Annotated in this window: 66 protein-coding genes and 3 tRNA genes (2 of these 69 cut by a window edge); 43 read left to right on the top strand and 26 right to left on the bottom strand. The window is 33.6% G+C overall.

What is annotated here, in order from left to right; all coding sequences use genetic code 4:
• A protein-coding gene (locus WEN_RS00630; RefSeq protein WP_014849634.1) for an MIP family Ig-specific serine endopeptidase crosses the window boundary here: on the top strand, positions 1 to 882 show its 3' portion. It extends 597 nt beyond the left edge of the window; 882 of the gene's 1,479 nt are visible here — the last part of the coding sequence; its start codon lies beyond the left edge, outside the window; its stop codon occupies positions 880 to 882.
• A gap of 169 nt (positions 883 to 1,051) precedes the next feature.
• Here WEN_RS00630 and WEN_RS00625 read toward each other — a convergent pair whose 3' ends face one another.
• Positions 1,052 to 2,101 (bottom strand): hypothetical protein, encoded by a 1,050-nt coding sequence (locus WEN_RS00625; RefSeq protein ID WP_014849633.1) that lies wholly within the window; start codon positions 2,099 to 2,101, stop codon positions 1,052 to 1,054.
• Between the two features lie 139 nt (positions 2,102 to 2,240).
• On the bottom strand, positions 2,241 to 2,381 hold the full coding sequence (locus tag WEN_RS03710; protein WP_158308812.1) for a hypothetical protein: 141 nt from the start codon (positions 2,379 to 2,381) through the stop codon (positions 2,241 to 2,243).
• Between the two features lie 77 nt (positions 2,382 to 2,458).
• Between WEN_RS03710 and WEN_RS00620 the strand changes: the two genes are divergently transcribed.
• The 5 genes from WEN_RS00620 to WEN_RS00600 are packed head-to-tail and all read left to right on the top strand — an operon-like array spanning position 2,459 to position 7,344.
• Positions 2,459 to 3,019, top strand: a complete 561-nt coding sequence (locus tag WEN_RS00620; protein ID WP_014849632.1) for a restriction endonuclease PLD domain-containing protein — start codon at positions 2,459 to 2,461, stop codon at positions 3,017 to 3,019.
• Between the two features lie 39 nt (positions 3,020 to 3,058).
• Positions 3,059 to 3,619, top strand: a complete 561-nt coding sequence (locus tag WEN_RS00615; RefSeq protein ID WP_014849631.1) for a hypothetical protein — start codon at positions 3,059 to 3,061, stop codon at positions 3,617 to 3,619.
• Between the two features lie 59 nt (positions 3,620 to 3,678).
• Positions 3,679 to 5,106, top strand: coding sequence for an MIP family Ig-specific serine endopeptidase (locus WEN_RS00610; protein WP_014849630.1), 1,428 nt, complete (start codon positions 3,679 to 3,681; stop codon positions 5,104 to 5,106).
• A gap of 48 nt (positions 5,107 to 5,154) precedes the next feature.
• Complete coding sequence (locus WEN_RS00605) at positions 5,155 to 5,784, top strand: hypothetical protein (RefSeq protein WP_148267985.1); 630 nt, start codon at positions 5,155 to 5,157, stop codon at positions 5,782 to 5,784.
• Positions 5,785 to 7,344 (top strand): iron-containing alcohol dehydrogenase, encoded by a 1,560-nt coding sequence (locus WEN_RS00600; protein ID WP_014849628.1) that lies wholly within the window; start codon positions 5,785 to 5,787, stop codon positions 7,342 to 7,344.
• On the opposite strand, the gene rplM is transcribed toward WEN_RS00600, so the two are convergent.
• From rplM to argS, 3 genes are read right to left on the bottom strand one after another with little or no spacing between them, the layout of a single operon-like run.
• On the bottom strand, positions 7,330 to 7,767 hold the full coding sequence (gene rplM, locus WEN_RS00595) for a 50S ribosomal protein L13 (protein ID WP_014849627.1): 438 nt from the start codon (positions 7,765 to 7,767) through the stop codon (positions 7,330 to 7,332). The two genes, WEN_RS00600 and rplM, sit on opposite strands and share 15 nt — an antisense overlap.
• 26 nt (positions 7,768 to 7,793) lie before the next feature.
• On the bottom strand, positions 7,794 to 8,495 hold the full coding sequence (locus WEN_RS00590; RefSeq protein WP_274506153.1) for a ribonuclease HIII: 702 nt from the start codon (positions 8,493 to 8,495) through the stop codon (positions 7,794 to 7,796).
• A gap of 7 nt (positions 8,496 to 8,502) precedes the next feature.
• Positions 8,503 to 10,167, bottom strand: a complete 1,665-nt coding sequence (gene argS / locus WEN_RS00585) for an arginine--tRNA ligase (RefSeq protein ID WP_014849625.1) — start codon at positions 10,165 to 10,167, stop codon at positions 8,503 to 8,505.
• Positions 10,168 to 10,280: 113 nt separating this feature from the next.
• Between argS and WEN_RS00580 the strand changes: the two genes are divergently transcribed.
• The 16 genes from WEN_RS00580 to WEN_RS00505 all read left to right on the top strand — a co-directional run bounded on the left by WEN_RS00580 (position 10,281) and on the right by WEN_RS00505 (position 24,312).
• Positions 10,281 to 10,355: transfer RNA gene (locus WEN_RS00580), tRNA-Trp, on the top strand.
• 22 nt (positions 10,356 to 10,377) lie between these two features.
• Positions 10,378 to 11,457, top strand: a complete 1,080-nt coding sequence (locus WEN_RS00575) for a hypothetical protein (protein ID WP_014849624.1) — start codon at positions 10,378 to 10,380, stop codon at positions 11,455 to 11,457.
• 292 nt (positions 11,458 to 11,749) lie between these two features.
• Positions 11,750 to 12,370, top strand: coding sequence for a hypothetical protein (locus WEN_RS00570; protein WP_014849623.1), 621 nt, complete (start codon positions 11,750 to 11,752; stop codon positions 12,368 to 12,370).
• Positions 12,371 to 12,407: 37 nt separating this feature from the next.
• Positions 12,408 to 12,650, top strand: coding sequence for a YneF family protein (locus WEN_RS00565; protein WP_014849622.1), 243 nt, complete (start codon positions 12,408 to 12,410; stop codon positions 12,648 to 12,650).
• A gap of 15 nt (positions 12,651 to 12,665) precedes the next feature.
• A complete protein-coding gene (locus WEN_RS00560) occupies positions 12,666 to 15,170 on the top strand; it encodes a class I tRNA ligase family protein (RefSeq protein WP_014849621.1) in 2,505 nt (834 codons plus the stop codon).
• Entirely contained in the window at positions 15,171 to 15,575 is a 405-nt protein-coding gene (locus WEN_RS00555) for a hypothetical protein (protein WP_014849620.1), read from the top strand.
• A gap of 332 nt (positions 15,576 to 15,907) precedes the next feature.
• Positions 15,908 to 16,720 (top strand): ComEC/Rec2 family competence protein, encoded by an 813-nt coding sequence (locus tag WEN_RS00550; RefSeq protein WP_148267983.1) that lies wholly within the window; start codon positions 15,908 to 15,910, stop codon positions 16,718 to 16,720.
• 1 nt (position 16,721) lies between these two features.
• On the top strand, positions 16,722 to 17,603 hold the full coding sequence (locus tag WEN_RS00545; protein WP_014849618.1) for a hypothetical protein: 882 nt from the start codon (positions 16,722 to 16,724) through the stop codon (positions 17,601 to 17,603).
• A 13-nt stretch (positions 17,604 to 17,616) separates the two neighbouring features.
• The gene (locus WEN_RS00540) at positions 17,617 to 18,762 is read left to right on the top strand and encodes a hypothetical protein (protein ID WP_014849617.1); all 1,146 of its coding nucleotides are present in this window, start codon (positions 17,617 to 17,619) and stop codon (positions 18,760 to 18,762) included.
• 3 nt (positions 18,763 to 18,765) lie between these two features.
• The gene (locus tag WEN_RS00535) at positions 18,766 to 19,401 is read left to right on the top strand and encodes a hypothetical protein (protein ID WP_014849616.1); all 636 of its coding nucleotides are present in this window, start codon (positions 18,766 to 18,768) and stop codon (positions 19,399 to 19,401) included.
• A gap of 96 nt (positions 19,402 to 19,497) precedes the next feature.
• Positions 19,498 to 19,944, top strand: coding sequence for a hypothetical protein (locus tag WEN_RS00530; protein ID WP_158308811.1), 447 nt, complete (start codon positions 19,498 to 19,500; stop codon positions 19,942 to 19,944).
• Between the two features lie 2 nt (positions 19,945 to 19,946).
• A complete protein-coding gene (locus WEN_RS00525) occupies positions 19,947 to 20,705 on the top strand; it encodes a F0F1 ATP synthase subunit A (protein ID WP_052304242.1) in 759 nt (252 codons plus the stop codon).
• Positions 20,705 to 21,304: a F0F1 ATP synthase subunit B family protein gene (locus WEN_RS00520; protein WP_014849613.1), complete on the top strand. Its 600-nt coding sequence runs from the start codon at positions 20,705 to 20,707 to the stop codon at positions 21,302 to 21,304. Before WEN_RS00525 ends, WEN_RS00520 begins: the two co-directional genes overlap by 1 nt.
• Before the next feature lie 2 nt (positions 21,305 to 21,306).
• The gene (locus WEN_RS00515) at positions 21,307 to 21,873 is read left to right on the top strand and encodes a F0F1 ATP synthase subunit delta (RefSeq protein ID WP_014849612.1); all 567 of its coding nucleotides are present in this window, start codon (positions 21,307 to 21,309) and stop codon (positions 21,871 to 21,873) included.
• 1 nt (position 21,874) lies between these two features.
• The gene (gene atpA / locus WEN_RS00510) at positions 21,875 to 23,395 is read left to right on the top strand and encodes a F0F1 ATP synthase subunit alpha (protein WP_014849611.1); all 1,521 of its coding nucleotides are present in this window, start codon (positions 21,875 to 21,877) and stop codon (positions 23,393 to 23,395) included.
• A 41-nt stretch (positions 23,396 to 23,436) separates the two neighbouring features.
• Positions 23,437 to 24,312, top strand: a complete 876-nt coding sequence (locus WEN_RS00505; RefSeq protein WP_014849610.1) for a F0F1 ATP synthase subunit gamma — start codon at positions 23,437 to 23,439, stop codon at positions 24,310 to 24,312.
• Here WEN_RS00505 and WEN_RS00500 read toward each other — a convergent pair.
• Together WEN_RS00500 and WEN_RS00495 are read right to left on the bottom strand one after the other, a co-directional pair.
• Positions 24,309 to 24,980, bottom strand: coding sequence for a DUF402 domain-containing protein (locus WEN_RS00500; protein WP_043911232.1), 672 nt, complete (start codon positions 24,978 to 24,980; stop codon positions 24,309 to 24,311). The genes WEN_RS00505 and WEN_RS00500 overlap by 4 nt on opposite strands.
• A 23-nt stretch (positions 24,981 to 25,003) precedes the next feature.
• A tRNA-His gene (locus tag WEN_RS00495) sits at positions 25,004 to 25,079 on the bottom strand.
• 151 nt (positions 25,080 to 25,230) lie between these two features.
• Between WEN_RS00495 and atpD the strand changes: the two genes are divergently transcribed.
• The 5 genes from atpD to WEN_RS00470 are packed head-to-tail and all read left to right on the top strand — an operon-like array spanning position 25,231 to position 29,767.
• Positions 25,231 to 26,667, top strand: a complete 1,437-nt coding sequence (atpD, locus tag WEN_RS00490; RefSeq protein WP_014849608.1) for a F0F1 ATP synthase subunit beta — start codon at positions 25,231 to 25,233, stop codon at positions 26,665 to 26,667.
• A 2-nt stretch (positions 26,668 to 26,669) separates the two neighbouring features.
• Positions 26,670 to 27,416 (top strand): hypothetical protein, encoded by a 747-nt coding sequence (locus WEN_RS00485; RefSeq protein ID WP_014849607.1) that lies wholly within the window; start codon positions 26,670 to 26,672, stop codon positions 27,414 to 27,416.
• Positions 27,406 to 28,110 carry an amino acid kinase family protein gene (locus WEN_RS00480; protein ID WP_014849606.1) on the top strand — a complete coding sequence of 235 codons (705 nt, stop codon included), beginning with the start codon at positions 27,406 to 27,408 and terminating at the stop codon, positions 28,108 to 28,110. Before WEN_RS00485 ends, WEN_RS00480 begins: the two co-directional genes overlap by 11 nt.
• Positions 28,111 to 28,113: 3 nt before the next feature.
• A complete protein-coding gene (locus WEN_RS00475) occupies positions 28,114 to 28,671 on the top strand; it encodes a ribosome-recycling factor (protein WP_014849605.1) in 558 nt (185 codons plus the stop codon).
• Positions 28,672 to 28,690: 19 nt separating this feature from the next.
• Positions 28,691 to 29,767, top strand: coding sequence for a phosphatidate cytidylyltransferase (locus WEN_RS00470; RefSeq protein ID WP_014849604.1), 1,077 nt, complete (start codon positions 28,691 to 28,693; stop codon positions 29,765 to 29,767).
• On the opposite strand, the gene WEN_RS00465 is transcribed toward WEN_RS00470, so the two are convergent.
• The gene (locus WEN_RS00465) at positions 29,751 to 31,382 is read right to left on the bottom strand and encodes a DUF2779 domain-containing protein (RefSeq protein WP_014849603.1); all 1,632 of its coding nucleotides are present in this window, start codon (positions 31,380 to 31,382) and stop codon (positions 29,751 to 29,753) included. The genes WEN_RS00470 and WEN_RS00465 overlap by 17 nt on opposite strands.
• Before the next feature lie 256 nt (positions 31,383 to 31,638).
• Here WEN_RS00465 and WEN_RS03915 point away from each other — a divergent pair, with 256 nt between their 5' ends.
• Positions 31,639 to 31,767: a hypothetical protein gene (locus WEN_RS03915; RefSeq protein WP_274506146.1), complete on the top strand. Its 129-nt coding sequence runs from the start codon at positions 31,639 to 31,641 to the stop codon at positions 31,765 to 31,767.
• 41 nt (positions 31,768 to 31,808) lie between these two features.
• Here the strand turns inward: WEN_RS03915 and WEN_RS00455 are convergent, their stop codons facing one another.
• The 6 genes from WEN_RS00455 to WEN_RS00435 all read right to left on the bottom strand — a co-directional run bounded on the left by WEN_RS00455 (position 31,809) and on the right by WEN_RS00435 (position 35,838).
• Entirely contained in the window at positions 31,809 to 32,675 is an 867-nt protein-coding gene (locus WEN_RS00455) for a DUF5385 family protein (RefSeq protein ID WP_014849601.1), read from the bottom strand.
• Between the two features lie 121 nt (positions 32,676 to 32,796).
• Positions 32,797 to 32,925 carry a hypothetical protein gene (locus WEN_RS03910; RefSeq protein WP_274506145.1) on the bottom strand — a complete coding sequence of 43 codons (129 nt, stop codon included), beginning with the start codon at positions 32,923 to 32,925 and terminating at the stop codon, positions 32,797 to 32,799.
• Positions 32,926 to 32,966: 41 nt separating this feature from the next.
• A complete protein-coding gene (locus WEN_RS00450; RefSeq protein ID WP_014849600.1) occupies positions 32,967 to 33,956 on the bottom strand; it encodes a hypothetical protein in 990 nt (329 codons plus the stop codon).
• A gap of 45 nt (positions 33,957 to 34,001) precedes the next feature.
• Positions 34,002 to 34,304 (bottom strand): 30S ribosomal protein S20, encoded by a 303-nt coding sequence (gene rpsT / locus WEN_RS00445; protein ID WP_014849599.1) that lies wholly within the window; start codon positions 34,302 to 34,304, stop codon positions 34,002 to 34,004.
• 12 nt (positions 34,305 to 34,316) lie between these two features.
• The gene (locus WEN_RS00440; RefSeq protein ID WP_014849598.1) at positions 34,317 to 34,988 is read right to left on the bottom strand and encodes a hypothetical protein; all 672 of its coding nucleotides are present in this window, start codon (positions 34,986 to 34,988) and stop codon (positions 34,317 to 34,319) included.
• A gap of 1 nt (position 34,989) precedes the next feature.
• Positions 34,990 to 35,838, bottom strand: coding sequence for a GTPase (locus WEN_RS00435; RefSeq protein ID WP_014849597.1), 849 nt, complete (start codon positions 35,836 to 35,838; stop codon positions 34,990 to 34,992).
• A gap of 12 nt (positions 35,839 to 35,850) precedes the next feature.
• On the opposite strand from WEN_RS00435, the gene WEN_RS00430 reads away from it, so the two are divergent.
• From WEN_RS00430 to WEN_RS00380, 11 genes are all read left to right on the top strand, one after another.
• Positions 35,851 to 36,609, top strand: coding sequence for a TatD family hydrolase (locus WEN_RS00430; protein WP_014849596.1), 759 nt, complete (start codon positions 35,851 to 35,853; stop codon positions 36,607 to 36,609).
• Positions 36,610 to 36,630: 21 nt separating this feature from the next.
• Positions 36,631 to 37,038 (top strand): ATP synthase subunit epsilon domain-containing protein, encoded by a 408-nt coding sequence (locus WEN_RS00425; RefSeq protein ID WP_014849595.1) that lies wholly within the window; start codon positions 36,631 to 36,633, stop codon positions 37,036 to 37,038.
• A 6-nt stretch (positions 37,039 to 37,044) separates the two neighbouring features.
• Positions 37,045 to 37,863, top strand: coding sequence for a phosphotransferase (locus WEN_RS00420; RefSeq protein ID WP_014849594.1), 819 nt, complete (start codon positions 37,045 to 37,047; stop codon positions 37,861 to 37,863).
• 14 nt (positions 37,864 to 37,877) lie between these two features.
• The gene (der, locus tag WEN_RS00415; RefSeq protein ID WP_014849593.1) at positions 37,878 to 39,215 is read left to right on the top strand and encodes a ribosome biogenesis GTPase Der; all 1,338 of its coding nucleotides are present in this window, start codon (positions 37,878 to 37,880) and stop codon (positions 39,213 to 39,215) included.
• Positions 39,216 to 39,258: 43 nt separating this feature from the next.
• On the top strand, positions 39,259 to 39,546 hold the full coding sequence (locus WEN_RS00410; protein ID WP_014849592.1) for an HU family DNA-binding protein: 288 nt from the start codon (positions 39,259 to 39,261) through the stop codon (positions 39,544 to 39,546).
• Position 39,547: 1 nt separating this feature from the next.
• On the top strand, positions 39,548 to 39,856 hold the full coding sequence (locus WEN_RS00405; RefSeq protein ID WP_014849591.1) for an HU family DNA-binding protein: 309 nt from the start codon (positions 39,548 to 39,550) through the stop codon (positions 39,854 to 39,856).
• Between the two features lie 14 nt (positions 39,857 to 39,870).
• A complete protein-coding gene (locus tag WEN_RS00400) occupies positions 39,871 to 40,167 on the top strand; it encodes a hypothetical protein (RefSeq protein WP_014849590.1) in 297 nt (98 codons plus the stop codon).
• A gap of 19 nt (positions 40,168 to 40,186) precedes the next feature.
• A complete protein-coding gene (locus WEN_RS00395; protein WP_043911228.1) occupies positions 40,187 to 41,746 on the top strand; it encodes an amidase family protein in 1,560 nt (519 codons plus the stop codon).
• Between the two features lies 1 nt (position 41,747).
• Entirely contained in the window at positions 41,748 to 43,400 is a 1,653-nt protein-coding gene (locus tag WEN_RS00390; RefSeq protein ID WP_014849588.1) for an aspartyl/glutamyl-tRNA amidotransferase subunit B, read from the top strand.
• Positions 43,401 to 43,496: 96 nt separating this feature from the next.
• On the top strand, positions 43,497 to 45,239 hold the full coding sequence (ptsP, locus tag WEN_RS00385) for a phosphoenolpyruvate--protein phosphotransferase (RefSeq protein WP_014849587.1): 1,743 nt from the start codon (positions 43,497 to 43,499) through the stop codon (positions 45,237 to 45,239).
• A gap of 27 nt (positions 45,240 to 45,266) precedes the next feature.
• The gene (locus WEN_RS00380) at positions 45,267 to 45,536 is read left to right on the top strand and encodes a hypothetical protein (RefSeq protein WP_014849586.1); all 270 of its coding nucleotides are present in this window, start codon (positions 45,267 to 45,269) and stop codon (positions 45,534 to 45,536) included.
• 28 nt (positions 45,537 to 45,564) lie between these two features.
• Here WEN_RS00380 and WEN_RS00375 read toward each other — a convergent pair whose 3' ends face one another.
• The 3 genes from WEN_RS00375 to tsf form a co-directional block, all read right to left on the bottom strand.
• On the bottom strand, positions 45,565 to 47,385 hold the full coding sequence (locus WEN_RS00375; RefSeq protein WP_014849585.1) for a ribonuclease J: 1,821 nt from the start codon (positions 47,383 to 47,385) through the stop codon (positions 45,565 to 45,567).
• A 47-nt stretch (positions 47,386 to 47,432) separates the two neighbouring features.
• Entirely contained in the window at positions 47,433 to 49,061 is a 1,629-nt protein-coding gene (locus WEN_RS00370; RefSeq protein WP_014849584.1) for a sigma-70 family RNA polymerase sigma factor, read from the bottom strand.
• A 160-nt stretch (positions 49,062 to 49,221) separates the two neighbouring features.
• Positions 49,222 to 50,106, bottom strand: coding sequence for a translation elongation factor Ts (gene tsf, locus WEN_RS00365; RefSeq protein WP_014849583.1), 885 nt, complete (start codon positions 50,104 to 50,106; stop codon positions 49,222 to 49,224).
• 31 nt (positions 50,107 to 50,137) lie between these two features.
• Here tsf and WEN_RS00360 point away from each other — a divergent pair, with 31 nt between their 5' ends.
• Positions 50,138 to 51,058, top strand: coding sequence for a hypothetical protein (locus WEN_RS00360; protein WP_014849582.1), 921 nt, complete (start codon positions 50,138 to 50,140; stop codon positions 51,056 to 51,058).
• A gap of 4 nt (positions 51,059 to 51,062) precedes the next feature.
• Here the strand turns inward: WEN_RS00360 and infC are convergent, their stop codons facing one another.
• A complete protein-coding gene (gene infC / locus WEN_RS00355; RefSeq protein WP_014849581.1) occupies positions 51,063 to 51,578 on the bottom strand; it encodes a translation initiation factor IF-3 in 516 nt (171 codons plus the stop codon).
• 94 nt (positions 51,579 to 51,672) lie between these two features.
• On the opposite strand from infC, the gene WEN_RS00350 reads away from it, so the two are divergent.
• Positions 51,673 to 51,760: transfer RNA gene (locus WEN_RS00350), tRNA-Leu, on the top strand.
• Between the two features lie 6 nt (positions 51,761 to 51,766).
• Here WEN_RS00350 and rpoE read toward each other — a convergent pair.
• The 6 genes from rpoE to WEN_RS00330 form a co-directional block, all read right to left on the bottom strand.
• Entirely contained in the window at positions 51,767 to 52,288 is a 522-nt protein-coding gene (gene rpoE, locus WEN_RS00345; RefSeq protein ID WP_014849580.1) for a DNA-directed RNA polymerase subunit delta, read from the bottom strand.
• Positions 52,288 to 53,652: an HD domain-containing protein gene (locus WEN_RS00340; protein ID WP_014849579.1), complete on the bottom strand. Its 1,365-nt coding sequence runs from the start codon at positions 53,650 to 53,652 to the stop codon at positions 52,288 to 52,290. Before WEN_RS00340 ends, rpoE begins: the two co-directional genes overlap by 1 nt.
• A 49-nt stretch (positions 53,653 to 53,701) precedes the next feature.
• Positions 53,702 to 53,827, bottom strand: coding sequence for a hypothetical protein (locus tag WEN_RS03905; RefSeq protein ID WP_274506144.1), 126 nt, complete (start codon positions 53,825 to 53,827; stop codon positions 53,702 to 53,704).
• A 53-nt stretch (positions 53,828 to 53,880) separates the two neighbouring features.
• A complete protein-coding gene (locus tag WEN_RS03705) occupies positions 53,881 to 54,033 on the bottom strand; it encodes a hypothetical protein (RefSeq protein WP_158308810.1) in 153 nt (50 codons plus the stop codon).
• Positions 54,034 to 54,068: 35 nt separating this feature from the next.
• Positions 54,069 to 54,506 carry a hypothetical protein gene (locus WEN_RS00335; protein ID WP_014849578.1) on the bottom strand — a complete coding sequence of 146 codons (438 nt, stop codon included), beginning with the start codon at positions 54,504 to 54,506 and terminating at the stop codon, positions 54,069 to 54,071.
• A gap of 209 nt (positions 54,507 to 54,715) precedes the next feature.
• Complete coding sequence (locus WEN_RS00330; protein WP_043911225.1) at positions 54,716 to 55,240, bottom strand: hypothetical protein; 525 nt, start codon at positions 55,238 to 55,240, stop codon at positions 54,716 to 54,718.
• A gap of 195 nt (positions 55,241 to 55,435) precedes the next feature.
• Between WEN_RS00330 and WEN_RS00325 the strand changes: the two genes are divergently transcribed.
• A complete protein-coding gene (locus tag WEN_RS00325; protein ID WP_148267977.1) occupies positions 55,436 to 55,873 on the top strand; it encodes a hypothetical protein in 438 nt (145 codons plus the stop codon).
• The gene (locus WEN_RS00320; protein WP_148267976.1) at positions 55,851 to 56,078 is read left to right on the top strand and encodes a hypothetical protein; all 228 of its coding nucleotides are present in this window, start codon (positions 55,851 to 55,853) and stop codon (positions 56,076 to 56,078) included. The genes WEN_RS00325 and WEN_RS00320 overlap by 23 nt, the downstream gene beginning before the upstream one ends.
• A 183-nt stretch (positions 56,079 to 56,261) precedes the next feature.
• Here WEN_RS00320 and WEN_RS00315 read toward each other — a convergent pair whose 3' ends face one another.
• Entirely contained in the window at positions 56,262 to 57,230 is a 969-nt protein-coding gene (locus WEN_RS00315; RefSeq protein WP_014849574.1) for a hypothetical protein, read from the bottom strand.
• Between the two features lie 431 nt (positions 57,231 to 57,661).
• A protein-coding gene (locus WEN_RS00310) for a phosphoribosyltransferase (protein ID WP_158308809.1) crosses the window boundary here: on the bottom strand, positions 57,662 to 57,671 show its end. The gene runs 1,496 nt beyond the window's last position; only the last 10 of its 1,506 coding nucleotides appear in the window; the start codon falls outside the window, past its right edge; its stop codon occupies positions 57,662 to 57,664.

The following is a 57,671-nucleotide window of genomic DNA, read 5'->3' as shown; positions in this document are numbered from 1 at the left end:
AAGGGATGCTCAGCCAATATACGTCAAGGATATTTTGACATTGCCATCATTAGACAAGATAGCGATTTCAACTATAAGAGTGATTTAGGTTTATTACACAATAAGAAAATCAAAGAACCTAAGTTGTTCTATGCTCCAATCAATTTCTTAAATGAAGATAGTTCATTAGATGTTGAGGCTGAACAACAACGGGATTTTGCGATTATCGAAATTGAATTTACTGATGAAGAGATTGCAAGAAAAGTAACTAATAATTTTGCGACTAAGTATCCTGTTGAATCTAAAGAAGCTTTAAATTTCTTTGCCCCTTCCTTAACAGAAAAATATACCGAAGAAGCGTTGAATAAGTCTGAGGAAGATTTCTATCATTTAGGATATCCTGGTGGGGCTGGCGATAAATGAAAATATACTACCACTTTCAATCCAAATACAGGTAGAGGTTTAAGACTTTCAGATGATGAACGATATCTTGTAAGTGACAAAGATAAAAAAAGAATTCGAGGGCTTGCTAATTCTTATAGAGTTTTTGATATGTCTTGAGAAAAAGGCAAAAAAAGAATACAAGTTGGAAATCACTATGTAATGAAAAGTGATTCTTGGGGATACAGGCTGAGAGGGGGAGCGTCAGGAAGCATGATAGTAGACAAGGATGGAAATGTATTAGGATTGCTTGAGGGATCAGGTCAACTGGGTGATCTGCAATCTTTTTGAACTCCTTTGAGACAAAGCAAAATAGAGGGTAGAGAGCGAGGTGATTTACGTTCACCTAAATATGACTTTATATTGGGTGCTGAAGGCCAAAAGAATTCTTATAAGGAACAAGTAGAAAAATATAACAAAAACACCTGACTAAGAAAGAGAGGTTGAGCACATAAGACTTAAGGATAGATATAACTCCCTTGAAAGTGTTGTTGAAAGGATAGTAAAAAGGTCATTAACTAAAGAGGAAATCTTACAAAAAAATAAATCAGTCGATAGAGAAGCAAAGGTCATTAGAAAATCTGTTGAATTTAAAAAACATTATGAAAATGAGTGAAATTAGTTTTAAAAATTAAATTTTCGGTACAAGCAAGCATCCTGCAAAATTTTCAAATATGGAAGTGTAAATGTCATATATTGCTTTACACGAATCAGCATCTGAATCTATGTTTTTATGAACGAACTTATTAAAACAAATCCTAATTTTTAAAGCTCTTTTATCCAACAATCTAGCATAACCTTTTTTCATACACGACACGGGATAGATTCTTCCTTGAAAATAGCTATTTAAATAATTTCATCTCATGCAATCGCAACTTAACTCAGTGTAATTATCTGAATTCAAGAGCAACAATAAATTTTCTGGATTAGCTAACGCCTCTAATATAGTTTTTTGTTTTTCAAAATCTTTCGATAACAGCTCTTCTGGCCCTTCAGAACTAACTATTTTTATTAAATCTATTATTTCATTAGCGAAAGAAATATTTTGTCCATCGCAATCATATAAATAAACATCTTTTCATTTTTGTTCTGTTACCTGAGTGTATTTCTCAATACAAGCTTCAACTAAGTTTTTTAATTTTTGAATACGTTCATCTTCATTTCCACTAATTATTTTGCTATTAGGTTTATAGCTATAGCCAAAAACAATTTGTAAAAATTTATCTTCCTTATTTTCTTTAGAAGATTCAAGAGGATTTGAAGCAAGAGCTGAATTAAGAATATATTTCATTAGCTTTATTAATCCCTTTGAAACACAATCTTGAATAATTTCTGTTTGCTCTTCCTTTGAATAGTGAGACAAAATCCTTTTATCGTGAAATCAAGTAATTTGAAAACTTTCTTCGATTTCGCTGCTCTCCTTATTGGGACCTTCCCCTTTTATACCAACATCTAGCATGAAACCATTCTCCCCCCTTCAATCCCATTTTTCTTCTATTTTTACCTTTAGTTCTGTGTGTTCAAACAAGCGATCTTGAACATCTTCTTGCTTAATTACTTCAATAAATTCTTTTCATCATTTCCCTTCACTTTGCTCATTAATGAGCTTTGGTACAGAATTACCACAAATTCTTCATATTTCACTTCAAGATAACAAGTCTTGTTGTTCGTCGCCAACCATACTCTTATTTAAATAACACACAAAACAAATATTTTTCCTGAATTGATTCTTTTGGAATTAACTTACAAATTGTTTAAGAACAATAAATTTTTTTGAGTATCATTTAGAGCTATTTTTCCTACAGCGCAACCATCCTTTGCTATTCAAAATTATTTATTTTGATTAATGGCTTGCATCATTCATTAACTTTTTCCTTCAACATTTGTTCCTTGTTGGCGGTTAATCCCGCCTGAAACTCACATATCTCCCCCAATTCAACTCATTTAACTTTCTTTTCCATCTAACTAAAGTTAAAGATTTAATTACTTTTTGTGATCTAAATTATTTAACTTACGATAAAAGAATTCTTTTTCTCGTGTGAGTCCATTATTAATTACAGACGATAGCGAAACTATTAATGATCATTTCAGAAAAGAAATGCAAAAGGCAGACAAATTAATAATTCTGGTAGGATTTTGTTCTCCAGATTCTTTACTAGAACTAGACAGGCTAGTAAGAAAATACAGCATCCAAAACATTACATTAGTTCTAGGTATGTATCAAATTGAAAACATGCCAAAGTCGCTCAGATTAAAAGTTTTGTGAATTAATAAACAATGACAAAATGCAGGAATTGGGGAAATAAAGATGGTTTGTTCTTTTAAATATCACGGTCAGTTGTATTGTTTTTTCAAAAATAATCAAATCCAAACAGTGATGATTGGTTCTCCCGACTTAAGTTTTTTGGTGAATTCAGGGTCAGCGGAACAACAAGAATATGAAGTTACTCTTATAACAAATGATCCAGAAACTCTCAAAAACTATCTAATTCATATAGAAGAGATGATGTCAAGAGAGATATCTGAAAGTATTACTGTGCTCGGTAAGCAGTGATTACTTTCTCTAAATAAAAAGCAAAAAGTTAAGACAAAGCAATAAATTTTAAGTATTAAGTTTCAGTGTTAAAGTAAATCTGCAATGAACTTTCTTATTTCCACATTAGTAAAAGTAATTACTGTTGCTGGAGTCGCAGGCGTTGCAGTTGGAGTCCCTCTTTCACTATCAAAGTCAAGAAATGGAAAAGAAATTCAATTTGAAATTAGTAAAGAGGAGTTTGATCAAATACAAAGAGGTCAGGGAGATTCGAGTGCAAATTTAAGAAAATATCTTCCTGAGGGGTGCAAAGTAATTGCAAGTAACGATCATTTTTCTTCAAAAGTAAAAGAATTATTAGTATGCCCTTTCGGTTCCTCTCCCTCTCTTTACTTGTATGAAATGAACACTCCCGAGGAAGTTAATTCCAAAACATTAGTTACTGCAAAGAAAGTCAAGAATTTATCTAGAAGCGAGGAGAAAGGCAGTATTAATTTATTAATCACACTTGAAGATAGCACAAAACAAGACTTAAGTCCTAAATTTAGCTCCAAATGGGCAGATGTAGAAAATCTAGTTCCTGAGCGTGATTGTGAAATAACTTCTAGAGACAATAAACAATCCTTTGCTTGTAAAAATCAAACAATAAATATTGAATTTGAATAATTATTTATTTCTTTTATTAGTTTGTAAAATTTATTTTCAAAGACTATTTTTAAAAAACAATGGCACTTGTTAAAAAACTAGTTTTAACTCTAGTTACCATTCCTTCCTCTGCTGTTGGTGTTTATAAGTTATGAAGTCCTAATGTTTCTAGTGAACCTGATTTCAAGTTCCTTACAGAGGGAATGGAGATGACTCAAGTTCAAGAAGATGCATATGATATTCATCGACAAACTATAGAGGCTGAATCTGCAGGAACACTAGCTCATCAATCACAAGAAATAGACTGGCAAGAGCAAAAAAGACTTAATAGAGAAATAGCAGAAAAAGCTTTTAAGAAACTAGATGATTACTCCTTTAGAATCTTCTGATCCTGTGGTATTGGAACAGGATGAATACTAGACTATGAAATTCCTGAAAGAGCTGACAAATATCCAACAACTTGATATATTGCAACTGCGGCACATGTAATAAATGGATATAAGTTTGCTGAAAACCCTTACAAGCAATCTCTCCCTTCTTCAGTTGAAGAAACACAAAGATTAAGAAGAAAGTTAGCACATAGAGTTAATTCTTATCTTCCTTGGTACTCTAGATTATCTCTGTGAGACCACAATACAACAACTTGTGATGTATCAAATAAATATGGTTATTCAGATCTAAATCTTGCAAAGTCTTCAAATGGTGCGGAGCTAAAGGCGGAATATGGAGGTTGACTAAATGGAAGAATGGAAGAACCTAAGCTGTTTTATGCAGCCTTTGATTTATTTGAAGAAAATCCAGAATTAGGTATTAGAGCAAACAACTATAAAGACTTTGCAGTGCTAGAAATTAAATTCAAGGAAGAAGATTATGCAAGAAGAATAACTAATAATTTTGCTGACCATTATCGAGTGGAATCAACAGATGCTATAAATGTATTCGCTGATCCTCTAGATGTTAGATATGACACCGAAAAAATTCAACAATTAGAAGAAAATTTCTTTGAGCTTGGTTATCCAAAAGGAAATAAAGGAAAGTTTGAACAATCAAGAGGTTGAGATGAAGAAAGGGAAGAGGGATACAAATTATTGAATGATCATTCAGGATTACATCATGATACAAATCAACAAAAGATTAGAGGGTTCGCTGATGGTAATAAAGGGATTTATAAAGTAGAGTGAAATGGTACAAGAAGAAATGATGTAGGACATTTCCACCTATTAGGAATAAATAAGAAATACAGACTAGAAGGGGGAGCTTCTGGTAGCCTATTTACAGACAAAGATGGTAACTTACTAGGAATACATGGTGGAGGGGGAGGAAGTAGTTCAACAATTGTTCCTCTGAGGGGCAAGGAGAGAAGGGGGGATCACGTAATTAAATCTCCTAAATTTGACTTGTTATTGGGTGCTACTGGACAAAAATCTTCTTACAGGGAGCAAGTAGAAACTTATAAAAAGAATACTTGACTAAAAGCAAGAGGTTGAGCACATAAGGCTAAAAATTAATAAGCTTTATTTTTCTTATTAAATAATCTTTAATAAAGTAATTTAGAGTTGGCAAGTATGGAGTGGATAGCCTATACCAGTTTCTTTGTTGGTCTGGTTGTTGTTGCTTGCGCCCTTCTTTATTTATTCTTGAAATTCAAGAGAGATGCTATTCAAGACATATTGGACTGCAAACAAAGTGTCTTTAACTTATTCAAGGAGGTTTACCATCTAACTCTTGAAAAGAGTATTCATGATGAAAAAGTAAATGGTTTTATTGTAGAGTTACAAGCCCCTCAAGATAACTCAATTGCTCCTGAAAAACTAAATCAAAACTTAATTGATCAAGGAGCTAAATTCAGAAACTTACTTGCAAAGGAAAATTTCTTAGGTCTTTGTAGAGAAAGAATACTTGAACTTATCTCCATACTATCTGCTAGAAATGACAAGAGCATGGAGTTGATAATAAGACTCTTAGGTCTAGATAAGAACGAAACAGAATTTAAGAACAAAAAGAAAGAAAATATTGTTCAACTTCTATTCTCTAAAGCTAGAAGTAACTTACCTTCTTTAATTGCTGAGTTGAAAGAAAAGGTTAGTGACTTGAGAGGAAATAAGAATCTATTAATTCACAGTTTCGCTACTTGGGAAAGAGCAGTTAGAGAAAAAATAGTTGCTCTAGAAAGAGGAATGTATTAGATGTCATCCTTAGCCTCCAAGGCAAAGGGAACTACTAATAAATTATTTCCAAAGAAAGCCAAAGAAGATATCTCAGAATCAATTTACAAAAATGCATTAGATAGTCAGTTATTCTTTCAGTTTCAAAGATCTTCCTTTCAACTCAAACCCTTTAATACAAAAACTTCTTCTGTAACTGTAAATACCATTCAAGATGAATTTGCACTTAATAAGTTCAAGTCACTAATTACTGACAACAAAAAGAACTTTGACTACAACTACTCCAATCTAGATCCTCTTCAAGAACCTAACTATGAAGAATTCTTTAGAGTAAGGGAAGAAAGAAAAAACAGAGAAGAAGAGACAAGTCCGACCAAAGAAGTTGCTACCCCCAAGAAACAAAAGAATGACAAGAGAAAGATCCCCCTATTAAATAACTGAGAAGTTGGGGAAGATACTCTAGAGAAATCTCTACTGTTCAAGTTAAAAAAAGCAAATATAAATAGCTTAATGATTCTCTCTGATGACTCTTACACTAGACAATTAATTAGTTACAAAAAGATAGTTGCGCTCTTAGAAGATAACAAGATCCCATACTATGAATACACCAATATTCAACCTTCTCCAACTAAAGAGGTAGTTCAAAAGATAGTCAAAATCTGCAACAAACACAGAACTAACTCTATACTAGTAGTCGGTTCTAACTCACTAATAGACTTTGCAAAGCTAATTATTAGAAAACTAATTAAGCCTACAAGTATAAGAATGCAATCTAATTCCTCAAGAACTATAGTATCTTCTTACTTCTCTATGTTTACAGTTCCAACTCTAGTACTTCCTTCAACTAAAACAATCGATCAACAGATACTAACTAAAAAGCCTGTTAAGGTTGGTAAGAATCAAAGAGGTAACTCCATCTTCCTCTTTAATCCAATTGATAGTTCTGATTTTGTAGCTTACTTTCCTAGTCTCTTATTGGAGTACAAGAAATCAAAACAACAAGAATTATTGCATTTACTCTTCTTCAGACTTATATTCAGTTACTTTGATAGTCAATTAACTACTGAAGACAGAATGAGATTAGTTAGAGAACTTAAATCAATAGAGTGATATCTTGACTATCTAGAAAATAATCCTTCCTTATCCCTAATAGATGCAAAGATTATTATGGTTATTGCAGCTAAATGCTTTGATGGAAGATACTTTATGACTAAATCAAATTATTGAACTTGATTTAAATTAGCAGCTAATTTAACTCAATTAACTAAGCTTGAATACTATAAGTCTTTGGCACTCTTTCTCCCTTCCTTCTTAGAGTACATAACTGTTAATGACAAAGAAGGACAAAAAAGAGCTCTAGAACTAAGCTATCTCTTATTTGGTCTTGCCTCCACTGAAGGATTAGTACTTCAACTAATTAAGCACATAAAGAAATACAAATTACCTCAAAAGTTCTACGATATTCCCAAATTAAAAGAGATAAATAGTAAGTTTATGAATCAGTTAATTAAGCAATCTTCTCCTTTCCTATCTTCTTATAAGATGACTAAAACAATAATTCAGAACTTAGCTGTTTGATAATTGAGCTGTATGGGGATGTTCTGGTCCTTTATAAATCTTTAATTTGTTCAGTAAAGCTCTAGAAAGGTATCTATTTCTAGGTAACATACCCTTAACAGCTAACATAAGCATTTTGTCAGAGTAGTGCTCTAACATCTCTCTCCCATTTCTTTGCTTTAATCCTCCGGGATAACCAGAGTGTCTATACCAAAACTTATCTGTAAGTTTGTGCCCAGAAAGTCTTATCTTGTCACTATTAATAACTACTACAAACTCTCCACAGTCATAAGATGGGGTGAAGTTTACTTTTCCCTTTCCTCTTAATAAGTCAGCTATTTGAACTGCTAATCTACCTAAGTAAACATTTTTAGCATCTAATAATACTCACTTTCTTTGAGCAAGAGCTTCCTCTCTAGTGAGTAAGGTTGTCTTTCCTAGATTCATATCCATAAGCTATTAATTAGTTTACCTTAAACTGCAAGGGCTTTCTCATAGGTTTTAAAGTGAGTCTTGCAAAGTTCTTCAGCCTTCAAAGTTTCTTTTCTTAGTCTTAGTTCTCTAAAAGCATCTATAACCAAGTGAGAAGCTCCTAATGGTAGGTTATAGTGCAATTTTCTAGATAGTTCAGAGATCTCTTCTAAGAAGTTAAATCTACTAATTATTGAAGAGATGGCACAAGATAAGTGATTTAGCTCTGCTTTAGTTTCAAAGTTAGTAATCTCTTCCCCCTTTACACCTATCTTTGCTAGATATTCATAGTATTTGTCTTGCGGACAAAACTGATCAATAACTGTTTTCTCTGGGGGAGGCTCCTCTCTGGCTCTTAAGCTCGCATTTAATTGTTTTCACAGAGAATCATGTGCATAACTTAAAAGTGCATTTATGTTTTTTATCTTGGAATAAATCTTGTTGTACTCTTTGATCTTGAAGGAGACAGTGAATATATCGTCAGACAATAATGTTTTTAGCTTAGGAGCTAAATAATAAACAGTTGCATCAGATAGCAACTTAGAGTCAGTAATTCTAGCTAATAACTTAGAGTCTTTTAGCTTGAGATAGTTTTCTGTATTTAAGAAAGTAAGACTAACATGCATTCCCCCGAAGAAATCACCTTTACCGCTTTCATCTGAGGCAGCTTCGCTCCCCTGAAAACTATATTTAGTCTTCTTGATTATGGATTTAACTTAACTTTCTAGGTTGAACTCTAAAGATGGGAAGTAACTCTGAGAATATTCTATGAACCAATTTAACTAATATGAATCTAGCTGTTTTGGTTTCCATATTAGAGTCATTTTGGATTGAAAAGGCTTCATAGAAAGTGTGAAACTTTTGAGCTAGATTTAGTAAATAAGCAGAAATAACACTAGGCTTTAGAGTATCTATTGCTCTTTTATAGTGAGACTCTAGAGAGAGAATAGTATAGATTAACTCTAATTCTTTATTGCTAGTTAGAGCTTTAAAGCTTGAGTTAGACTTCTTAGGCTCTAACTTAATTATTTCTATTAGACTAGATGCTCTAGAGAAAGCATAGAGAATATAGAAGATAGGATTGTTGTAGTTCTTTTCTTTCAACTTACTTATATCTATATCTAGCTCACTTTCTTCATCTCTAGAGCTCAAGAGTCATCTAATTTCATCTAGACTAAGGTGTTCCTTTAGTTCAGTTAGGTTTAGATAGACATTATCTCTCTTAGACAAAACTACTTTCTTGCCATTTACCAGTAATCTAGAGAGTTGAGTGGTTTTATATTGAACCATATCTTCTGGTAAATTAATAGCCTTGAAGAATGCTTTCATTCTATTTATGTGAGAAGAATGATCTTGAGCTAAAACATTAACTATCTTTCCTTCAGTGCCTAAGAAATCTAATTTTTTTAAGTGATAAATGAGATCTTGACAGAAATAAGTTATTGAACCATCTTTCTTAACTAAGACATCATCTTTATTTATCTCTTTAAAGAATTTGCTAGTACTAAATCACAAAGCTTTGTCATTTAGATATAGGTGCTCTTTTAACTTATTTATTAGTAATGCAAGAGCTGATTCAGTGCAAATTTCAGATTCATAATCCCAGCTATCTACCTTAATTGAGAGCTCCTCTAATTCTTTTTTGATTGCACCTAAAAGATACTCAATTGCAAAGAGTTTGATCTCTTTAGTTAACTCTTTGTTATCTAAACTTCAATGACTTCCGTACTTAAGAGTTATTTCCTTTACACAACTCTCAATAATTTCTGAGTGGTATTTTGGGGGTTCAGAAATTGAAGTTCCTTTTGCGAAATAAGAGTGAATTAAGTGAATTGACTCTACCAACTCTCTTATTTGTGCTCCCGCATCATTAACTAAATAAGCTCTATAAACTGAGTTTCCATTGTACTCAAGTAAGTTAGAGAGAGAGTCAGTAATAACTCCATTTCTGATGTGTCCAATGTGTAATTCTCCAGTGGGATTGGCTGAAACAATCTCAACCATATATTTCTTTAATCAATTGGAGTCTCTATTGGCCCCAAAGACTATCTTTTTATTTTTTTCAGAAACGAAATAAAACTCTTTAATTAGTTCAGAAGAGGGATAGAAGTTTAGATATCCTTGATTAATTTCTGCTTTTTCTATCTCAGTTAAGTTACTAACTTCTTTTCAGCCAGCAATTAATCTCTCTTCTATCTCTTCTAGAGATTTCTTATAGGTAGAAGAAATTAAATAAGGTAAGTTAGTATTTAAAAACCCAAATTTATAATTCTTGGTTTCTTCAACTACTACTTTTTCTAAAAGTAAGTCTCAGTTATTGTTTTTTAATATTTGAGATAAGTTTTCTCTTATCTTTTCCTTTAATTCAGCTGTCAAGAACTAGCTTACAAAGTTACAAAACAAAACCAACCCTAGAATAAAGAATAAAGGATTATAAGGCATAAAATTAAGCTCTAAGAGTGTTCTAGTAGTTCACTCTCAGAACTACTGGTTGCGTAGTTTAAAGGTAAAACTATGGTCTCCAAAACCATCGACTGAGGGTTCGAGTCCTTCCGCATCCGCCAGTTTACTCTTTATTAATTACCTATGTGAAATAACTTATTTGACTACTGAAAAGGACTTACTTGCCTTGGGGCTTTAACTCTTCCTTTCGCAGGTTGATTTTTTCTTAATGCCAAGTCTCTTTCAATTGAATGAAATAATCCCTTAGGTTATTACACCAAGCTAAAGCTGTTTATTAGGAAAAAAGGTGTAGCTGGACAAACTGCTTCAGCATTGGGAGCTGGTAATGTTGATCAAAGATATAAATTGATGCAAGTTTCTCAGGAAGCTGTTTCTTCAGCCCCTTCTAGTGGAGATCTTGTTGCTGAATATCCCTTAACTACTCTAGATAAAGAAAGTTATTGGAGATATTGTTTGCCGAAGAATTCTCAATTACAAAAATCTACTACTACAGTCGCCTCTTCCGTTGCGGAAGGCTCTACTGAAGAATGCAAAATGCAGTGAAAATCTTCTGCCTCAGAAACAATCAACTACTTATTGCAGTTAGGAATGGATTTTTTCAAACTCCAACACCAAATGAATTTATTTATGATTTTTCACTTAAAGGAGAAGGTGGTTGAAGACAACAATTCAGAAATTAAAAAACAAATACAACAAACATGTGAATTGCAAGAAACAGGTGATAAAAAACATCATCTTAAAGATTTCTTCACCTCAAATGCTCCTATCTCCAAAAAGTGTTTATTAACTCCCAGAGAAATTGAGTTAACTTTGGAGACAGATAACTCCAGTCAGCAAGTTCAATCAAGTTCTGCTCAACAAGAAATAAAAGTAGGCGAACTGAAAAAGGGGAAAATTTGAGGTTCTATTAAATACAGTCTTTCTGGATATTACGGAGATTTACATAAGTTTGATTGGAAGAATGTGGTGAAAAATGGTGGTTCAGGGGATACAAAACATGAAGTCTTAATAGAACTCAAAGGAAAGATTTTTGAATTGGGATTGGAGGATTCTGGTACCGTTTCTTCTGGAACAAGTAACGACTTAAAATTCAAAGATTTATTCGATAAATACAAAAAAAGAGAATTAAATATTTGTGATTTCTGGAAAGATTATGACTCTGCTGGGGGGGGACATCAAAACAATTGTGCATCGAGCCGGTAAAAGCAACTAGTTAATCTAAAGAGAGACAATTATTTGAGATAAATCACCTTTACTGGTTACATTCGCTGGCATTCCAGCCCTGTTCCCCTGATTCTCTGGTTCAGTTAATTGAACAAAGAAAGAGCTAAATGGCCTATATACAAGAGTTAATTTTTTTATTCATAAAACATCCTCTGGGGGTGATGGCCAAGAGGACTTAAATGAGAATAATTCAGATTTAGTTGTTGAAATTCCCCTTAACTCTCTAGGAAAAACTAGTTACTACAAATATTGCCTCCCGCAAGGATCTAAATTGAATTCTGTAGGGGCACAGGCTTCTACAAGCGCAGCATGTCAACTAAAATACTTAAGCTCTTCTGAGGCAAAAAATGCAGAAATATCTTATTTATTAGAAACAGCAACTAAATTCTTGGAAACTCAACATGCAATTAATATGTTGGGTTTTTATACAGTAGAGGTAAAAAGTGAGGAAAGTGAACTTAATTCAGGTGGGGGGGGAGGCGATCCAGTTAATGAGTTATCCAAAGAATGTAGTTTTTCTGAACAAGAGACTAAAGAATTTTCAAGAAATTTATTTTTCAAACCAAAAACTTCCAGTCAAAACTGTTATCTCTCTCCTTCGGGGGCAAAGATTCATATAGTGATTGAAAATGGAGATGGAAATAATGGTGTTACAAAAGACAAACTGTCTAAGGGTAGTATGAGAGGGGAGATCACTTATGGAATATTTGATTATCACTATTCCCTTAGAAAGAAGACAGCAAATTTAAGTAAAGGGGCTGGGCTACAGGTCAAATGACCTCTAGTGTTTAAGTTAGAAGGGGAAGTTACAGATGAATGTAATTGAGGTGCTTTTAACAAACTGGCAAAAGCAAGGGAATTGAGGCGAGAAACCCTTTCTAAGTGTGTTTAACTTTTAAATAAGTACTCCAAAGCCCTTAAATAATAAATTGTTTAATCTTCTAATTTTTGACAATGGCAATGAAACTATTGGTTGAAGTGTTGGGTTAGTGTGTGTTTTTATTTTGGGAATTGTATTGGGACACAAAATAACTGCTAAATGGTTTTCCAAAAAAGTATCAAAGCAGAATTTAATTTCTGCTTCACAAGTTAGAGAGCTTTACAGACAAATGGGTAGAACTCCTACAGAAAAACAAATTAAACAAATGCTGGCTGCAGTGAACAATAAATAATACAAGGAGTTAAGGGTGGGTTATCACTCACTTTTACTTCCTCCCCCAAACTTAACTGGAGCCTTACATCTAGGACATCTTTGAAACATTATTCTTCAAGATTTCAGATTTAAGTGAGAGGAAATAAGAAATAACAATAACTATTGAGCAATAGGAGTTGATCATGCAGGACTCTCTTTCCAATCCAAATTTGACTCTCTCTTTGGAGAAAAACTCTCTAAAGAAAACAAGGAAGAATACCTACAAGAGATGCACAAATATGCTGAAGAGTTAAAACAACATATTCTTTCTCAGTTTTCCTTAATTACTCCCTCTATGCCAATAGAGTATGCCAGATACACACTTGAAGATTCAATTCAGAAAAAAGTAATTGATCACTTTCACTCCCTCTTCTCTCAAGGGCTTATATACAAAAAAAAGAAATTAGTTAATTGAGATATAAAGCTACAGGAAGTCTTGGCTGACTGTGAAGTTAGCTATAAAGAAACTACTTCAAAACTCTATTACCTTAAGTATTTCTTAGAAGGAGAAACAAATAAATATATTGTTGTTGCTACTTCTAGACCAGAGACCATCTTCGGAGATGTAGCTGTTTTTGTTCACCCGGAAGATGAAAGATATATATCTCTTACGAGTCAAAGAGTCTATATCCCTGGACTAAAGAAATTAATTCCTATTCTCTCAGATCCCTTAATAGAAAAAGAATTTGGTTCTGGGGCAGTCAAGTGTACTCCAGCTCACGATCAACTAGACTGAGAGCTCTCTGAAAAACACAATCTAGAGAAACTAGAAATTATTGATAAACAAGGAAAGCTAACTGAGTTAGCTTCTCAATTCAGCTCTTTAGATAGATTGGAGGCTAGAGAGCAGGTTGTTAGTTGACTAGATTCTCTAGGACTAATAGAGAAAATAGAAGACTATCAAACTTCTATTTTGTATTCAGAAAAGAGTAACAGTATAGTGGAAAAAATACTAGCAGAACAGTGATTTCTCTCTTGTTCCAGAATGTCCACTAAGGTTCTTGAGAGACTTAAGAGTCAAGAACTAAAGCTAAATGTCTATCCCGCGGAACAGCTAAATAGACTTTTATCCTATCTGGAGAATATGGAAGACTGGTGTTTATCTAGACAAATACTCTGAGGAATAGCATTTCCTATCATATATGATCTTGAATTCAAGAAATATAGAGTCAATCAAAGATCAAGAAATGAAAAGGAAATGGAAGAAGAGATAGTATTAGATACTTGGTTTTCCTCTTCTCTTTGACCTTCTTTAGTATTCGAGGGAAGAGAAAGAGCTAAAGCTTTCTTTTGACCAATAACTACCTTAGTTTCAGGAAAAGATATTCTTCTCCCTTGAATCTCTAGAATGCTATTTCTCTCTCTTCACTTCACTGGAAAACTTCCATTTCAAAACATATTTCTTCACGGCTTACTAAGAAATAAGAAGGGAGAGAAAATGTCTAAATCTCTAGGGAATGGGATTCTTCCTGAAGAGCTGTATAGCAAATATAGCCCTGATGTAATTAGACTTGCTTTCTTGTCAAATACTAATTACGACAGAGACCTTAGATTCTCAGATCAAATCTTTCACAAAGCTAGCTTATTTCTTCATAAGCTGGAACACATTCTCAAATTCCTTTCTCAACAACTAGAGGAACATCCTCTAATAAGTCAGTTAGATGAACCAATAACTTTTCAATTTGAAAAGTTAAGTTGAGGTGAAAGATGAATACTTAGAGAAAGTTGTATTTTTGGAAATGAGCTAGAAAGACTATACAAAGAGTTTGACTATCTAAATCTCTCTAAAGAAATAATCTCTTTCCTGACTGAAAAGTTCTCTAATAAGTTCTTGGAACTATTGAAATTATCTATTCCTCTTCCCGAAAATAGTGTTAGATTCTTAGCTTTTCTAACAAGATTCATTTGTAGACTTCTTTATCCCTTTGTTCCAGAATTTGCTTTAAAAGCTCACAATCAAATATTTAAAGTAGGATTACAAGCTTGTCGGCCAGAGAGACTCTATCCTCAAAAGATATCTATTAATTCCTTTAAATATGACTGATTCTTTCAATATCTCAAGGAAGTAAGACAGCTCTTTCTTTCTTTAGGGTTAGACAACAATACTGAAACTCAAATCAAAATCTATTCACTAGATAAAGAGCTAAATGAATTCCAACTAGGAATCAAAGACTTAGTTCCTTACCTACAAAAACTCAATCACACAGTAAGTTCTTTTGAGTCTCTAGCTGAAAAACAACTAACTTCCTTACCTACTCTAAAGTGTGGAAAGCTCTATTTTGAGCTCATATTCAAAGACTTGCCTCTAGATAAATACAAACAATATCTAGATAAGAAAATAGATGCTTTTGAGTTTGAGCTTTCTAGATCTAAAACAATACTTTCTAGAAAAGATTTTCTAGAAAATGCCCCTGAAGAATTAAGGAAGTCTGAGCAAAGAAAATACAAAGATTATCAAACACAACATAAGTTCTATACCGAACTAAGAGCTCAATTCTAGTTGTCAGAGGCGCGAGGAGATCTATATCTAACTACTAGGTTATTAATGATCTTTTATTGACTGAGTCTTCCTGCTTTGTGTCTAATACTCATTGGGGCTTTACATTGAGTCCCTAAACACAGTTTCAGAGTTCGAACTTATTTTTTAGATAGATATTGGCCCTATCTAAAGAATCTAACTGGTTTTGGTTGAGTTTTGTTGGGTTTAGCTATTTTCTTTAATACTGTGTTGGCGATCTTTTATCTGGTAGACATTATTACTCTTAATAATCATGACAAGTACTCTATTTATTGGAAGTCTGGAGGAAGTAATAGACCTCTCTCGGTTTTCTGACAAATAATTGTCTGAGGTTATGCTTTCTACCTGTTGTTAGCCTTCGTTAGCTACAAAAAATACTGAAAGTAAATTCCACTATTTATGAGTTTTCAACTAATTAATGTAATGAGTTGAAGAAACAACTTAAATTATCTGAAACTGAACTCTTATTTTGTTCTCTAGCGCTATGTTGATCATCAACTTGTATTCCTCTTTGACCACATAGCTCTTTATTTCTCCTTTTCTTCCTTACTTATTGCTTTGTATTTAGTCTCAATTACTATAAAGCTATTTTCTTATTTACTTTAGCTTTTGGTTTTTATCAGCTGTGACACCTCTTATGTACTTGGTTAGTTAACTCCTTTAAGTTATCAGAAGTAATAGATAGCTATATCTACTACTTAAGAGATAAAGTCACTGGAGTGATTGAAGATAAGTATGCTGGAGAAAGTGGAAAGTTTATCTCTTACTTTCTCTTTAATAAGAAGAATTCAACTCTCTATCCAATAATTAATGACTTCAGAATGCTTTCTCTATCCCACTTATTAGTGGTTAGTGGAATGCATCTAAATATTGTTGACAAGGGAATAAGTAAGTTACTTAAGTGAATACCCTATAGGTGAGTTAGAGCTTTCATTAGCTTAACTGTTTTAGGCAGTTATGCTTGAGCTACTGGTTTTGCAATCCCCGCGACTAGAGTATTTAGTGAGAAAGCAATAACCACTTTCAAAAAACAAAACTCTAACCCAATAAAGAGTTGAGCTCAAACAGTTCTCCTTTCTTTTGTATTCTTTCCCTCTTCTGTATATTCCTACTCCTTCTTGCTTTCCTATCTTTACTCTCTTTCTTTTAGAGTGATAGATAAATTAGAGCTAACTAAATTAAGAAAGAATCTAACAAAAATAAGCTGTGCTTGCTTATTGAGTATTGCTTTCTTTTCTCACTCAACCAGAAAGATATTCCCTTTAGCTGGAATAAATCAAATCCTACTTACTCCAATAGTTGTATTTGTATTTATCTACTATCTCTTCACTTGACCCTTTAAGTTATTTGTTCCTGTAGGAACAAAAATATATGGTTGACTAAAGAGTTTTGTTGCCTCTCTAGAGCTAAATAAATCTTTTATAGAAAGGGGAGTTGGCTCCTACCTAGAACCTTTGTATCTAACTTTTGGACTCTCTCTAGTTAGCTTATTTATCTCTAAGTACTATCTGATAAAAAGAGAAAGGTTTTAAGTTGATCTGAATTTATCTCTCTAAGAGTCTTTTTTCTCTAGAGATTAAGTTAGAAGAATTTCTCTCTAGTTTCAAGAAAGAAAAAATACTACATCTAAAGAGAGTTGAGTTTGAGGAGCTAAAGAATCAACTAACTCAAGTTAGCTTATTTGAGGAATACTCTCACTTTATATTTGAGAGCTATACAGGAGATTTAGAGTCTCTCTCTCAATTATTTGAGAAAGTATCTATTTCCTCTAATGTACTAATTACTAGAGTTTGTGAACATAAGACTCTTTTGCCTCAAAAATTAATAGATAAGTTAGAAGATAAAAACTATTGGTTATTTGAACCAAATTACAGCTCTAAAGAGAGTTATCTAACTAAGTTATTAGAAAGACTTGAACTCCCTAAGTTACCAACTAAGCTCTTAGGGCTCATTAAGAAAGAAGCTTTAAACTCTCATATCCAACTAAAAGGGGTCTTAACTCAACTTAAGTTGGTAGTGGATTCCAAAGAGAAATTAACTGAAAACTTGGTAAGGAACTTAATTGAATCTAATGATGTACTCCCTCAACTAAAAAACAAATATCTCTTCTTAGAGTGATATCTTTCTGGAAGAATTAAAGAATGGTTTTTATTTCTTAAGTCTTTGTCTCAAACTAAGACTGGTTCGAGTGAGCTTTTAATGGAATTTTTAAAGTGTCTCTCTTACTCTCTTAACTTTCATTTTTGAAATGAAAGAAATGACTCAGATACTCAAGAATTTATAAGGGAATTCAGCTACAATTTCCTTATTTTTATGGAGAGAGAGATATTTAAAATCAAGTCAAGTTGGGCCACAGAAGTTGTTTATTTCTTTTGAAAAAATAGACCTTTAAATAGACTGAGACTAGCTATTTAAATTAATAGATTTAATGGAGAGCTCTAAGGAACTAGAACAAGAACTTAGAGAATTCTCTAACTTATTTGAGCTAGCTAGAGATTACCTAACTAAGTTAGCTTATTATGACAGTTTCATAAGTGATTTAGCCTCAGAAGAACCAGAGAGCTTAGAGTTTCTTTCTAGCTCTTTTAGCCTTCTAAAGGAGTTAGGTAGATTATCAGGTAATACTGTAGGACTTGCTGCTCTTGTCTCTGTATATAAGTCCAATATCACTAAGACAAATAACAACTTTAGTGAGGTAGAGCTAAATAAGTTATTTAATGCTGAATATCAAGGAGATGGGGAATGAGTAGATGAATTAAGTTACATACACATTTGAGTACTAAATAGCTATCAACTAAATCTCAAGAAGTGTAGTGTAGGTGATATACAAAAAAGTCATAACCCAGAGATAGAGCTTGAACTAAGAACTATAGAAGATGAGGAAGAAAGAAGTGAAAAGAAAGCTAAGAAGAGGGGAGGGGATTGAACTAAGAATAGCTTTGCAGTATATAGAAATCTACTTAGCTCTAAGTTCAGTTTTGGAGAGGGAATTAGTGATGATGGTGGATTTGAAGAGATTATCTCCAAGACACAAGCTCTAGAGAGATTAGAGAGAGATATAAGAAGTGGTCGAATATATATCTATCACTCCAAGCCAGTTAAGAATCTAAAGCTAAAACAAATACTCTCTTATATCTTTCTAGCTGGATTAGTTGTTAGTCTTGTTGCCTTTCTAAAAACTTTTATTACTTATTTAGTAAAAAGTAATGGAACTGAAGACCATCAACATATATTGTTCTCAATTATGAGCTTTATCTTCTTCCTATTAGCTAGAAATGAGAATGGAAAATATCTAGATAATGAGAATTTCAAATACTCATTTAGTAGAAGAATCTTCTATTATTATTTCTTCTTATCTTCTTTCTTTTTCTTTAATAAGGGAGATGTTATGAAGTTGTTTAATTCAGGCTCTGATACTGCAAGCAAAGTAATAATAGGAATACTAGTGGCTGTAGTAATCTCTTCTGTTACTTTCTTTACTGTTGCTTTCTTTTTCTTAAACCCTAAGAAGAATAAAGCTCTAATAAAGGGATTACTTCATAAGTATGCTAACTCTCCAAATCTATACAGCTAGTCAGTGTTAATTAGAGCAGGAACTTATATCTCTAAGGGCTCAAAAAAGAAGAAATATAAGCCTGTTCTCTTCTTTAACCTAATTCCAAATATCACATTTGGAATATTTATAGGTATATTTCTTAACTTAATTCTCTTATCAGGGTTACTAATATCCTTATTTACTCAGAATAGTGGATATCAGCTATTCTTTTACTCTGCTTTGGGATTTGTAACCTTTCTTATTTCTTTTCTGATTTATAAATACAAATACTTTCATATCTTGAAAGTACCTTCTTATAAGAGTTTCTTAATAGCTAGAAATAAGTTATTCTGGTGAATATTCTGAACTGTTAATGCTTGGATGTTGAGTTGTTGGGCTGGAATGGTTTTCATAGGAGTATTTAAGGGATTTTGATGGATGCACTTTCAAGCAAAAAATCTACCTGTACTAACAGAAGTTCCAGAACTAACTAAACTAACTGGAATTATTCTTTGAGTAATTCACTGATTCTTAATAGGAACTCTATCTATTAGCTATAAGAAGTTTGTTGCTTTCTTTAATGGCTGTAGAGTTAAATTGAGAAATAGAAGAATTCAACTGAAGCAGTTCAAGCTAAAGGCAGAAGAAGAGGTTAATTTCCAAACAGTTGCTATTTAGAACTAAGTGGAGAGTGAGAGATGGTATAGAATCCACTTCTTATCTGCACAGCTAGCATTAAGCATTTATGTTAGCTTTGCAATTGTTTGGGACATGATGATTAATGTGACTGAAAATGCAGTTGCAGGAAAGTTAGGAGCAACTATAACTGCAACCTTATCTGCATTACTACAGTATGTGTTCTTGAGTTGTAAATATAAGTTTTGTTGTAAGTTATTTAAATTGCACTTATTAAGAAATGATTATTCTTTCTGATTAGTTAAATATTTAAATTACAGAGATAGAACTAAAAGTCTTACAAGTTTTAAGTTCAAGATTTATCTCTTTCAACTATTAAGTATTTGCTCTTCAATCTTTGTGTTTGCAGTAGGTCATTTGATTTCTTGAGCAACTAACGGAGGAATGGAAGGAAGTGGCAAAGGAGATTATTTCTTTAACCGATGATTTGCTCTTGCGGGAGCTTTAATACTTCCTTTGGTAAGACTCTTTACTTCCTTTGTATATATTCCTGATAAGAGTTACAACTTCTTCTTTAGAACTTAGATATGTTTTTGAATAGTTTGATATTTTTTCAAAACAATGGTCAAAGTGAAGAGGTTAACAGCATAAACCGTTTAGTTTCAGGAGCTTTTGTACTTACAGTATTGATACTATTCTTTGGTCTTTATTACAAGCTAACTCTAGATAGGATGAAGAGCTACAAGAGACTACCTAAAGTTGTATTTCTTGTCTTTCTGTTAATTAGATGAATAAAGAAAACAACTATAGAAATGTTAGGAAGAAGATATAGCTTTGTTATTCCTTTCTTTATATATATAGTCTTCTACTTCTGAGGAAGTAGCTTAGTAGGTATGTTTGGGTTTAATGGGATCAGTACTTTTGCAATAGTACCTATCTCTATTGCTACCTTAGTCTTTTTAGGAACTATCTTCCTTGGAGTGACTGCAAAGGGTTGAGGGTTCTGCAGAGACTACTGTATTTGATTGAAGTGGAAAGGAAAGAAAATCTTGCCTATTCCAGATGTTCTGAAGGTATTAGGAGAAGTCGGGAAGATTGTTTCTTTAGGGCTTAGATTGTGAGGAAACTATTTTGCTGGAGCTATTGTTTTATTTATGGTGAAACATTTCTTGGAAGAAGTATTAAAAACATTGGGAGGTACAAGCGGGTCAGTCTACACCGGAACAGCTTTATTCCCTCTTCATATTTACTTTGATATAGTTGATGGTGCTCTTCACTCAATGATCTTCCTACTTCTAACCTTCTCTTACTGAAGTATGGCTAAAGATGTAGAACACAAGGGATAATGTTTTTTGAATCTGCGGGTAATGGCTGAACTAATCAAATTCAGTCTCTAGTAAAGATGTTCACTCAACCACAAACTAGTGTTATTGTTGCTCACCTAGTCTCTTCTCTCTCAGTAGTAATCTTTATTGTTTACTTCTTCTGAAAGCCTACAAATAAGTTCATAAATTCTCAAAAAGATAAATTAGATAAGGTTCACACTGATCTTTCTATTGCAACAAAAGAAACCAGACAGGCTCTAACTACCCTACAACAAGAACAACAAAACTTTATAGCTGAAAGAAAGCAATTCTTAAAGGAAAGACAAGAGAAAGAAAAACAAATACTGGAACAAAGAATGCAAGAAGCTGAAAAGATGAAACAAGAGATTATTGATGATGCTAATAAGAGAGTTAAATTGATGGAAGAAGAGGCCAAGAGAACAGTAAACCAACACATAGTTACTCTTTCTGTTGAGTTAGCTGAAAAGCTAATTAGAGGGGCTATTAATCCTACAACTCAATCAAGAATTATTGATGACTATCTAGATGAATTAGATACTGTCTTTAAAGGTTCTCTTCCAGCAGATCAACTAAAACAACAAGCTCTTAAGAAGAGTTAGATATGAGCTTTACAGATTGCAATAAAGAGAGAGAGAAAGTAATTAAGTTCACTTCTGCTTTAATGTCTTGTTACTCCCAGAGAGTGGATTTCTTAGTACTCTTGGATGAAACAAACTCTTTACTTGCTTTCTTAAAGGCTTATCCTGAATTCACTGCTTTTCTTTCCTCTCCTATGCTAGAGAATGAAAAGAAAGAGAAATTCCTACAAGAATTAATTAGACTCTTTGCATTTAAGCAAACTTATTTATCTTCTACTCTATTACTCCTTCTTCAGTTCTATTTAATTAAGTACCTTTCTTTCTTTCTGGAAAACTTAGTCTATAAATTAGAGTTAGAGCTAAATAAGAAAAATATAAAAGTCTATAGCTCTCATAAATTAAATCAAGCTAATCAAGATAGACTGGAAAATAGTTTGAGAGAGAAATATGGAGGAGAGCTAACTATTGAATACTTAATTTCTAGTGAGATGATTGCTGGTATAAGAGTAGAATGTGATGACACTATATTAGAGTGCTCTCTAGCTAAACAGCTAGCTAATATTAAGGAAAAATTATCTCTAATGCTGTAGTATGTCTACTAACAGACTAGAAGAGTTTGCAGAGTCACTAAAGAGATTAATTCAGGATAAAGAGTTAACTCTTAGAGAAGAAGGAACAGGAAAGGTTCTCTCTAATCAAGATGGAATACTCTCTATCTCTGGTCTCTCCAGCTGTACTCTAAATGAGGTTGTATTAATTGGTCCGGACAAGATTCAAGCTCTAGTACTAACTCTTAGAGAGAGTAGTATTGGAGCTGTTGTTCTGGGTAGATATGACAAGGTTTCTGAGGGAATGAGTGCCATTAGAACTGGTAAAACCTTCTCTGCACCTAATGGAGATCAATTGCTGGGAAGAATAATAGATGTGTTCGGGAATGCTATTGATGGTTTAGGAGAGATCAGAATAGATAAGTGATCCCATGTTGAGGCTCCCGCTCCAGAGGTTATGGAAAGAAGCTCTGTTTGTGAACCTCTTTATACAGGTATCTTGGCAATTGATGCCATGATTCCTATTGGTAAGGGGCAAAGAGAGTTAATTATTGGAGACAGACACACTGGTAAAACTTCTTTAGCTCTAGAAGCTATTGTTAACCAAAAAGATAGAAATGTTAATTGTGTTTATGTCTCTGTTGGACAAAAGAACTCTACTTTATTCCAACTATCTAAAGAGCTTGAGAAGATTGGAGCTCTTAGTTACACAGCTTTTGTAGTGGCTAGCGCATCTGACTCACCAGCGCAACAATTCCTTGCTCCATTTGTTGGAGTGGCTATGGCAGAACACTGAATGTGAGAAGGTAAGGATGTATTGATCATCTATGACGACCTAACTCAACATGCTATTGCTTACAGAACTCTTTCCTTATTACTTAACTTCCCTCCAGGTAGAGAGGCTTTTCCGGGGGATATCTTCTATCTTCACAGCCGATTACTAGAAAGAGCTGGTAAGCTCTCAAAGGAAAATGGAGGAGGTTCTATTACAGCTCTTCCAATAATTCAAACTCAATCAGATGACATAGCTGCTTATATTCCCAGCAATGTAATCTCAATTACTGATGGTCAATTGTTCCTTAAGACCAATCTCTTTAACTCTGGTCAAAGACCAGCTATTGACCTAACTAACTCAGTTTCTCGGGTTGGAGCATCTGCTCAAGAATTAGCAATTAAGAGCATGACTAGCTCTTTGAAACTCTTTGTTTCTCAATACTTTGAGCTAATAGAGTTCTCTAAGTTCTCTACAGACTTAAATGAAGAATCTAAGAGAATCTTCTCTATAGGTGAGAGAATTCTTCCTATACTAAAGCAAGCTCCATTAAAACCTTATGGACCAAAAGATGAACTGATGCTACTTCACTTAATTGCAACTAAGTTGATACTAGAGATAGAAAAGAAAGAGTGAGTCTCTGAGGTTTGTCAAAGAGTATTACGTTCTTGAAGAACACATGAGTTCTATCACACTCTTTCTCTAGCTGAAAGAGTCTCAGAAGGTATTAAAGAAGTTATGACTAATATCTTTCACACTGAATACAAACACTTTTTAATGTCTCGTAGTTAGCTAATCTTTTAGCTCTCTTAAGCTTGTAACTTAACTAACCAATGTCTACAGCTACCTTATTAATTGCCAAAAAGATTAAGGATATGAGATTCATTCTTAAGGTAACTGAAGCTCTACAGTTAATCTCTTCAGCTAAGTTAAAGAATTACAGAAAGATAGCTTATAGAAGTCATGAATATTGTGTAGGTATTAAGTTCCTATTCAAAAAGTTCTATGACAGCTATGAACACGACTTCACTGTAACTAATAAAAAGTTTTTATTAGCTGAAAAGATACACAAAAAACTAGTTCTATTAGTAGTTATAGGAACTGATTTAGCTCTTTGTGGTAGGTTTAATAAGCAAATAGTAGATTACATAAAGAGTAATTTCTATGAAAAACATACTCTTTTAGTAGTTTTTGGAAAGAAAATTACTAGCTTATTAGCTAATACTCCCTTTAAAGACAAAATCATTAAGTCTTATAACTCTGAGTTTCCTTTTGCAAATTACTCTACACACATAGAGAAATGTACTAACTATCTCTTAAAGGAATATGTGAATAGAGGTTGTTACTTTCTTCAGATAGTTCACAAATCTCCTTCAAAACCCTTTAAGTTAAAAAAACTACTTCCTTTCACTGAAGACTACTTTGGTGGAGTAGAGAGATCAATAAGGTATGAAACTCATGAATACAAAGTGCACACACCCGATTGTGTAGTAGAGATGTTTCCTACTTTCTTTGAGAGAACCTTACAACTCTCTTTGGTTGAATCTAAGATTGCTGAACACAATCTAAGAAAGGATGTTATGAGTAATGCAATAAAGGCTGCAGAAGAGAAGTTACAAGAGTATCAAATACTTTACAGAAAGATGAAGCAAGCTGTTATTACTCAAGAAATCTCTGAAATTACTGCAGCTATTAAGGTTAAAAGCTAGTCTAACTCTCCTACTTCTATTCCCCTTTCAGAGTACTCTTCATCTTTGTCATCACTCCTTGAATCTTTAAAGTAATAAGACTTACTCTTACCAGTAGTATCTAGTACTTTATCTCAAAGAGAGTCAATTCAACTTTCTTCTACTAACTTTTCAAATCAATTGTTTTTAAGTAGATAAAAGACTTCTCTTATAACTCTTGAAACTTCTCTCTTTAGGTTGGGGGTGTATCTCATTTTCTGAGAGTTAAATTGATACTCATCGTTGTGAAGTAACTCTAAACCCTTTTCACTATTAAGAGTTAGAGCTAAATCTAGCTCTATGTACTTAAGAGCTTTTTCTTCTATTATTGGGGGAGTTGCAATTCTCAGATAAAGACTGTACTTATTGTTAGGTAGGAGGGTTAAGAGAACATTAAATCAATGGTCTTTTCAGAAAAACCAAAAGGTTGGGTGTTTAGTGGTTAGAGTGGCGCATCTTCGTCTTCTGGGGAATCTACCATAATCAGAGGGATTTTGATCTAACTCTTTGATTCTCTGAGCTTGTAGGGGGGGTAAAAAGAAAATTCAACTTTCTTTCCCTTCGTGTATGCAGTGATGACCTTCGAGAGATTTATATAAAGATCCATCACATCTATATGTGTGAATCATCTGCATAACTGTTTTGGCCATTGAATGAAAAGAATTGACTTAAATGGGGCGATTAATGGGATTCGAACCCATACATGCCTGGACCACAATCAGGTGTGTTGACCATTTCACCATAACCGCCAGCAACAAAAGGAGAAATAAAATTTAACTTAAATTTCCTTTCTCCTTTAAAACCTTAATGATAGGTCTATCTTAGAAGTTTAGATTATTACTTAGAGCTTTATTACAACCTCAATTACATTGAATTCTTTAAATAACTATTAATTTATTAATGTCTATAGAGTCCAGAATGCAAGGTTATATCTCTCAAGTTTCTGGGCCTATTGTGGACATGGTCTTTCCAGTTACTGATCAACCTTCTATTTATGAGAAGATAGAGCTTCTTGAAGAGTCACTTGAAACAGATGAATTGAAGGGTTCAGTTTTTGAGGTAGCTCAATTACTTGGAGATGGAAGAGTTAGAACAATAGCTCTAACTCAAACTATTGGATTATTCAGGGGAATGAAGGTACTTAGAACAGGAGAGCCATTAAAGGTTCCTGTGGGTGAAAACACTTTAGGAAGAATGTTCAATGTTATTGGAAATACTATTGATCATTTACCTGAACTACCACCTACAGAATGTAGATCCATTCATGCACATCCTCCTGCACTTGAGGAGCAAACTGAAACTCTGGAATTACTAGAAACAGGAATAAAAGTTGTTGACTTATTAGTTCCATTTGCAAAGGGTGGAAAGATTGGATTATTTGGTGGAGCTGGTGTTGGTAAAACTGTTATTGTTCAAGAGTTAATTCACAATATTGTTACTAAACATGGTGGTCTCTCGATCTTTGTGGGGGTAGGGGAAAGATCAAGAGAAGGTAATGACCTTTATTTTGAGATGTTGAATAGCGGAGTATTAAAGAATACTGTCTTGCTCTTTGGGCAAATGAATGAGGTTCCGGGTGCAAGACTAAGAGTTGCTTTTAGTGGTTTGACAATGGCTGAGTACTTCAGAGATGATCTCTTTAAAGATGTACTTCTTTTCATTGACAATGTTTTCAGATTTGCACAAGCTGGTTCAGAAGTTTCAGCTCTTTTGGGTAGAACTCCTTCAGCAGTTGGTTATCAACCAACTCTTGCTTATGAAATGGGTAAGTTACAAGAGAGAATTACCTCCACTAAAAAAGGATCTATTACCTCTGTTCAAGCGGTATATGTTCCTGCAGATGACTTAACAGACCCAGCTCCAGCAGCTATTTTCTCTCACCTAGATGCAAAGATTGTTCTAGACAGAAAGATTGCTGCCTTAGGTCTTTATCCAGCAATCTCTCCTTTGTTATCTTCTTCTAACTTATTAACTCCTAAAGTGGTTGGGGAGGATCACTTCAGAATAGCTAATGAAGTAGTAAGAATACTTCAAAAATATGAAGAACTTCAAGACATTATCTCTATTCTTGGGGTAGATGAATTAAGTGATGAAGAAAAGAAATTAGTTTATAGAGCTAGAAAGATAAGAAACTTCTTCTCTCAACCTTTCTTTGTAGCTGAAAAGTTTACTAACATTCCCGGTAAATATCTTTCTAGAGCTGAAACTCTTCAATCTTTTGAAGCAATCTTGAATGGAGAAGTTGATGAACTACCAGAAGAAGCTTTCTTTTATGTAGGTAATATAGAAGAGGCTAAGCAGAAGGCTGAAAGAATTAAGGAGGAACAAAAGAAATAGTTTTGGGTTCTGACCCTAAATTCTCAGAGCTAGCACAACAAGCAATAACAACCTATTATCAAGAGTTTGCAGGGAGCCTACAAAATAGTTCACACTCTAAAGCTCTTTTTTATTTGCAGAAAATAGAAAAATTAAGAAGTAATTTTTTTCACTACTTAGGACTCGAAAACTTTTTACTTTCTCTTCAGCCCAACACACACTATCTAGAGAGATTAATAACTGAGTTTTTAAGCACTCAATCCAATCAGTGAGAAGTTTTTAGTGGCAGAGAGTTAGCTCTTAAAAATGCCTCCTTTCACTCTTTAAAAGAATTTTTGAGTCTTAAGAAGTTACAAGCACCTACATTTGTATTGATAGATAGTGACTCTCCTGAACTACCTTTAATTAGTGAACAAATAAATTACTTAAAGTCTCAATCTCCCAATCTATCTATTTACAGTTACTTAAGTAGTGCTAGTCTAAACCAATTAAAGAATGGCTCTCTGAGTGAGTTTTCTTTTATTAGTTATGATCCCTCAAGGGAATTGTCTGAGTTTGGTACAGTTTTCTTTTGTTTTCAACAAAAGTTGAAACTAAAGCCTTTGTTTTTGGGTAGTGGGGGAGCTAAGTTTAATCACAACTCAAATGAGCTTCAATTGAGGGAATTACCTTACTTATTAGAAATTGGAACTCAAAACCTAGTCTCTTGGGTTGTATTGGCAGAATATTTCGAATCTCTTGCTTTAGACTCTATTAAGAATGTCAGGTAAGACAAGACTACTTCTGAAACTAAGTGGTGGTGCGTTAGCTTCAGAGGGAGATGCCTTTGATGAAGATAAATTACAAGATTTAGCTAAACAACTAAAAGAGCTCTCAAAGCTTTATTCTCTTGGAATAGTTGTAGGGGGAGGAAATCTCTGAAGAGGGAGGGAAGGAAGATTAGGTTTTCTTAAGTCAAATGAAAGAGATTACATTGGAATGGTTTCTACTATTATTAACTGTTTTGTGTTGCAAAAGGCTTTAGAGTCTGAAGGGATAAAAGCTAAGTTATTTTCTGCTATAGAAGTTGAAAGAATAACAGATAGATACACTCTCTCAGAAATTGAAAGCTCTTTGGGGGGTGGAGAGATAGCTTTATTTGCTGGGGGAGTTGGAGAGCCTTGTTACAGCACTGATAGTGCTGCAATCATTAGAGCTATAGAAATTGGAGCAAAAGAAGTATTTATTGGAAAAGAGGGAGTTAAAGGTATTTATGACAAAGATCCAAATGTATTTGAAGATGCAGTCTTTTTATCTAAAGTAAGTTATGATTACTTGATTACTAAAGATCTAAGAGTAATAGATCAATCATCTATAAAACTAGCTAGAGATAATAAGTTAAGATTGGTACTTTTTGATCAAGAGGCTGAAAATAGTTTTGTAAAGGCAGTAAAGGGTGAGATAGAGTTTTCTGAAGTTGTTTAGATAATGGATTCAACTAACTGGCGAGAAGGTTTAAAGCAAGAGTACTCAAAAATAAGAAACAGAATGTTAGAGAAATTAGAGGAGTTCAGTATTCTGAGACTCAATCCTAAACATTTCTACACTATCAAAGTAGAACAAGATAACCAACTTAGTTCCTTGTCTGAACTAGCTTCTATTAACTTAGAGTCAGCCAGAATGTTACACATTAAGCCCTATTTAGTAACTCAAAAGATACTACATGAAATTGAAAAAGCTATTAAGAAAGCTAAACCAAATGTCACTATTAACTCCAAAGATAGTGAGATAATCTGCTCTATTCCTGAACCAACTTCAGAAATTAGAGAAGAAAAGATCAAAAGTAGTAAGCAAGTAATTGAAGAGGCAAAAATAGCTCTTAGAACTAAGAGACAAGACTTACAAAAGAAATTCAAGGGTTGATATCCCTCTGAAAATGAATTGCATTCCAATAAGAACCTATTAGAGAAAGAACTCTCTAAATATCTAGCTGAAATAGAGACAGATTGAGCTACTCACGAGAAACAATTTAGACAACTAAAGTAGGGGTATGTAGTTACCTAAAATGCTTTCTCTCTGATGCTCTGATCAGGAGAGAAAGGATAGGACAAAACATTTTTTCTGTCTACTTACTTTTTTTATTTCCCTTTCTACTCTCTTAATTTGTTGAATTGTTCCTACATTAGCTGAAGGAACTAACTCTTTCCCTCTCTCTAAACTTTTTAGTTTTCTTAAAAATCAAACTGTTTGATCTCGAGTCTTCAAATACTCTGGATTAACTCTTCTAGTTATTTTTGGGTTCATCTTTGTTTTTGGAAGTATTAGAGAGATCTTCTCTCTTGTAACCCCTCCAATTTACTACAAGAGAGCTCAAAAATTCAATTGACTCTTTACATTCTTAATATTTGCTCCTTTGATTTGCACTTTGTGTATAGAAAAAAGAAATGGCAAATGAGATATCTCCAATGCCACTCAATATTTACTCTTTCAACTCTATTTCTTTATTGCAAACAGAACAAGTTGAAGATTCTTTGTGAAGTTTTTACTACCAGATATTACCGGGGAGGATGCACTAGTAATAAAGAAAGTAGGGGGGAAGCTAACTAAACAACACTATTTAGGCTGAACTTCTTTCTTTCTATTAGCCTTTTATCTCCCAATTTGAGCCTTAATACTAGTAGTTGCTATTTCTTTCTTTAGTAACTCTTTCTCTTTTGTATTCGGGAGAAAGTTGGGAGCGACTAGACTTTCTGACTACAGCCCAACTAAGACTCTAGAGGGAACTATTTGCTCTGCACTACTTTCTGCAATAGTCTTTTCTGCTTTAAGTATTTATGCATTTAAGTCAGAGTGATTCGGAAAGGGAAACTTTCACAATCAAGATGTTGGATTTATTGCTTTTGTAATCTTTTTAGTTGGGTTTACCTCTGTGCTTTCTAATTGAGGGGACTGCACCTTTAGTCTTTGTAAAAGAGCTTTAGGTTACAAGAACTTTGGGAGATTATTTGGAGATAAGGTAGGAGGGTTTTGAGATAGATTTGATAGTCTTTCTTCCCCTCTCTTCTTCACCTCAATAGTTTTTTGAGCCGTTCTAGGAATAATTAATAAAAATATAGGAATTCCTTTTAAGAATGGTAGTTAATTCTTCAGATTGCATAATTCTTAATTAACTGGGCTAAAGCGGAAGGGGGTTGATTCTTTAAATAACTAATAAAGCTTAGAATATCTTCTTGGCTTACTAGTTGATATTTTTGGCTTTTGTATTCTTTCTTAAGTCAATTCACAGCTAAGACCATATTCTCAACATCTAACTCACAATATGCTTTGAGTTGTTCTTTTAGAGGAGAAGGCCCTCTTTCCTTAACTATTCAACTATTAGGGGCTAAATGTTTATTGCTTAATGGATCTTCAAAGAGATAGAAGTAGAAATATAAGAGTTGAGCAGTTCTACCTTCTTGAACCATCTCTATCTCTGAATATTTCTTTTCAGCAACTAACTTAGTTAGTTTTTTTAGGCTGTGAGCTCCTTCTAGTGGACCTATTAAGTTAAGTGAGAGATTTTTTGAGCATTTAAATCAATCACTTAAGTCAATGGTTAGTAGTTGAATAAATTGGACCAAGATAGCAAGTTTTCTATTTTTCTCTTTGTATTTATCAAAAAGTTTTTTTAATCACTCACACTCAAAAGTCTTATTGAAGGAGATATAAACTACTTTTTTCTTTAGCTCTTTGAGTTCTAAAGCTAGTTGAGAGAAGGGAGTGGCTAATTTCAAGATGAGCTCTCTTTCAAACTCTTCTAACTCTTCTTTCCCTTCTAGTATTAGGTTTTCCTTGAGATAGAGTTCTTTCCCTCTAAAGATCTGAAGAGAGAGTTGAGTGAGAGTATCTTCATAGGACTCGAAGTCATAGTAGACCTTTCACTCAATCTCTAAAAGCTCTTTTTTTAATTTCTTGTAGCCTTCTTTAGAGTACAAAGAGTGATGATTAACCTCCTCCTCCATTCCAAAAAAACTGGAATAAGCGAAAGATAATAGATAATCTCAGAAACCTTCAACTCTAGTACTCTCTGGAAAAGAGTTAATATCTAGTTTTCTTATTAACTCAAAAATTCCCTTAAATCCCTTAAGACTAGTAATTGAAGAGGAGAGAATAGGAAGTTTGGGGTACAAAAAACTCAATACTTGCTTGTAACTAGCAGAGTCTGGTTCAAACAACATTAATTTCAAAAAGATTTGATGATTGGTTTCTAGATTGTCTAGCTCAAATTCTCTTTCTCAATTGATTGTTTTGTGTCACTCCGAGAGTATCTCTAGCTCTTCTGGGATATTTTCTAAAAGTCTTTTAGCTAGTTGAGTTAGTTGTTGTAGTCTTTTTGGGAATTCCTCTTTCATTTCCAACAAGGCTTCTACTATCTTCTCTCTTTTTTGCTCTGCTCCATTTGAGTCATTTCCCGCTCAAGTTTGTTCTACAAATGTAAAAGGACTCTTTACTCTAAACTCTGGAAGTCCTAAAGCTCTTGAAATCTTGAAATAATCGGGTATGGTACTCTTTGTTACTTTCTTAACTGTTGGAAGGTAATTAGATAGTTGAAGTTGACCTGACTCATTAAATCAAGCAATTACAAATTCTTGAATTTCTATTCCCAGATATTTCTTTAAAGAGAGAAAGAAAAAAAGAAATTTAGATAGATAAGTTGAGTTAGGTTTTGCGGAATAAGAAAGTAAGAGTAAGCTTCAACTTCCCTTGTAGTAAAGCAATACATCTGGCTTGAGAGTTAAGTGAATTCCAGAGTCAGAGAAGTTCTGTAGCTGAATCTCTGGGTTATAGATTAAAAAAGTTTCACTTTTGTTTTTTAAGAAACTATTTCAATCCTCTAGAGTTCCCTTAAAAAAATAACACCTATTAGCTAAATCACCTCAAAGTTGCAGTAAGGCTGAAAGAAAGTCTTTAGTGTGACTTGCCTCTTCTGCCTTCTCTGTAATCTTCTGAATAATCTTGTTTTTTTCATATTCAGTGAGAGAGAATCCTAATAAGTTATTTATTCCTCCTTCTTCGGGCTTAGAGATTATTTCAGAGAATTGCCTATCAGAGAGAAAAGCTAACTCAAAAGGTCTTTCTATAGAGTTCTTAAAGACTTTGTAATTTAAGCTAAATAGCTGTTCTAGGGCCTTTCTGATAAGTTATTAGCTCTTTTTTTGAGATTTATTTAGTCTAAAGAATTTATTAAGCTTCTCTTTTCTTTTTTGCTTTCTCTCTAACTCTCTTTGAGCCTCTATACTTCTCTTTTCTACATTCTTTTTATCTCTTAGATATTTAAGTTGCATTGCATAAATTCAGTGAAGCTCTTCATTGTAATTTAGTGCAGAAGTAAATAATATTTTGTATTTCTCTTTGGAATTTTTCTTTGGATTTTTAAATAGCTCAATTTCTATGGCTTCTCAGGGAGTTAAGAAGTGATTCTTATCTATAGTTCTGAAACAAACTAAATATCTATTTCTTGAAATGATCTTCTTTTTTTGCTTAGTTAGCTTAGAGAGAGCCTCTCCAATTAATTTTTTCTTAACTAGCTCTAGGAATTTTTCAGACTTAATAGCTTGTTTATAAATATCTAGGTATTCTCTGTAAGCAGAGAATTTCTCTGCTAACAAAACCAAAGTCTTTAGCTCTATTTGTCTTTGATATTTCTCTTCTTTAGGAAATACCTTTATAGGTTTTTGAACAAAAGGTAGTAGTTGATTTAACTTAGAAGGTTTCTTAGCCTTTAACTTAATTCCTTGGAGTCTTGCATTCTCTACTCTTAGAGTTTGCCTAACCTCAAAGATATATTCTCTTAGAGTTGAAATAGATTGAGCTCTAGGATAAAGAGAAAGGTCTGCTAATTTGTGTCCTTGTCTGCCTGAGAGCTTTAAGTACTCTTTAACTACATACCAAATATCATCCTTTCTACTTAGTTGTTTTGATTGTTGCTCTCTCTTTTTTTTAGTAATAAAGTAGAAAGCTCCGATGACACAAAAGACTGGAAGAATTGAAAAAACAGAGCTACCAGTCACTAAAGCAAGAAGAGGGAACTAATGAATCGGAAGTTTGAACTTAACTCTGGTTAAAAATGCCTACAAAACTCAATATTTACCTTCTAAGTTAAATAGAAAAGATAATTAACTCTCTAAGTAATTATTGTGTAGGAAGGTAGAGTAAGTAAGATTGTCGTTCTAGTGCCTTTGACTCATGTGTTGCAGATTTGGTCACAGAATCGTTGCAATGCATTGCCACTACAGCTCCAACTACACCTGCAAATATCATTGGAAAAAAATATTTGATTGGTAACATAATAGATTAACTAACTATCTCTTAATTTGCAGATTAACTATTGGTTTAGAGCCTTCCCCTCAGCTCATAGTATGTCCAAAACTGTCTTTTAAGCCATTCAGTGTAAGTTCAATATTTTCAATATTGTCATAAATTACACTCTTGACTGTGTCTTTTACTTTTAGTGCTTTGAATTGACTGCCTTGATTTTCTTCGCTAAATACTGTTCGTTCTTGGCCATCATGACCATTTTTTAGTCAGAAATAAACATTACTTGTTACAAAAAACACTTGACCATCTTGACAGCCGGTCGAGGTTGCCTTCATTTGTTGAATTACATCCTTATGTTTTTGACCAACAATCTCTGGAGAAATCACTCCTAACTTTCAACTATTATCTCTTCACTCAATACTGAAATCCTTTGTAAGCATCAAATCAAAGACCTTGGCTCTATTTTGACAAACAGGCTTATCGTCTTCCCTTTTGACTAAATCCTTCAATTCAAGAGCTTTAGATGATTCACTTGAGACACTATCTGAACTACCTTTCACTGATTCCAATATTGGTTTACCTGTTGCGCTTGATAATCTAGCAACAAGCATATATCCAACAACTTGTTCTCCTTCAACACCAAGAAACTTTCAAGAAATTCCATCATTTACATCTTGAAATTCATCTTTTCTTTTGTCAGAATTGATTTTTTGAGCAATCTTGACAGCCCCTTTAAGACTATCACTTCATGAGTTCTTGGTAACTTTAATGTTTTTAAAATCTACAATCGCTATTCGATCTAAGCCGTTGTTTTTGTGTTTCTTTTTACCTACTAATCCTAAGCCTGCTTTTACATGCTCATAAGTGAAAAACTTTCCTCCCCTACCGTCACTTTCTGTTCTGAAAACTGTTATGTTTTCTGCCCCAGGTACTCATCACTCCCCCCCCGATTCAAAAGCTTTGCCAAAATGAACAAATGGACATGCAATCGCCGCACAACCTGGGATACAGTGAAATAACTTTAAAAGAGACATACTATATATGCATTCCTCCTTCTCCTGCTATCTTATTTAGTTAGCTTATGCATCTGAACTAATTAGTTGATTTAATTTTTTAGTACTTTTGGACTTAAGTCTATTGGCTCTACCTTTAGTAATTAAGCCTTTGCTTTGCTTACTATCTAAGGTTTTGTAGAGGAGAGAGAGAGCTCCTTGTTTTTCTTTAATAATTTCTTCAGTTAAATTATTGGTCTCAACAACAAAACTTAATTGCTTCTTTATTTGTTTCTTAGCTCTTCTTCTAAGTTCGTATCTAACTCTCTCTTTCTTTAACTCTTTTGCTCTGGACTTAGCTCTAGAATTAACTTTCTTCTTAACAGCCATTTCTATTAAAGATTAATCACTTCACCCAGACCTTCTCTTGCGTTTCAAATTTAAAAAATAAAGAAAGTTAATGTATTCAGATTTAAATCCAAAAATATCACTTATCTTTTCCTTTCAGATATGTGAAAGTTCAACTAACTCTAAAACCTTTGAATAATCTTTAGAAATTTCATATCTAATAATCTCAAAAAGTCTAAGGGAAATAGAGATTAACTTTAGATATTTATTGAATTTAAGACTCAGCGGGTTAAAGTCATTATCTTCTGATTTCTTTTTCATAATGATTAGAAAGTAATTCTCATTAAAGGAAGGAATTGGTTTAGGGAGAAAATCTCTTATTTTTTTCTCATCAGTTTTAGAGAATTGAGAATTTTCTAAAAGATATAAAACAGAACAGTTGAGTAGTTGTATCTTATCTTTCTTAGAAAATATCTGAGTATATTTTCTCCAGTGAAAGTTAAAGAGATTATCTGACTTTCTCCTGAATAGGAATGGAGAGGTAGTGAATAAAAAAATAGCTACAGAAAGTATTCTCTCTTTGTATCTCTCAAAAACAAGTTCTTTATATAGATAACACTTCTTTTTCCTTACACATGAAGAGAGAGCTTTATATATATTTCTCTCGGAGTGTCTGGCATTAAATGGGTGTTTTCTATGTCTAATGGAATTCTTGGTGGGCCTCATTTTATTTGGATGTTTCCCTCTGGAACTCATTACCTAGCGGGGGGGGCATTAACCAGTAAAGATTACCTATAGTTCCATTTCTTATTAGCTGAAGAAACTTTTGTTCAGCTAGCTCTAAAGAAAGTTCTCCCCTTTTCTCTAATAATCTATATCTTTGAGCTAAGGCTTTTAAGAAAGAGTGGTAACTGAGATTCTCTAGGGAATTAGGTAATAGTTTTTGCAATTTATCTGGATGAGAGCCAATCAGATAGTTATAGGCTCACTCTCCTATGACTTCTTGCCCTCCCTCTGTCGCGGGAAGGAAATTCAAGAGTCTAAATAATATTCTCAGCTCTTTATTTAAGTTAGTCGGGAATAGACCTGGGCTGTCATAGATTAGGAGTGGGGTCGCAGGTATCTTATGTCTAGTAATGCCTCTAGTAGTACCAGCCTCTGGAGACTTCTTGACCTTTTTTCTTCCTATTAATAAATTAATTAGGCTAGACTTGCCACTATTTGCCCCTCCCATAATAATGAGAGAGTTAGTGGACTCTTTAGTGCTCAAAGTCAGAGACTTTAACTTAGAGTTGATTAGTCTAAGAATGGCTCTCTTGGAACTAGGTTTTCGAAGATCAAAAGAGTGTTCCGGTTTGGGATAAGGAAGCAAGTCCTGTTTAGAGAAGATAACTAATATCTCTTTGTTTGCTCACTTTCTCTTTATTTCTTTGATATAGAGCTCTTTTAGTTGTGGAACTCTACCGTCTACTACTAAAAGAATTAGGGAGATATAAGGCATTAAATTTGAGATATGTTTGAAAGACTTGTGGAGATATAGTGGAAGATATTTAGTAGCTTTATTAGTTAGTTGCACAGTCTAGATTAGATGGAGATATTTGAAACACATGTTCACTTTACTTCTAGGGAGTTTAGTGCTTATTATGAGAGACTAATAAGCTTAGAAGCTAACTTTCTGTATCTGAATGTTGCAACTTCTTTAAGTGAATCTAAAGAGGTAATAGAACAAGCTAAAAAGTTTGAGAAGCTCTATTGTGCAATTGGAATTCATCCTTTATACCTCTCTGAAGTAAATAAGGAAATGAAAGAAGTTATTAATCAGTTGGAGGAGATAATTCAGAGAAACAAAGGCAAGGTGTTAGCTATTGGGGAGATAGGATTGGATTTCTACAGAGTAACTAAAGAAGAAAGTTATGAGCAACAAATAAAGTGATTAGATGCTCAGTTACAGCTGGCTAGAAAATACAACTTAAGTTCTGTATTACATATAAGAAATGCAATGACTGAAGCTATTGAGTTCTTAAAGCAACAGCCTAGCTTCTATGGAATTATTCACTCTTTTTATGGAACTAAAGAGAATTTAAGAGAGTTATTGGAACTCTCAAAAGATTGCTTTATCTCCTTTTCACCTTTGATCTTTAGGGATATTGAGAGATTTAGGGAGTTAATCTCTGAAACTCCTATAGATAGATTGTTGGTTGAGAGTGACTCTCCCTATTTAGCTCTTGGTCCTACAATCTGTAGATCTATCTTAAGAGTTATCTCAGAGGTTAAGAAAATTGAACTTTCAGAGCTCAAAAAGATAGTGTTAGATAACAGCAAAAGAGCTCTAAAACTACTAAAATAAGGGATCTAAAATTTTAAATATATGGCCACAAAGACAAAGATAGATGAGTTAAAAGAGGCTCTTAAAGCACAAATTAAGAAGGAAAAGGAAGAGCAGGCCCCAAGAAATGAAAGAGTTTCAGTTAAGAGAATGGCTCCTCCAGATCAGCCAATGAGAGTAAGAATACTAGGACCTACAGAGATATTTGCAAGTGAAGACGTTAAGTCTCTTATGGTCAATCTACCAGATGGAAAGATGTCTGTTCAAAGGAGATACTCCTCTGTAATTGAGAGACTAAAAGAGGGAGAGATTAAGTTAAAGCTTGCCTATCCTACTTCTTCTGTGAAAGAAAAAAAGTATCACATCTCTGCTGGTTGAATGATTACCTCTCACAATCTGTGCGAGATATTAGTTAAGAGTTGTGAAGAAAAAACAAGCAGCAAAAAATAAATTGTTGTGCCAAAGGAGTTAGCCAGAAACTTCTTTGTAGTTAGCTTTCCTCACTACAGAACACAAATAAAAAGCTGTAAGAAGGTATTAATAGGTTTTTCTAATAGAGTCTTCAAGTTAACTCTTTTAGATGGAAGAGCTTATAAGGTCAGAATAGCTGATAATAACCACCTAATTTCTAGAAAGAATGAACAAGAGGTCTTGAAGTTATTGCCTGATCCTAACCTAATAGTCTATGAGAGTTCTAGTGGAAATGCCATCTACAACTGAATAGAAGGAAAACCTCTGAGTTCTAGACAACTCACTAAAGATATGCTGGAGAAGATAGTAAAGTTAGCTACTAACTTTCACTCTATTCCTGTGAGTAAGTTAAAAGGGATAGAAGAACACAATCACTTTGACACTATCTCAAAAGTAGAAAAAGAAAGAGAAGAATACTCTAAATTCTTCCCTATCTATAAAGAGTTAGTGGAGAAATACCAAGACTTACCTAAGTTTTTAACTCACAATGATATAAGTCTTAAGAACTTAATCTACTCAGAAGAGAGTGATACTCTTTCTCTTATTGACTATGAGTGAGCAAGACTAAATACTATCTATTGAGAATATGGTAACTTTGCTAGAGAGAGCAATCTCTCTAAAGCAAAGATAATTGCTTTAGCTAAATTAGTTAAGTTACAAGAAAAGATACTACTTGATTTTGTATTCATTGCTACTTTCTATTCTTGACAGCTTAGTTTTAGTTGAGATAGATCAGAGAGACTAGAGAAATATAGAAGTAAATTAAGCTCTCAACTAACAAAATACACTAGCTGAAGAAACTAGTACCTAGATGTTAGATGTCTCTACCTAGAGTTCTTATAGTTGGAGCAACTAATGTAGGGAAATCACAGCTATTTAACAGATTAATTGGAGATAGACACTCAATTGTTTTAGATAGAGAGAGTCTTACTAGAGATTTAGTTATGAGGGAGATGACTCTAAAGTCTAACTCTACTGCCCTACTAATAGATAGTGGAGGTTATTCAGATAGACTAGAGGATTCAATCTTTCAATCTGAAATCAATAGATTACTAATAGAACAAGTTAAACAAGCTACTTTAGTGCTTTTTGTTTACTCACAAACAGATGGAATTAGGTTAATAGAACAAAAGATCTCTAAATTGCTGCACAAGTTTGCTACTTGTCCAGTCTTATTAATAGCAAACAAGATTGACTCAAAGAAGAATAGAAAGGAACACAGTGTTTTTGAGGCTCAAAAATTAGGTTTCAAAGATCCTTTATTGATCTCTGCAGAACACAATATCAATGTCGAGGTTTTGAGATCAAAGATAGAAGAAGTTTGTCTCTCTGGAGAAAAAAGAGAAACTCAAGAGAACCAACAACATCTATTGAAGCTAGCTATTATTGGGAAGGTGAATGTGGGAAAGTCTTCACTAGTTAATGCACTTCTGAACTCTAACTCTATTATTGTTTCTTCAGTCGAAGGAACAACCATAGATTTAGTGGAATACAAGCTGAGTTACAAGGGAGAAGAGTATCTATTAATTGACAGTCCAGGTTGAAAGAAATTAAAGAAAGTGGGACTAAGAAATGAGGAGTTAGATCATCTATCTTTTACTAGAGCCCAGAAGGCGATTAAGTTTGCAAATATATTGCTCTTTGTAGTTGATCTAGACTCTTCTCTTAACTACTTAGATGACAAGGTTGCGAAAGAAGTTTTTAACTCTAACTTGCCTGTGATCATAGTAGTTAATAAGTGAGATCTCCTAGACTATGCAACAGGACCAGAAAGAGATGCATATGAAAAACAAATTAGAAAGAAGTTCTACTTTCTTAGTTGAGCCCCTATAGTCTTTCTTAGCTCTAAATACTCTAAGAGATTAGATAAATTATTTGAAGCTTTGGCTCTAATAAAGAAAGAAAGTAGTAGATCTTTCTCAGAGTTTGAACTAAATAGTTTCTTATCTAGAGCTAATTTATTCTTACTTAACTCAACTAAAGCAGTAACTCTAAATGAGATCAAACAAGTTAACTCTTCTATTCCCACTTTTGTAATACATTGCTCTAATCCAGATAGCATAAATACACAGCAGTTGAGGCTTATAGAGAGCCAATTTAGAACTTCTTTGAAATGTATTTATTCACCAATAAAGCTGTATTACAAAAAAAGTTAGTATAATTTTTTGTAGTTTAGATAACTAAGTAGTTAATTAATAGATGAATAAGTCAGAATTACTTTCAGCAATCGCAAGTAAAACCAAGTTAACTAAGGATCAAGTTAATTCAGTTTTGAACAGTTATGCAGAAATAGTTATGGACCAAGCAATTCAAAATAAGGAATTTACAGTTCTTAATTGAGGAAAGGTCAAAATTACTAAGAGTGCTGAAAGAAAAGGACTTAACCCAGCAACTAAAAAACCTATTACTATTCCTGCAAGATGAGTTCCTAGATTTGCTTTCTCTAGAACACTAAAAGCAAGAATCGCAGAAGAAGTAAAAGGATAGTTTGAAAAAAAAGGATTTACTGGAAAAAATATCTAGTAAGGTTGGTTGTACAACTAAGATAGCTCAAAACGTTTTGAGCGAGTTTCAATACGTTTTACTAGAAGAACTAAAGAAGAGTAATACTGTTCCTGTTTTGGGTATAGGTCAGCTAAAAATTGTTAAGAGAAGTCCTAGACAAGGAGTTAATCCTTCTACTAAGGAAAAGATTGAAATTCCTGCAAGAGAAGTACCTAAACTAGCTCCTTCTAAAAAACTAAAGGAATTAGTTGCTGGTGAGATCTCAGATATCTACGATTCTTTCGAATACTAGTTTTTACTAGTTAAGTGTCAGACGAAGGGGAGAGAAGTCCCCTTTTTCTTGACAATAAGTCCATAAGAGAGATAATAGAAAAGGCTTCTAAATCTCTATTAATCTCTCCTTCAGAAGAAGTAGTTGAAGAAGCTGTTAAGTTAATTGAGTCTATGAAGCCAGATTTAATAAGACTTAGCAAACTGCCTTTAGAGAAGGTTGAGCCCTTTAAATCTCATGATTCCCTAACTCTTAAAGAAATAGATAGTTTTTATAAAAAACAAGTGGAAGAGGAAGAAAAGAGCTTTATCTCCCCACATACAATAAATTAGTCTTAGAGAGTTTTAGCCTCTGATTAACAAACAACTAACACAACAAGTTTTAGACATCCTAAGAGATAATAGCAGTAAGCTATTATCTTCTATTCCCTCTGAAGCTGTTATAGAGTCTGATGAAAGCTGAAAAGATAAAGCAAGAGAGAACTTCCCTCTCATTAAGTGACAACGAGTTAGATCTCTTGTATTCCCTTCAAAGAAACAACCAATTAGAAGTTTGGTTTTCTCCCTTAAGAACTCTATCTATATCAAAGACAAATTATCTTCTGGGGGTTCTGATTCCTTGTTGTATCATCATCCCCCTTTCTCAGCAACTATATACGAAAGATTAGTTCAAGCAGGAGCTATTCACATCTGTTCATCTGCACTAGATGAATTTGGAATGGGAAGTGCAGGAGTCTTCTGTAATACAGGAATACTAGGTAATCCATATGATGAAGATAGAATTTGTGGGGGTTCAAGTTCAGGAGCGGCTTATCTAGTTAGTAAAGGTTTAGTTGACTTCGCAATAGGAACAGATACTGGAGGTTCAATAAGAACCCCAGCATCTTATTGTTCTATATATGGCTTTAAACCTTCTTTTGGGCTAGTTTCTAGAGAAGGAATACTCCCTCTCTGTACCTTACTAGATACTCCATCTATTATCTCTAACTCTGTTGGAGTTATTGCAGGGGTCTTAAGTGTTATTTCAGGGCCAGATCCTTTAGATCTAACTACCTTAAAGAGTCAAAGAAGAGACTTTCACAAATTCCCAAAAAAACCCTTAAAGTCTTATCTTTCTGAAGATAAACCAGAGAAATTCAGCTTTGTAGTAATTAAAGAATTACTGCAATATCCAGAAGGTAGAACTCTCTCTCAACAAGAATTAGAGCTTAAAAAGAATTACTACAACCTACTTAATAGACTCAAGCAAGAACCTTCTTGTCAGTTAAGCTCTGAAAGTTTTGGTTGAATTCCCCTTGATCTAGCTGAACTAACCTATAAGATCATTGCCTACAGTGAGTTAATAACTCACTATTTCTCTCTTAATGGAATAGTCACTCCTTGGTTAGGAGTTAAGGGTGATAACTCAGAAAATCTAGGTAGATCAATAGTTAATAAGAAAGCTTTAAAAGGCTTTCAAGTCTCAGATGACTACAAAGAAAAGTCACAAATACTGAGAGATAGAATGGGTAGAGAAGTTCAACTAAGACATCTAGTAGGTTATTTCTTTCTATATCAATCAAACTATCAAGATATATACCTAAATGCTAGAAAGCTAATGTCTGTATATGTTGAAAAGATGAACAATATCTTTTCAAGGGGAAAGATATTAGTCTCTCCTACAACCCCAACAATAGCTCCATTACTAGCTACTTACTCTAATGACTATCAAGTAGACAACTTTAGTTCTGCACTACTAATGTCTAACTTTAGTGGAGCTCCTGCTATCTCTATTCCTTGACTAGAGTATGAAGCTAAAGTACACTCTAAGGCTTCAGTGGTATATATTGGACTTCATTTGACTTGCAAGAGAGGAGAAGATCAATATTTACTCTCTGCAGTTAAATTCTTAGAGTCAAATAATCTACTTTAGATTGGAGGGAGAGTTACAAACTAACTTTCAGTTCAAGATTGGGTTAGAGATCCATTTAGCTTTAAACACTGAATATAAAGCCTTTTCCGTTACTCGAATAGAAGATACTTCCTATACCTCTTTGGGACTTATTGGAACACTTCCACAGATAAATACCTCTGCTATTAAGTCTGCTTACAAAATGGCTTGAGCTTTAAATACTGTTATTCCTAAAGAGTTAACTTTTGAGAGAAAGTCCTACTTTTACTTTGATCTCCCTAGAGGTTATCAACTAACTCAACACTCAAACCCTATAGGTAAAGGGGGTTATATCTTTTTACCTAACTTAAAGCAAAAGATAAGTATTAGCTCTGTTGCTTTAGAAGAAGACACTGCAGCTCATTCATCTTATGATGGTCCTCAAAAGAACTACCAATTATCTCTGCAAAGACTAGGAGTTCCTCTAATAGAAATAGTTACTGAGCCAGAGCTAAAGAGTGCTGAAGAGGCCATAGAGTGTGTAAAGATAATTAGATTTCTCTCTTTTCTCTTAAAGCTCTCTAAAGCGGAGTTAGAGAGTGGTCAATTAAGAGTTGATCTAAATGTCTCTTTAATTGATGAGTATGGAGAGGCAAGAACGGGTAGAGCTGAGATAAAGAACTTAGCTTCTTATAAGGCTATTGAACAAGCTACTGTTCAGATCAAGAAACACTTTATTGAAAAGATGACTAAAGGAGAAGAAGATATCTTTGCCAATGAAACTTTTAGCTGAATAGAGAGTGAATCTAGATTGGTTCGATCTAGAAGTAAGATGTCTGAAGCAGACTACTTATTCATTCCTGAGAGTTGTATTCCAGCTATTAAGTTATCTGTAGAAGAGAAAGAAGAGTTAATTTTTGAGGCTAATCAAGATCAACTAAATAATGCTATTAAGGGGATAGAAAGTAGTAAGTTGGCTGAGAGAGAAAGACAAGAGATTGTAGCTGGGTATGACTTCTTTTGAGAGTGTTATAGAGTGCAACAAATACTTAAAGATTGAGCTAACTCTTATTTTGTACTCAAGATCTTTCAGTCTATTAAGGGAAGTGAAAAAGCTTTTGAAAACCTAGTTAATTTCTTAACTAAGTTAGTAGAAGAGCTATATAAGTCATACAGGATAACTGAATTTAAGTTCAATAACTGAAAGATAAGAGAGTGTTGTAAGAAACTTATTTCTCCTATGGCTGATATAGAGCAAGTTGTTGAATTCTATCTCTCTCTACCAACTATTGGAAAAGAACAAATAGTTGAGCTTTGTCACACAACTATTGATAAGGAAAAGGAGGAACTAAAGAAGATAGTTGAAAAGGAAGATAAATTAACTAACTATCTATTAGGAGTTATTAAGACTAAGTACAAAGAACAGGTAGAGATGGCTGAAGCAAAACAAATAGTTGATATGAAACTAAAGAGCTTTATAGAAAGAATTAATAGTGTTGAAGAGATTATTGAGGAAGAAAAAGAAGAAGAACCTCAATTCTCAACAGACACTATTTGAGGTAAGATGAAGCAACAAAGATTAGAAAGAAAGAAGGCCCTAGAAGCTCAACTTAAGGCGTGAGAAGAGGAAGAAAAAAGAGAAAGTGGAGAGTTAGATCAATCTAAAGAAGTGAAAGAAGAGTCTGAAGACTCTTAGTTTTTTCTTTAAATTAATATAAGTGTCTTTTTTCTTTTTTATTACTGACAAAATCTTTAATTAAAGTCTTGAAACTCTAATTCTTAGATAGCAAGAATGCTAACTCAAATTAAGGCATTAGGAATTGGAGAAGGGGTTGTAGTAGGAAAGGCTTACATACTACAAAAAGCAGAGCTTAAGTTTGAAAAAGAATCTAATACTACTCCTGATAATGAGTTCTATACCTTTCAAAGTATTGAAGAAAAAGCTCTTAAACAAATTGATCAGTTAATTACATTAGCTTCTCAAAACATCTCTGAAGAAAAAGCAGATATCTTTAGAGCCCACAAGGAAATACTTAAAGATGTAGAGATCAGAACAGAAATTAAAGAAAAGCTATTTAGTGAGAATTGCTCAATTGCTTGAGCAATTAATTCTGTATATGACAGATATGCTCAAACCTTTAAAGAGATGTCAGATAGTTACTTTCAAGAAAGAGCTGCTGATATGAATGACTTAAAAGAGAGACTATTAACAATAGCTCTTAATATCGATAGCAATGAAATCAGTGCTATTAATAGTGAATGTATAGTAGTTGCTAAAGACTTAACTCCTAGTGAAACCTCTCTACTAAACAAGAAATACATAAAGGCTTTTATTACTGAGTTAGGAGGAGTTACTAGTCACTCTGCTATCATGGCTAAGACTATGGGCTTTCCCGCTATAGTCTCTGCAAAAGATGCACTAGAAGTTATTAAACAAGGAGAAACAATTGCTGTAGATGCTAGCTCAGGAATTGTATATCTAAATCTAGATTCAAATGAACAACTATTAAAGGAGTTACAAATGAGAGAGCAAAAGTTTGAAGAAACTAAGTTAATTTGAGAAAACTACAAATCTAAGAAATGTAAGACCTTGGATGGTAAGAATATTCCTATCTTAGGAAATATTGGACAACCTTCCGATATGTCTAAGGTTAGAGAGTTTGGGGGAGAAGGGGTTGGACTCTTTAGAACAGAGTTTCTATATATGAAAAGTAGAGATTGACCTTCAGAAGAGATTCAATACTCTGCTTACAGAAAGACTCTTATGGATCTACATGATGACGAAAGCTTAACCATCAGAACTCTAGATATAGGGGGAGATAAACACTTAGACTACTATGAGTTCCCAGAAGAAATGAATCCTTTCTTAGGTTACAGAGCTATAAGAATGAGTCTTAATGAGAGAGAACAATTTATAGCTCAATTAAGAGCTATATTGAGAGCTAGTGCAGATGGAAATATAAAGATTATGTTTCCTATGATTACTACCTTTGAGGAATTCATTGAGGCTAAGAGAATGGTTGTGGAAGTAAAACATCAACTAGAGGTTGAGGGTCATAAATTAGCAGACAAGATTCCTGTAGGTTTAATGATTGAAGTTCCAGGAGCTGCCTTGATCTCTAAACAACTTGCTAAAGTTGCTGATTTCTTCTCTATTGGTTCCAATGACTTAATTCAATATACAAATGCAGTAGATAGAATGTCTGAGAATGTAAACAATCTTTATCAACCAAACTCACCTGGAGTTTTGAGAATACTAAATATGGTTGTTAAGAATGCTAATGAGGCGAAGATAGAAGTTAGTGTTTGTGGTGAAATGGCTAGCTCTCCTCAATCAGCAGTGCTATTAATTGGAATGGGAGTTGATAAGCTGTCTATGTCTGCCTCTTCAATTCCTATGATTAAGAGAGTCTTAAATAATATAAGCTTCTCAGAGGCCGAAAAGTTAGTTGAACAAGCTCTAGAACTAACTACTGAAAAAGAAGTAGTTGAAATGGTTAATAAATACTTAGAAAGTAATAATATACTTCTTTAACACTTAAGCTTTACTTACTAGTAATTAATGAATATCTTCTTTAAGTTATTAGCTATTGGTGGTGTAGGTGGTAGTATTGGTGGAATTGCTTATTTGTCTCAACAGGAGTACACAAATGTTCATGCAGGTGCTGTTGTAGAGAAAAAAGAATCACAAATTGGTGATGGAGGAGTAGATGTTAAAAAACAACCTGGTGAAAAAGCTCCTGCGACAGAAGCGAGGCAAGGGCAGAACGGAGCATCAAGCGGGGGAGGCGGTAGTTCAGGGGCAACAAGCAGTTCAAGCGAGTCCAGCTAAATAACTTCCTTTAGAACTACTTAACTAACTAAGACTTAGTTGTTTGTTGTTCATTAGATTTATAGTCAGCTGTTATAGAGTCTTCTCATAACTTAGAGTATTCAATATCTTCCACCACAATAACTGTTTTAGGTACTTTTTGATTCTTTCTGTTAGTAGAGAAAAACTCTTCTACTAAAGAGCTAACAGATTTAGAGACACTTTCTTTATTAAGTTCAAAAGTAAGGTTTTTTAAGAGATACTCTACTTTTTGTCTTATTAATCTATTTAGATCTCTGAATAGATCTACAGAGATAGAAAAAGAAAGAGAGCCAATAGTAGAGATAGGAGAGATAGAGTGAATTACCTTAGTTTTTAAACAAAGAGCTATAGAGACAACTAATAGTCCATGAGAAGCTAAGTGAGTTCTTTCATCTAAGATCTCTTTTCCTTTATCAGTTAATTTGTTCTCTATTACATAAAAGGCTTGAGAGAACTTTAGATCTTTCTCAGGAGCTCTTTTTACTTCTCTATTAGTTAACTCTAGTCTGGAACCATTCTTCAATATAAAAATATTGTCTTTATTGACAATATTCAACTCAACTACATTTCTTTTGAGATCATGTAACATCTTCTTTTCTCCGTGAATAGGTGCAAGGTATTTCGGAGAGATAAAGGAAATGAATAGTTGTTGTTCTAGCTTGGTTGCGTGACCAGAGGCATGTATTCTGCACTCACTGGAATTTAAGTGAATATTGCAACCAGTCTTATAGAGTCTGTTAACTAATTCATTAATAGCTTGTTTATTTCCTGGAATGGCATTAGAAGAAAAGATAATATCATCTGTTGGTTTCAGAGAGATAAAAGGATGAGAACCTTTAGAGATAATACTTAGTGCGGAGGATTCTTCTCCTTGGGAGCCTGTACAGATAATTAAGACTTGATCGTCAGGAATAGAATCTAGTTCTTGAGCTGAAACCATACTATTCTTGAGATCATAGTTATTTAGTAGTCCAGCTGCCTGTGAACACTTCAAGCTACTTTCAATTGATCTACCAAAGATAGCTATTCTTCTCCCTTTAGAGTTAGCTAACTTAACTATTTCTTCTATTCTTCCTAGGTTAGAAGCGAAGAAGGTAATTATTATTCTTCCCTTAGCTGAAGAGATAATATTCTTCAGCTCTTGAATAATAGTTAGTTCACTTTCATTGAATCCAGGTTGTGCAGCTGCAGTGGACTCACAGAGAAGCAAGTCTACTTCTCTAGAACCTATATTTATAAGTCTTTGAAAGGCTTTGCTATTTATCTTGTTCTTTAAGTCAAATCTGAAGTCACCACTGAAAGCTATATAACCATTAGGGGTTGAGATAGAAAAACCAAATGAGTCTGGAATTGAGTGATTTACCTCGAAGAAATCTATTCCAAAGTATTTAGTAAAGAATAGAGAAGAAGAGTTATAGACAACCATCTTAGGTTCATAAGTTGGTTTGTGTTCTTCTATCTTTTTCTTTATTAGCTCTGAAGCTAATGCAGGGGCATATATTACAGGAATATCTATTCTATTTAAGAGGTGAACAATACCTCCTATGTGGTCTTCATGCCCGTGAGTTATAAACAAGCCGACTATTTTTGACTTCTCTTTAATTAAGTACTCTAGATTAGCAACTAAACCAGTAACTCCAGGTTGAGTTTGTTTATTCCCAAACTTAATTCCAAAGTCTAGTATTAGTATTTCTTCTTTGTGTTCTATGCAGTAACAGTTTTTACCTATCTCTTCTATTCCCCCTAATCCGAAGAAATAAGTGCTATCAGTGCATTTGTGATTTCTAGCTTCAAAAATATGTTGTTCTATGGTGTGACAAGAAGACATATCTAATTAGTTAGCTAGAAAAGCTAACTAGTTGAGAAAGACTTAACTTAATAGTCAGTTCCAGAAAAGAAAGATAGTAGAGAACTATCTAACTCTTCAGTTCTGGCTTTGTGTTTCAACTTTTTGAGTGCAGAGCTTTCTGTATGTTTTACTCAATCAATTAATTTCTTAGTTGTGGTATTGTGACCCCCTCTACCTCCAGCGGTTTCTGACTTCTTTCTCTTTGACCCTTTTTTAGTTTCTAATTCTGGAGAGTCTTTCAAAGCCTTTCCTTTAAGTAAGTTTTGGTATTTTGAATCTTTTAACAATAGCAAAGCTATTTCTTCATGTGTTCTAGCTGATTGATTATTTAAACCATAAAGTCAAGAAATTATTTGATATTCTTCTTTGCTAAGTGCTTCTTTAATAAAAATATCTAGTTTTTCTCCTGCGAGACTTCTAGCGGCTAAGCTCTCAGGATTAATCTCATCTTCATCACTAACAAAGTCTGCAAAGTTAGAGTTTTCATTGCTAGAAATAGGTTTATCTAGCGAGACTAGATCAACATTAATCTTTTTGATCTCACTAATCTTTCTGGGAGTGTATTGAGTTCCATATTTTTGCATCTCAACAGAAAGTTCTTCTAGAGTGGGAGTGTGTCCATTCTTCAGTATTAGATCTTTTTCTGCTTTAACTAACTTATTAATTACTTCCATCATATGAACTGGAATTCTGATGATCTTGGATTGGTCAGCAATAGATCTAGTAATAGCTTGTCTTATCCACCAAGTTGCATAAGTTGAGAACTTATTACCAAATTTGTAGTCAAACTTAGTAATAGCTTTTCTCAGCCCAAAGACTCCTTCTTGGATAAGGTCTCCAAGACTAAATCCACAATTTAAATATTTCTTCGCAACAGAGATAACTAGTCTTAAGTTAGAGGTCATTAATTGTTTCTCTGCGAAACCTCTTTTTTCAGGGATATCCATTAATTGAGCTATTTGTTTTTCTTCATCTGCAGTCAACATCTTAGAGAAACAAAGAGTAGATAAGAAAGATTTAGATGAGTCACTCATCTTATCTTTTGTAGTTGAGGCGTGATAGTACTTAAAGCTAGATATGTTCTCATCTTGAACATCTAAGTGATCTGCTTGTTCCTCTGGAGTTAATTCAGTAATTTTGATCTCATTCTTGGTTAATCTGAGAGCGAGAGTATCTCAAACTTCATCAGGAATAAGTTCAAGATCTTCTAGTACTAATAAAAGCTCTTCCTCAGAGATTTTGTTCTTACCTCTTCTGGGCTTAGTTGCTTGGTTAAAGACTACAGCTCAAATAGAAGTAAATAGACCTTTATTGCTCTTAGTCTTAGCTTTTTTATTACCAGCCTCTAAAACAAAAACTTTCTCGAAGTTATTTGTTTCAGCTTTCTTTAAAGCTTGAATGGCTAGTACTTTTTCTTTTATAGATTCAAGCTTTTCTAGATTGTGCTTATAGAGTTTCTTTTCCTCAGGAGTTGATATTTTTGAGCTAGTTCTTGTTGTTTTAGCTGTCTCATCTGTAGTCTTTGTAGTCTTCTTTACTACCTTTTTGGTAGTTTTAGATTTAGTAGATTTGGTTGTGGTGGTTTTTTTAGCTTTAGTTGTAGAAGGTTTGATTTTCGTTACTTGTGTTTCAGTACTTTCAACTTTTGTAACCATACCTAAATAAAGATTATTCCAAAGAGAGAAAGTAAAGGAATAAAAATTATAGATCTATGTTTTATTTCTTTAATTTAGAAATGCAGGAGAATCTGTAATTGACACTTTATTTTCTCTCTACTTTCTTATCCCCTCCTTCTGGATTCTAATGCTTTCTGAGCTAAAGTGCTATCTTTTTTGCTCAAATAGGAGTTAAATCAAATTTTTCTAAGATAGAAGACATCTTAGTGGAGGAATCTAAGATAAATGCTTGTTCTGTGAAGGTTACTTCTCCAGCTCTCTTAGGTATTTGTTTCTCTACTATTTGCTCTACATTCTTTAAGCTAGGATTCTTCTTTAACATGCTCTCTTTAAGTGCTTCTGATTCTTTAGAGATTCACTCTTGGGTCACATCTTCTTTAGTTAGAAATAGAGAGTCTGTTCCTGCTAAGTGAATAATTAGTTTTCTTATCTCTTTTAGCTCTTCTTCACTGAACTCTGAGTAACTCTTAGAGTTAGCTTTAAGGGTTAGTAAAGCTGTTAATTGTGCATTGTAGTGGGTGTAACTAAGAGTAAAGTAACTTTCTTTTTTCTCAGATACTCAACACTCTCCCAGCTTAATTTCTTCTTTAGTAATGGAAGAAACAGTAGCTATCTTCTCTTCTACAGAGAGATTATCTGTAGTAGACTTCAGCTCTAATAGTTCTGATTGATTTATTACGAAAGAGGGAAATTCTGACTTCTTAGAGTATTCAGATAATACAATCTCTCCTATTTCTTTTTGTAGATTTACAAAAGACTGGGAGTTGGTAACAAAATCTGTTTGAGCTCTTAAATGAACTATTGCACCAAAAGATAGATCTGAAGGGCTAACTGCTAGTAATCTTCCTTCTGGTAGAGAACTATCTCCTTGATTGTTGGATTTAGCTTTTAAGATACTTTGTTTAAATAGGAGCTTTTTAGCTTCTTCAAAATTATTGTTAGATTCTTGTAGAGCTTTAATACAAGAAGAAAAAGGAGCTAGTGTTTCTTTTCTTAGTTTTGCGATTAACTCCTTATTGGACATAACAGAAAATTAACTTGATTGTAATAATATAGTGGGCTTGCAAGCTGGGTTTTTAAAAATCCTTGGTGTTATTGGAATACCAACTTCAGTTATCTTTCCCGTACTAGCTACTCAAGATAAGGGATTAAAGGTAATTACTTTAGAAGGTAGTGGCTCTCTATTTGAACCTATACAGCAACTAATTAAAGATAGTGACACAACTGTTAGTGTTATACCTACTGGTTCTGCAGGAGGAAGAGAATCATTAGAAGAGGGAATCTCTGATTTTGCTTTAACTTCTCTTTCTAAATCAGGGAATAATGGATATCAAGAAGCTAGACTAGCTGATGATCCTATTTCTTTGATTTACAAAAGTGAAACGAAGTGTGATGCTTTGAAGGGTAATGGCAATCAAAATGGTGACTTACTGGACAAGTTATTACAAAATGGCAATAATTGCAAAGAGCTAGTTTTTTTTATTAGAGAGGGGGGGCATGAGAGATCTAATCTAAATAAGACTGTATTTAAGGAAAAAATAAAGGATCAAATTGATAAAGATATTCAGGTAATAGAGATTCCTGAGAATAACTTCTTAGCTCTCGAGAGATTTAGTCAAAATAGCAACCTAGATGCAGTAATCTTCTTACCTTCTTCTTTTTACGAACAAAACAAAGATTGACTGCAGGGTTATAAAGAGATCAAGTTAAAGGGGACTCAATCAACAAATAACAGCCCAAAACTGCAAAAAGAGCTGAACTTAGTTTTTAAGAAAGAAAAGGTTAATGAAGAAAATAACGGACTTAAAAACTTATTTACTAAGTTGTTATTAAAGACAAAGGATTTAAAGGATTCTTTTAAGTTAAGCCCTCAGAGTTATTGTCAATCCAATGGGAAAAGTGAGCCGAAGTGTAATGGGGACACAACAGAAAGTCCAAAAGATATCAAAACAATTCTCAATGGAGATAGTAAATAAATTCTTACTTCTTATTCTCTGTTAGTGGGTGGAAAGTACAAGAGTATTGAGAGGGACTAACTAGCTTTAGGAGATCTGCAGGTTTTCCTTCTTCTTTCACTAACTCACTGAATTTCTCAAATAAATTCTTTGCCACTATAGCCTTAGTTTCAGAGATCTCGTAGGGAGTTCTGATAATCAGTTGAACTTTTTCACCAGAACCTAGTCAATCTCTGGTTTTCTTAACCTTTCACTTGAGATCGTGTTCATCTATCTTTAGCTTCAAAGTAATGGATTTGAGCTTAGTAGGAGCTTTGCTCTTCTCCTTCTTAGCTGATTGATAGTTAAGTCTGGATTGCTCTCTTTGAAACTCACTGTAATTAAGTAACTTAACTACTGGAGGATCTATTCTGTTATTGACTAGTACTAAATCTAGTTGTTTTTGTTTTGCAATACTAAACATCTCTTCTCTACTAACAACTCTAGAGTTACCTTCTCCCTCGACCAATCTAAATGTATCCCCTTGTATCTCATCATTCAATAAGTGATTTTTTAGAGCTTTAATGGTCTTTCTAGAACCTAAACAAGATATTTCTTAATGAGAAAAAAATATTAAAAGATTAATCTAAATATAGGCTCTTATGGTGGAATTGGCAGACACGGTAGCCTCAAGAGCTACTGATATTTGATATCGTCCCAGTTCGAGTCTGGGTAGGAGCACCATATTGTTTACTCATAGTTATCTTCATCATCCTCACTTTCTTGTGGTCTTGTAGAGGCAGGGATAACCATATCTTCATCTAGATTTACTTCTTCAGTTTCAATAGGTTGAGTATCTTTTTCTTGCGCCTCTACTACTGTAGCTATTGTGTCAGTAGGTTCGGGTAGAGCACTCTTTCTTCCTCTACCTCTCTTCTTAACTTCTACCTTTTCCTTGGCCTCTCCTTCAGCAGATTCAGGTTCCTTTAGTTGAACATCTTGAGCTCTCTTACCTATTTCTTTTAGATATTCGTTGTAGTCCATAAACTCTCTCAGCCTTCATTGTTGATTACCTACATACACAAATCTAGGATCAATTAATAGTTCAGTATAGAAAGCTCCTATTCAGTTCTCTATACTATCCTTTCTGAACTCTTTAGCTACTGATCAAGTCTTTGCTCACAAAGCTGCAAAGTTGAAACTAGTGTTGCCGAAATTATCTTTAGCTGACTCATAAGCAATATTCATTAAATCTCTAGTGCTGTGTCTCACTAACTAAGAGAGTTTAGAGTTTTTTCACACTTAACTTTAAATTCTATTCACTCTTTATTTAATTGTTTAGTAATTAATACAAAGTAAGTGGTGCTCTTATTAGTTGCGGGAAGTATTAACTCTACTTGCTTGAATTCCTTAGATTCTCAATCTAAGTACTCTAGAGTTTGAGTTCTATCTACTTCATTTATCTCCGCAATTAATGAGAATATCTCTGTAATTAAGACAATGTCTTGTTCTCTATTTTCAGAGAATTTCTGAAACTCTTTTAACTCTTCTGTTCTCATTCTTGTTAGTATGTGCTTACTATCTTCTGAATATCCCTTAAAGAGTAGTAGTAAAGAATAGAGAGTCTCTGCTCCTAAACTATTCTTTTCTAGTTCTAGGAATAACTCATCTATTCTAGCTAACATACTATAGTCATTTAGTTTCAAAAACTCCGAGAGCTTTCACTTGCCTGGCTCTTCAAAGAATAGGGGTAAGAATAAGTCATAAAAACTATTATCTTTAAACCTACTATTGAAGCTTTTCTTTAACTCTCTGAGAATAGCTAATAGCATTGCTTGATAAGAACAAGCAGATAAGTTACCATATATCTCCTTGTGCATATAGTCTCTTGAGAGAAGGAGAGAACATCTTTGATAGTTAGCTTTCTCTAGAAAACACAACTTTCTAGTTCCATTAAGTCTTAATAATCTAGTTCACTTAATGATTAGATTGGTATCTATAGAAAGAGTGAAACTACCGCAGAAGTATTTATCTCTGAGCAGATAGTCTAGTCTATCTACATCTATCTTTGAGGCTATTAACTCTTCTATTCACTCTCTTCCACTCTTTTTAGAGAGAATCTTGACTATTTCTTCAGGAAAGTAACTTTCTTCTTTCCCGTGTACCTTAGATCTCTCTGAGAGTAATTCATATAATTTGGAGTCTTTATTTAGTATTAGTTGTCTAGTCATTTGTTCGTGAGAGAAGTCCGGAAGGAATTTCTCAAAGAAATGAGAAAAGGGGCCATGTCCGATGTCATGTAATAGAGCGGTAGATAAACACAAGTCAATTTCTAGTTGGTCTTCTAGAGAGCTTAGATCACCTAGAGAGAGAAAGTGATTAATGAATTTAGAGGTTAGAGCATAAACACCTAAAGAATGAGAGAGTCTTGTGTGAGTTGCTCCGGGAAAGTTCTCTCTCAGAAAGCCTAATTGACTAATCTCTCTAAGTCTTTGAAATTCAACTGTATTAAGTAGGGAATAGAGTCAGAAAGAATTACCCTCAAAGGTTATTTCTCCATGTATAGGATCTTTAATAAAAGGTCAGCCTCCCGCTCTGGGTAGTTCTAAATGGATCTTTGAAAAAGATCTTGACAATTAAAGAATTAAGAACTAACTGTTAATTATCTAATTCTTAAATGTGGTATTAGCTGAAGTTAAAGTTTGGGTTGTCTCACATTACGATTTTGGTTGGATTAGTAACAGTAACAGGTTCTGTTGAGACATTCAATTCTTTTGCGGCAGCAACACCAGCAAAGCCCGCCACAAACATAGGTATGAAATATTTAATTGGCAACATCATAGTAACTAAATTATTTTACTCATTTATTGACCAGGTGACATCGCATTAATTCACTGAGGTTCTTTTCCAGTTCAAATAATGTTTGAGGGAGGAGATTTATCCAAAGCTTGTGCCGCGAGAACGCCAGCAAATCCACTAACAAACATAGGAATGAAATACTTAATAGGTAACATCATAGTCTTTAAGAAAAATTAAAGAATATTTTACAAAGCTATTTAGTTGTAGTGAAATCAAAGATCATAGATGAGAGTAGTCCTTCTTTTGGACCAATACACTTAAACATCTTCTTGTTTCCATTAGTAGTCACTAACTTACATTCAGCATCTTGCTCTTGTTTCACTGGCGCTGGAAGATTTAAAGAGTAAGCACTTAAATCTTTTATTGCCCCTTTTGGTCTTACTTTTTCCTCAGATTCTCCAAATAACTCTTTTTCTATCTTTGTCTGTAATACCTTTACATAATCTTTTCGGGAATTTCTTCTTCTCATTGGATTGGAGTTAATGCTTGATTCCATTGGGTTCAGATAAAAAGATACTTTCAAGTCTGAGGAGCTAGAGAAATGGTTGGTAATTAATGTAGAAATAACAGGTATTATGGCAGAAACTAAGGAAGTGAAGAGACTAATTAATTTCTTAGTTGGAAATGCCATAACAACACACTAAACTGCTTATACATATCTAATTTCTGAACAAAACCAAATATATTGTACTTACCTTTTTTAACCTAAAGAAAGTGCTTTTGGTCTGTGGAAATCATGTTTATTTATTCTTTGTCGAATGAAGTTGAATTTGACAGCAAGACAAGTTTTTTAGAAGTAAAAATGGGGAAATCATTTTGCCAAAAGATCGTTTCTATTTATTAGCGAGTGCTTTTAGACAATATGTCTCCTCTTATTTCATATCGGGTCAAATCAATAAATAGTTTGTTGCCACAATTTAATTTCCAAGTGTTTGTGACTTGTCCATCTATCTTTTTACATTTACTTTTCAGTCCCCCTTTTCCGAGAATATGCAGGGTCGACAAAACATGATTTTTTTCCTGAACCCCGCTCAACGGCTCTTTCTTTTTATCTTTTTTCAGCTCTACAATCACATCACCTCCAATATAGCTACCTGGACTGGAAGAAACGACTTGATCTATTTCTGATACAGTTACCGCTTCTCCTCCTCTATCGACAATATAGTAACTTAAGTATTTTTGAATTTCACAGACAATTAAATCTTTTTTATTTATTTCGGCGGCAGATAGCAAAAGATAACAGTGTTCTTTTAATGTTTGGGGAGAAACGACTCCTTCTTTTAAGAAATTATTTATAGAATTGCCGAAACAATCATAGAGAAAAGCTCCAGCGGGAATTGAAACTGTTCCCGCAAGACCAGCCATACTCAAAATTTTCAAAAAAGTGAATGAAACCACTTGAAGCTCCCTTAATGGAATTTAAATTTACTCAATTTAATGTTCAATGCTCTAAAAAATTAAGTTATCTGCTTTCGCCTTTGTAGCTAAAGTTTGCACACGTTTTCATTCTCGAAAGAAAGAAAAAAATTTTTAAAACTCCTAATTCTCTCTGGAGTTGCAATGGGTGGGGCTGGTTTAGGAATGTCCCTCATACCTTTTTCAAAATTATTTGGCAAAGATAATAAAAAGAAGATTGGAAGTTGATATCCGAGGTTTGTATTAGGCTCTAATAATGATGGTCGAGAATTATTTATCGAAGCAGAAGAATTACTTAAGCGAGGGGGCGGAGAAATACCTTTTGAAAAGATGATTATGAAATATGGAACAAAACAATTATTAACTTATGATGTTTTAGTTAAAGGATGTGAAGGCGGGGACAAATATCATATTGCTAGACATGTTTGAGATACAGAATATCAATTAGATAGTGGACAAAAAATATTTTGAGATCAAATGGGCCAAAATAGTTGTTCAAAATTACAAAATTTAAAAACTGCTCTCCAATTGAATTTCACTAAAAAGACAAATGGAAATAGTGCTGGGGGGGGGCACTTCTAGTCACAAAATTATCTCCATACAAAAATGTTGCTTAAAGTGAAAGAGAAGGGGAGAGGGAGATGATTTAGAAAATATAGAAATTAATTGCAAGGGAGGAACGAATGAATCGGAAAAAGAAGAAGCGGAAGATTTAAGTTTAGTTTTGAGTAAACATGCCTATAAGACTCACTACTTGCCCTCTAATTTAAGTAGAAAAAATAGTTAATTACTTTAGTAACTTATTTAGCAGGAAGATATATAAAGTAAGAACGTTGATTTAAAGCGCTTGATTCATGTTGTGCTGATTTAGTCACAGAATCGTTGCAATGCATTGCCACTACAGCTCCAACTACACCTGCAAATATCATGGGAAAAAAATATTTGATTGGTAACATAATAGATTAACTAACTATCTCTTAATTTGCAGATTAACTATTGGTTTAGAGCCTTCTCCTCAGCTCATAGTATTTCCAAAACTATCTTTTAAGCCATTCAGTGTAAGTTCAATATTTTCAATATTGTCATAAATCACATTCTTAATTGTGTCTTTTACATGTAAAGCTTTGCCTTGAGTTGCCGAACTTTCTTCACTAAATAAACTAGTCGCATTTTCTTCTTTGCCGTTTTTTATCCAGAAATAAACATTGCTCGTTACAAAATATCCACGATCTTCGCACCCCTGTTTCATTTTTGAAATGACTTTATGTCTTGGATTTCCGACAATTTTAGGAGCAATAACTCCAAGCTTAGTATTTTGTCCCCTCCATTCGACGGTAAAATCTTGTTGCAACGCAAGCATTAAATTATATCCTCTATTAGAGCAAACGGGCTTATCGTCTTTTCTTTGCGTTACATGTTTCAATTCCAATGCACTTCCGCCAGAAGAAGAGTCTGCTTTTAATTGAGGCAATAATTTTCCGCCTTCTTCATTCAATCTAGCCACAATCATATATCCAACAACTTTTTCCCCCTCTACTCCAAGAAATTTTCAAGAAATTCCATCATTTACATCTTGAAATTCATCCTTTCTGCTATCGGCATTAATTTTTTGAGCAATCTTTACTGCTCCTTTTAAACTATTGCTTCCTCAATTTTTATCAGCGTTGATATTCTTGAAATCTACAACAACAACTCTCTCCAAACCATTATTTTTGTGCTTCTTTTTTCCTACTAATCCTAGAACAGCCTTGACATGATTATTTGTGTAAAATTTGGAACTACCTCCACTATCACTGCGAAAAACTGTTATTTTTTCTGAATCAGGTACATATCACTTTCCGCCACCCTCAAAAGCTTTTCCAAAAAAGACAAACGGGCATGCTATAGAAGCACATCCCGGCATAAATTGAAATAACTTCAATAAAGCCCCCCCCGCCACGATCTATAAAAAAATGATATTTTTGATTTTAGTTTCAAAAGCTCTTTTAGCGACGATAAATCTATAAAACTCTATTTTTTAAATCTGGCTTAAAAACATGACTTTAAGAGGTTATTGTCAAAATTTTCAAGTATTAGGGCACAAAATATAGCTTTTGCTCATCAACACATAAAAAGAGCTTTTGCTATAAGTACTAAATATTCCCAAAATAGTAATGCGGAAAGTTAATGTTTTTCAGTGGACCTCTCGAAAGAGTTTTTATTTATAAGTTTGTAATACTTGATGACGCCAATTGCCAAAAATATCTAATAAATTGTTTGCTAGAGCTTAAAAATTAGCTTGTTTCAATCTTGAGGTTTTAAAAGTTAGTTGAGGATAACAAATTAAAAATCAGCTGAATCTTATTAACTATTGCCTCAAAAAAACTTAAACTAAAGATTT

Source organism: Mycoplasma wenyonii str. Massachusetts (genome assembly GCF_000277795.1).
Taxonomy (GTDB): domain Bacteria; phylum Bacillota_I; class Bacilli_A; order Mycoplasmatales; family Mycoplasmoidaceae; genus Eperythrozoon_A; species Eperythrozoon_A wenyonii.
This window is presented reverse-complemented; position numbering and strand designations above follow the sequence as displayed.